The following is a 57,671-nucleotide window of genomic DNA, read 5'->3' on the forward strand; positions in this document are numbered from 1 at the left end:
GAGGAGCACTTCATAAGGTACGGCACATCAAGGAGTCTTGGTGTGGGCACGTTCTCTGTTGCCCAGATGAACGCCATCCTCGAGGCCCTAGAGGAGAGGCTTCGAGAGAACCCTGAACTTGAGCGGCTCATAAACCAGGAGACCAATGAGCCATTCTTCATAAAGAACCTTGAAACCATACAGGGGGATGAGAGGGACGTTATCTTCATCAGTGTGGGCTACGGCTTTGATGAAAACGGGCGGATGTCCCTCAACTTTGGGCCCCTGAACCAGGAGGGCGGTGAGAGGAGGCTGAACGTCCTCATCACCAGGGCCCGTGAGAAGTGCGTGGTTTTCACCAACTTCAGGGCATCGGACCTTAAAACAGGGCCGGGGACGCCCTTCGGTGTCAGGGCACTTAAGAGGTTCCTCAGGTACGCAGAGACAGGTGTGCTTGACTCAGATTCCACCAGTAATTCACAGGGCCTCTTTGAGGATTCGGTATACGAGTTCCTGGTTGACCAGGGATTCGAGGTTGACAGGGGTGTGGGGTGTGCAGGTTTCAGGGTTGACTTTGCGGTTAAGGACCCAGATGACCCTGGCAGGTACATTGCAGGGATCCTCACCGATGGTGAGATGTACCGGAGGGCGGAGGTTGCAAGGGATCGTGACAGGCTCAGGGAGGAGATCCTCAGGAACCTTGGCTGGAACATCATCCACCTCTGGTCCTCGGACTGGTACCGCAATAGGGATGAGACACAGAGGAAGGTTGCGGAGGGTCTCTCGGAAATAGTTGAGAAAACCAGGGAATCCAGGGAGCTACAGGAGGTGACTGAGGTGGAGGGTCAGGTGGAGGTTGATGACCCTGAACCCCCTGAGGTTGATGAGAATTTAGATGATTCCACCAGGGAAGAGCAGGATGCAGCTGAACCAGTGGATCCCGATGAATCCATGGGGCAGGCTGTTGCCAGGTACGTCGAGTACACCACCGATAAACTGAAAAAACCCGACGATCTCTACAAAAACCCAACACCCGTGATATCATCCGTTGTGAGTGAGATAGTATCAATGGAGGGTCCCGTGCACGTCGAGGAGGTTATAAGGCGTATAAGGGAGTCATGTGGACTTAGAAGAGCAGGTAGGAGGGTGAGGAGCATAATAAACTCTGCAATTGAGATGGCGGAGAACAATGGTAACATCAAGCGGAGCGGTGACTTCCTGCTCCTCACTGAGTCCATGCCTGTCACCGTGAGGAGAAGGACTGGGAGGATTGACATCTCATTAATATCTCCAATGGAGATTGAGGAGGCTGTGAGGATAGCCCTAAGGTCCACCTCAGAGGTGGATGAGGTTGTAACAAGGGTCTCGAGGATGTTTGGCTTTAAAAATACCAGCAGAAAGACTGCCACGGGTATCAGAAAGGTCATAGAGGATATGGCCCGGAGGGGTGAGGTTGTGGTTGAGGATGATACCATCAGACCGGGGTGATGCGAGCATACCTCCATTTAGATTCGTATGGAGGCGTATATGAACCCCTACTCGATCATATCCCTCCCTGCATCTGTGATTCCTTGTATTCATCTACTACAGGAAAAACCCCGAATAACCTTAATCTTATTGTATCCACCCTGTGTTGCTGTATCATTCATGGCCTTCACCGACTTGGTTTACCGGAAACTGTCATCACAGGGAATACCATCATATGGCTCAGGCTGAGATTCCTCTGGCCTATCATACCGGAGATTCTCCTTCATACAGCCCTCATCTACACGGGAATGGAGGTAACCGGGAGTTGCAGTAATGCACCTGCACTTATATTCATCGTTAAAGGGGCTTGAATGACCTCTTCATTTCCAGTCCAGTCCTCAAATCCCATGGCTGGACCTACGCCCTCCCGGAACCCCTCTGGTCTTTGCACTCTTCTCGCTCTGGACATTTGCTGTGACACTCACGGCGGAAGCCATCATACTAAGGGACTACTTTAGATCAGAAGGGTACATGGGGGAGTCCCTGTACATATTCATGGGTCGTTTCGTGCTGCTGATTGTGAACTTCACAACTGACTTCATTTTCAGGGATCCTATTGGTTCGGTCTTCCAGAATTCAGCAATAACATCCTCATTTGACTGTTCTTCATTGCCTGTGGTGTCTGGAGATACGAATTTCCAGAAATCTCACCTGCCATGGCTACAAGGGGCATATGTGATGCCCAACTTCTCATGATAACGGACCTTTAGGGAGGGTTAGAGGCTACATCGGGAGTAAACATGAGAAGTTCTCCTACAGTCCCAGAGATTGTGGTGAAAACCATTCCAGGATATTTTTGACCCCTCTGACATGGAGATGATGAGGGAGGTGGTCTCGGATTTCAGCTTATCTGAAATGTTCCTTGAAGCGTGTAAGGGAAAGAACTAAATTATCCAGGAAATATATATGTAAATGGTGATAGGATGATTCCGTATGGTCGCGAATTTCAGGTGGCCCAGTTCATATCCACAGTTATAACTGGCCTGAGCCTCATCTACATGGTTAGGGTCTCTGCTCATGATGGTAGATGGATACCAATGACCATTGCGGTTTTACTGCTCTTTATATCAACTGTGTTCGGTTTTATGAGGGAGATAATGGCATTTGACCTTATGAGGACCATTGAGTGGGTCTTCATCATGCTTGCAGCTGCAATGTTCCTCTATGCCTCAGTGAGGTCCAACAGGAAACTGGAGGCTGAGACATGATAATAATCATCCTCAAGGGTGCGGCCCTCCTATTCATAACCCTTGCAGCTGTGGTTTCTGTGAGGAACTACATGCTCACAAGGTTCGCGTCTGGTGTCTGGGGATTCGTGTCCATGGGATTTGTAAGTGGCGCCATAATCATCGGTGTGAGGTTCATAAAGGAGTTCATACCCCTCATGGAGTTTGAGGTGGTTAAGATCTGCCTTCTCCCTGTTATGATGGCATTCATCCTTGCAGCGTCATTTGAGCTTAACAGGGACATACTGAAACCCATATGATAGTCTTAATCCATTTAAGTTAGAGAATAGTGGAAATATCTACTTCTTCTTTTCATTTAGGGTTATCACTCTTCTTCATCTATCCCCTCAAACCTTGCGATCTCATCGACCCAGTCAAGGCAGTAGTTCTTCTCCTCAGCCCTTTTTATGAGTATTATACCCGTAACTGCCCCGAATATACCTCCTATGAGATCTGTGAGGAGGTCCATCATGGTGTCGGTGAGGGGGTCCATCACCGGTGACCCCTGGGTGGGGCCAGTGGGGAGGAAGTGCTCTATGTGCCTGTAGAGGTGGTGGTCGTAGCCGTACTCAACCAGTTCAAGGAGGGCTCCTATACCCAGTGTCACGAATATTATGAGGAACGCCATTATGAGGAGGCTGGTCCTTATCTTCCCGTAGACGTAGGCGGTGTAGAGGAGCATCATTCCGATGAGGGCCACTATGAAGGGGACTGTGAAGTGCATGAACTTGTCATAGTAGGCTATTCTCCCGTAGAGGCCGAAGGTATTGCCCAGTATATACTCCAGTGCAACCACGGTGAGGAAGAGGATCTCTATCTCAACCGGGATGACGCTGAGGCCATCGGGGTGCCTGAGGGCCGGGAGGTACACCACGACCACCGCAAGGAGCGTCATAAGGCCGAAGACCTTTGTGCCCCCGGCACCGAAGACCACTATTATCAGACCCATAACCACAAGGAATATCCTTATTGCCGTAAGCAGCTTCCTCTTCCATGAACCGTTCTCCCTGCACTCATTCATCCTTCAACCTCCCCATTATGTACTTCTCGGCCTCTATTGAGATGAGACCTGTGAGTGAGAATGGTATTATTATCCCCCACCACTCAGATGGAAATGGAGACGTCCTGAATATGACCTCAAGGCCCGGGACGTACACTATGAAAAGGGTAACTGTCACGGTTATGATTATACCGGTCGCCACCCACCTGTTGGTCAGGGGAATCCTGATGACGGATTTATCCAGTGACCTTGCTGTGAGGAGATAGAAGACATGTACAAGAATCACCGTGGTGAAGGTCACAGTCCTTGCCACGGTAACATCAAGTCCCCTTGAGACCCCTATATAGAACACAGCGAGTCCTGAGATGGCCATTGCAGCGGATACCAGGCCAACCTTCCTTATGAAGGTGTAGTCCACTATTCCAGTCCCGGGGTCCCTTGGTGGTTTTTCAAGGACAGATTCGTCTGAGGCCTCTGCAACCAGGGGGAGGGCGAGGAAGACACCATCAAACATGTTTATCCACAGTATCTGGAGGGGGAGAAGCGGCAGGCTGGCGCTGAAGGTGGGGCTTACAGGTGCGAGGAGGAATGAGAGGAGTATTATGAGGGCCTGGCCCCCGCTTGTTGGGAGGACATAGTATATTATCCTCCTTATCCTCTCATAGACGTTCCTCCCCTCACTTACAGCCGCAACGATGGTGGCGAAGTTATCATCTGCAAGGACCATATCAGCTGATTCCCTTGCAACCTCTGTTCCGCTACCCATTGCAACGCCAATATCCGCCATTTTAAGTGCAGGGGCATCATTCACCCCATCACCTGTCATTGCCACGATCTCACCGTTCTCCCTCAGAATCTCTGTCAGGGTGTACTTGTGATCAGGGGTTACCCTTGCAAAAACGTTGCAGTCCTCCAGGGATTTTCTGATCTCATCAGTGCCCATTGATGATAATTCGGGGCCAGTGAGTACCCTGCCTGTTTCTATTCCAAGTTCAGCTGCAACGGTCCCTGCGGTGGCAGCATGGTCCCCTGTTATCATGATGATCCTTATACCTGCGGATTTGCATTTTCCAACGGCCTCAATGGCCTCGGGTCTTGGGGGGTCAATCATGCCCTGGAATCCCAGAAGGGTCATGTCGTTGAGGTCGTAGTCATGGATCCCGGTACCTGAATGCCTTTTCTCTGCAAATGCAAGAACCCTCATACCCTCTGATGCCATTTCATGTATCTTATCCATCAGTCTATCTTTTTCAATGGATTTCAATCCTTTCTCCGTTAGTTCATGGCTGCACATCTCAATTATCTGCTCGGGGGACCCTTTTGCCTGTATTAAGCCGTCCTCTGTGAGGACCGCCATGTACTTCCTTGTGGAGTCAAAGGGCACCTCATCGACCCTTCCAGCTCTCTCCCTTACACCTCCCTTGTGGGCCGCCACGATGAGTGCCACCTCTGTGGGGTCACCATGGAGCCTTTCATCAGCAACTGATGCGTTGTTGCAGTTGAGGCCGCATTTAAGTATCCTGAGGAGTGGCTCGGGGGGCTCTTTGATTCTGGAACCATCGAGTGTTATTTCACCATCATCACTGTAGCCCACCCCCTCCACCTCATAGTTGACCCCTCCCGCGTATATGGATTTCACTGTCATCTCGTTCCTTGTGAGTGTCCCTGTCTTATCGGAACATATCACGGTGACACTTCCAAGTGTCTCCACCGAAGGGAGGTTCCTTACTATGGCATTCCTCTCCGCCATGGCCCTAACTGCAAGGGCAAGGGTCACGGTGAGGACCGCCGGAAGACCCTCGGGGATTGCAGCCACAGCCAGAGATGTTGATGCAAGGAAGGATAGTACCGCATCGTATCCAAACAGGATTGCGGCTATGAAATTGAAAACTGCAAGGGACACAACAGCCAGTGCTATCGTCCTTGAGAATTCATCGATCTTCTCAAGGAGCGGTGTTTTAACATCAACCTCCTTCACCCTCTCTGCTATCCTGCCAAGCTCTGTTTCCCTCCCAGTTGAAATCACGGCACCCAGCGCCCTACCCTCTGTTATCAGCGTCCCGCTGAAGAGGATGTTCCTGAATTCACCCCTGAGGATATCCTCCCCTTTGAGGGGGGAGGGGTCCTTTTCAACAGGGACTGACTCCCCTGTGAGGGCCGATTCATCCACATGCAGGTTCTTTGATTCGATTAGCCTTATATCTGCAGGCACCCTTTCACCGACTCCCAGCACGGTTATGTCACCTGGAACGAGGAGTCTTGCGGGAATTCTCATTTCTTTTCCTTCCCTGATTACGGTGGAGTATGATTCCGTGAACTTCTGAAGTGACTCGATGGCCTCAGAGGCCTTCCCCTCCTGTATGAAGCCGATGATGGAGTTCAGAACCACAACTCCTGTGATTACAGCGGTGTCAATCCATTCTCCTATGAATGCCGTGAATACTGCAACGGTGAGAAGTATATATACCAGGAGGCTCTGAAACTGCTTCAGAAAACGGAAGATTGGGTGGGGTTTTCTGAACTGGATCTCATTGGGGCCGTGGATCTCAAGTCTACCCTGGGCCTCCGTCTCTTGGAGGCCTCCGGTTGATGTTCCAAGTTCATCGAGTGCCCCGGCCACATCCATTTCAGATATTCTTTTCCAGAGAGTCATTCCAGCACCATCTGTTTGAATACCAGTATTTTTATAATCTGTTTTGAATAAGCTTTATGAGGTCGCCCCCCCTTTTAACTGGAAAAAATTTATTGAAAGATGAACATAATATACAGGGTGATCATTATGAATGTGATAAAGAGAAGGGGTTCAAGGGAAGCCTATGACCCATCAAAGATACGGGCCTCACTTGAGAAGGCTGCCATTGATGCAGGTTACAGTCCCGAGGAGAAGAGGGAGATCATTGAGAAGGTCTACCAGACCGTTACTGAGAAGATAAAGGGCGAGGAGGAGATCAAAACTGATACCATAAGGATGTGCCTTTTAACCGAGCTTGATAAGTGCGAACCCTACATTGCAAGGTCATGGAGAAGATTTGAGAAGAAGTATAAGGGTTAGGCTCTGATTTTTCCTTTTTGAGGATTTTAGATGTATAAGGGCTATTAACCTTAATAATTAACTCCATTTATTTATTTGAGAAAAAATTTAAAGGCTTTTTAATATTTTGAGGACAACAACTCTTTTATTTATATAGCTGACACGGCCCATTGTTCCGCCATGACATCGATATGCATATATATTGCATGTCGATACAGTATATCTGTTGTAATGGAGGTTCCACTTATGGAGAAAAAATACGTTGCCATGGTAGCTCTTATTGCAGTGATCATAGGGGCAGCCATTTATGGGATATCAGACAATGGAAAGAGGCAGGTACTCAGAATATCCACAACAACAAGCCTTGAGGATACAGGGCTCCTTGAGAGTGTGGAGGCAGCATTCGAGAAGAGGTACCCCACTATCGATGTGCAGATAGTTTCAGGCGGTACGGGCATAGCCCTTGAGCGGGGAAAAAGGGGTGACGCCGACCTCGTCATAGTGCACGACAAAACCAGAGAGAAGGAGTTCATAAAGGAGGGTTATGGCACAGGAAGATACCCCTTCGCCTACAACTACTTCTACATCGTGGGACCAAAGAGTGACCCCGCGAATATCAGTGAAGCCAAATCTGCAGAGGACGCATTCAGGAGGATCCTTGAGGCAGCAGCCAGCAACCCCTCTGTGAAATTCGTATCAAGGGGGGACAACTCCGGCACCAATTCAAGGGAAATAAAGATCTGGAAAAACGTAACAGACTACAACGCCACAGTCAATGGCTCAGCATGGTACATTGAAACCGGGAGCGGGATGGGCGACACACTCAGGGTTGCAGACCAGAAGGGCGCCTACACACTCACAGATTCAGGCACATATCTTGCCCTCAGGGATGGGATAAACCTCGTCACGTACCTCACAGAGGACAGTTCACTCCTCAACGTCTACGCAGCAATACCCGTGAACCCACAGAAGGTGAGGGGCGTGAACAGCGCGGCTGCAGAGAAATTCGTTGACTTCCTCCTGAGTGATGAGTGCCAGAGGCTCATATCAGAGTACGGAAAGGATAAATATGGCCAGTCCCTCTTCAGGGCCCTCAATGGAGGAAAAGAACCGGAAAACTGAATACAGCTATAAACTTAAAACTTCAGGGCGAAAATCATGAACGAAATAATCACAGGATTCATAAGGGCCATTGAACTCATGGCATCACTTGACCCTGAACTCATTGACATAACAGCAAGGACACTCATGGTTTCAGTCTCATCCACGGTCCTGGCATCTATAATTGCGGTGCCGGCAGCGGCGATGATTGACCTGCGGGAGTTCAAGGGAAAGAGGGTTCTCCTGAATGTGATACAGACCCTCTACAGCATCCCCACTGTACTTGTGGGCCTCTTTGTATTCCTGCTCATCTCACGCTCAGGGCCACTGGGTCCGCTCAACCTCCTCTTCACACCTGCCGGTATGATACTCGGCCAGACCATACTCATCCTCCCGCTGGTCACAGGCTTCAGCATCACAGCCCTCAGAAGTGTTAAACCGGAGCTCAGGGACCTTGCAAGATCCCTGGGCGCCACCGAGTTCCAGGTTATGGTGAGGGTTCTGGAGGAGGCAAGGTACGCTGTCATGGCCGCAGTCATCCTGGGATTCGGGAGGGCAATCTCAGAGGTCGGGGCCGCCATAATGCTCGGTGGAAACATACGGGGCTTCACAAGGGTCATAACAACCGCCATATCACTGGAAACCTCAAGGGGGAACCTTGAACTATCAATAGCCCTGGGGATAATACTCCTCATCATATCACTGGCCGTTAACACAGTACTCAACCACTTCCAGGAGAAATAATCATGAACGTGCTTGAACTCCACGGGATAGAAAAGACCTACGGGGACGTAAGGGTCCTGGATGATGTGAACCTTAAGGTCAGGGAGGGTGAGACCCTCGGGATCATAGGGCCCACAGGGGCGGGGAAATCCACACTCCTACGTATAATAAACCTCCTGGAAAAGCCTGACAGTGGCGAGATAATCTTCCAGGGCGAGAACGTGGCTGAGAAGAGGGAGGTGGATGTCAGGAGGAGGATGGGCATGGTATTCCAGAACACCCCGGTATTTCGTGGTACCATAAGGGAGAGTGTCCTCTACGGTCCCCATGTGAGGGGGATGAAACCGGAGGCCCGGGAGGTCCGGGAGGTCCTTGAACTGGTGGGCCTTGAGGACGCCTCAAGGAAGACCACTGAACTATCGGGTGGTGAGAGGCAGCGCCTGGCACTTGCCCAGGTACTCATAAACCGGCCTGAACTTGTGCTCCTGGATGAGGCAACATCCAGCCTTGACCCTGTATCCACCAGGAGGATGGAGGAGGTCATAGCTGAACTTGACGTTACGGTGATACTCACAACCCATGACCTCATCCAGGGCCAGAAGCTCTCTGACAGGATCGCCATACTCAACAGGAGGATTCTCCAGGTGGGTGAACCCATGGAGGTCTTCAGGAGGCCGGCGAGCAGGTTCGTTGCAGAGTTCGTGGGTGCAGAGAACATACTCAGGGGGAGGGCCAGGGTCACCCCCGACGGTGTGACCATCATAGAATGTGACGGTGTGAGTATCTACTCGTCAGAGGAGGCCGAGGGCATGGTTTCAGCCACCGTGAGGCCCGAGGATATAACCATATCATGGGGGAGGGTGAATTCAAGTGCACTGAACCAGCTCCGCGGCACAGTTAAAGCGATACGTGATTCAGGCTCCCTCCAGGAACTGGAGGTCAGGTGTGGCGGTGAGACACTCACTGTACACCTGACAGCGAGGTCACTCCATGAGATGGGGATCACCACAGGCTCAGAGGTCTGGCTTGAATTCAAGGCATCTGCGGTCCATGTAATCAGATGAAGCGCCTTGGGTCGGTTTTGATGTCCACTACCACAGGTCCCTCTGTTCTGAGGGCATCTGAAACAGCATCCTCCAGTTTGTCTGGTTCGGTGACCCGGATTCCCCGGCCGCCACAGTTCTCAGCGAACCCTGCGAAGTCACAGTTCTGGAGTTCGGTCTGCCAGTTGGGGAAACCCTCAACCAGCTGCTCCTGCATTATCATCCCGAGGCTCCTGTTGTTGAGTATGAAGACCTTCACAGGGAGATGGTACTTCACAGCGGTTAGAAATTCAGCCATGACCATGGAAAACCCTCCATCACCTGTTATACATGCAACCTCCCTGTCAGGGAACTCCAGCTGCGCCGCAATTGCAGCCGGAAGCCCGAATCCCATTGAGCCAAGGTACCCTGAGAAGAGGAGCCTCTGGGTGCCCTTCATCTGGAAGTTCCTTCCAAACCACCAGCCGTTCTCACCAACATCAAGGGATATGATGGCCCCCTCATCAAGGAGGTCATTGAGGACAGCCATTATGTACTGTGGCCTCAGGGGCCTTGAGGATGAGTCTATTTCAGATTCAAGAAGGGCCAGCCACCTCTCCCTGAGTTTCCTGAGCTCTGCCCTGTAGGACTCCCTCCTCCTCTCGCGGGTCATGGAGAGAAGCTCGGGTACTGTGAGTGAGGATCGACCCTCAAGTCCCATCTCAACCGGGTGGCGCCTTGCGATCATGAGGGGGTCTATGTCAATCTGCAGGATCCTCCCAGGGGGTAGCTGGGTGAGGTCAGAAAAGGATGACCCTATAACAATGAGGAGATCCGATTTCCTTACGGCCTCGGCCGCCGCAGCGGACCCCAGGCTCCCGTGACAGCCCAGGTAAAGGGGGTGGTGGTTATCAACAACCCCCTTGCCCCTGAATGTGGTCACAATCCCGGCCCCTATCCTCTCTGCAAGTTCAACAACACTCTCCGCCGCTTCAAGCGCCCCGAATCCAGCGATTATGATGGGGCGCTCTGCAGAATCAATTAAGGATGCAGCATTCTGTAACTGGCGTCTGGGTACGGTCACCGATACAGGGGCGATCGAACCGGTGAGTGGTCTTACACCGGCAGTGCACTCCATTGTCTGGACGTCCCTGGGGACATCAATATGTGAAACACCCCTCTCGATGATGGCGTGTTTCAGGGCATCCCTTACAATCTCCGGGGTCTCATCAGGGCTTATGAGGGTCATGTTGTACACTGTCAGGGACTCGAAGAGGCTGTGCTGGTCTATCTCCTGACTTGCACCTGTCCCGATCCTGTAGGTCTCAACCTGTCCTGTCACAGCTATAACCGGTGACCTGTCAAGGGCCGCGTCCAGAAGCCCGGTTATGAGGTTCGATGCCCCCGGGCCGGCGACTGCCATGCAAACCGCAGGGTTTCCTGTGAGTTTGCCATAGGCTGAGGCCATGAATGCCGCCGACGCCTCATGGCGTACCTGTATGTACTTCACGTCACTGTTCCTCCTTATGGCATCAACAAGTCCCAGTGTTGAGGTTCCCGGGATCCCGAAGATGTACCTCACACCCCAGGCTGCAAGCTGTGCTATAAAGACATCCGAGACCGTCCTCCCTGTTTCCCTGGCCCTGGACCCCAGCCTCACAAACGCGTCCTTGGGCGCGTTGCAGACCGGGCAGCGCCATTCCACTGGGAGGGAGTCGAATTCACCCTCATGTTCCTCATGGAAGATGTAATTGCATACCGTGCACCTGAAGTCTGCCATCTGAAGCCCTCATTTCACCTTAAGGGTACCCATCACTGGGAACCTTTCAAGGAGTTCCCTGCCATGGGGGGCTTTCTCCAGTTCATGGGTGAGATCCCTTCCTGCACTGTGGATTACCTGGTGGCGCCCATCCCTCCATAGGAAGCTCTCTGATACATCGTAAACCCTGCCGTCGCATGCAACGTATGCGGGACCTGAAATTCCATCAAATCTTCTGAGATCCTCGGGTGTGAACTCCCTCATTCCACCACCAAAGCGCTTCACTTCTGATCCCCAGTTTCTTTATTAATATCCAGATGAACTCCCGTACCCCAGCACCCGGAGAGAAGTTATTCAAGGAATTTCCTCACAAAGGGTGAGGTTTCACCGCGCCTCATGAAGTGCCCTGATGGGCCCTCACCCAGGAACTCTGAGAACCAGGACTCATGCTGTATCTCCTCATGGAGTATTGAGAGTGCAAGGTCATAGGTCCTGTGGTCCTTACCGGCAGTTATATTGCATATGTGGGTGTACTGCCTCACAGCGCACCTCTCTGCGGCAACAAGGACCTCAAGTATCTTCATGGTGTCAGTGGTCTTCTCAGGGAGGTATGCGGGGGGCATCCTGAGATATCATGGAACTCCTTCATATCCTGTGGGAGTTCACCTCCAAGCTCGTATATCCTTGGGACAAGTGCCTCAAAGTGGTTCCGGTCCTCTATCCTTGCAGATTCCGCTATCTCCTTTATCCCCTCACCATCAAGGCCTATCAGGTTGGCCCTGAGTATCGTGTAGTAGTAGAAGTTTGTGAGTTCCGCAGCCGCGTTCTTCACAAGGAGTTCAACAAGTTCATCCACATTTATACCTGAATTTTCAACCATTTCACGGGTAACCCTGGCCATACTATCACCTCTGAATATTATGTATAACATCCCTAATAAAATATGATAGTGAATATTCTTTCAGACCAATTTCTGAAAAAATTTCAGGAAAGTGCCAGGTCAAGTATCATCATGAGAACAAAGCCTAAAAGGGCGGATACAGTTGCAAGGTCCGTGTTACTCCCGCTCTGGCACTCGGGGATGATGTCCTCTATCACCACGAATAGCATGGCACCAGCAGCAAAGCCCAGGGCGTAGGGCATGACCCCTGAGAATGAGTAAACCAGAATAGCGCCTGCAAGGCCACCAAGGATTTCAACCAGGCCCGATACCTGGCCGTAGGTGAAACTCCTCCACCTGGACAGGCCCTCACCCCTCAGTGGGAGGGAGACCGCGGCCCCCTCAGGCAGATTCTGTATGCCTATACCCAGGGCAAGGGTGATGGGGGCTGCAAGTGCACCTGTGGCTGCAGCGGCCCCGAAGGCAACACCAACCGCAAGGCCCTCAGGGATGTTGTGTATGGCAACGGCAAGGAGAAGGAGCCTGTTCCTCCTCCAGGTCGTGGGGAGCCCCTCTGCATCCTCAGGGTCGCATCCAGGGTGAAGGTGGGGTATGATCTTATCCACACCTGAAAGGAAGAGTCCACCTGCAAGGAACCCGAGGGCCGGGGGTAACCACTCTGCATATCCGTTGATGGCTGAAAGTTCAATTGCAGGAACCAGGAGAGACCAGAAACTTGCAGCGATCATTATACCCGCTGCAAAGCCAAGTGAGGAGTCAAGGAGTTTCCTCTCAGCCCTCACAGGGAGAAAGACCAGGGCAGCCCCTGCAAGTGTCATGAGCCAGGTGAAGACGGTTGCAAGGAATGCGTTGAGGATGGGGTCTGCGGGGTTCATTGTAGATTGTATGTATGCTGTGACTTAATAATTCTTCACCAGAAAAATTCCATCAAACGGGGAAAACATTAATATATTCACCACCCAATCTATGAAACAGTCACGATGACAGGATCACTCTGCAGGAAAGGGGAGGCATGTACAGAGAACCAGAAGAGGGCCGTTAAGAAGACCGACGGGCCACTTGTAATTGTGGCAGGACCAGGTGCCGGGAAAACAAGGGTTCTTGTTGAGAGGACAGCTTACCTTGTTAAAAGAAAGGGGGTTAGCCCGGAGAATATACTTGTTATAACCTTCACAGAGAAGGCTGCAGATGAGCTGAAGTCAAGGCTCATAAACTGCGTTGGACTGGACGCCGAACTCATGCATATATCAACCATACACTCATTCTGCAGCACCATACTCAGGGAGCACCCCGAGGAACATGACCTTGGAGCGGGATTCGAGATCCTGGACGAGGAGTCACAGCTCATGTTCCTAAGGTCAGTCTTCTACAGGATCGGGCTTAACAGTTTCATGAAGATGGGTGAGATTCATGAGGCAATAGAATTCTTCAACAGGTGCACCGAGAACTACGTGGACCCCGATGAACTCATGGAGGCCCTCAAAAAACATTACCCTCATAAGAAGAGATACCATGGCATGGCAGCTTGCTACAGCCAATACCTGAATGCCCTGAGGGAGGAGAAGAAGATAGACTTCCCTGGACTTGAAAAGGAGGTTTACATCCTCCTTAAATCAAACGAGGATGTCCTTGAATCTGTCAGAAATAAATACAGGTACATAATGATCGACGAGTACCAGGACACGAGCCCAATCCAGGAGAGGATATTCAGGACGATAGCAGGGCCCGAATCAAGCATATGCGTCGTTGGGGATGAGGACCAGAGCATCTACGGCTTCAGGGGCGCCACCCCCGAGAACTTCATAAGGTTCAGGGACAAATACAATGCAGAGGTGGTTTTCCTTGAGGACAACTTCAGGTCAAGGGCTGGGATAGTTCTCACAGCCGACAGGTTCATGAGGGGGGAGAGACACTACCGGAAAACCATAAAGCCTGTGAGGGATGGCGGAACAGACGTTGTGATACTCAGGAGCCGTGATGTTAACTCCGAGGCCAGGAACATAGTAGCCCTCATAAAGAAACTCAAAGCCACAGGCAAAATCCCTGACTACGGATACGTTGCACTTCTATTCAGGAGTGTGCGCTACCATGCAGACAAGGTACTCAGGGAGCTCAGGAGGGAGGGGATCCCCTACATAGTCCGCGGTGACGGATCATTCCTCAAGAGATACGAGATAAGGAGCATGCTCTACTTCCTGGCCTACGTGGACCCCCCCAATTACGATGGTAAATTCAGTGGAAGGTGGGGTGGCTGGTGGAACATCTCCATGTTCCGCGGTGAATTCCTGGATCTAAGTAGGGAAACACTGGAGGCCCTTGAATCCCTTGAGAGGGATGTGAAACTCTCGGATTTCAACTCCCTCCAGGAACTGGAGGATGCTGGTATCCGGGGTGAAGATGCAGAGAAGATACTCGGCCTCAACAGGATCAGGGAGGAACTTGAAAAGGGCTCACTTACGGTGCTCCAGACCTTCTACAGGATACTGGAGGTGACAGGTTACCTCAGAAGACTCCTCCTTGATGGTAGTGACAAGAGCAGGGCAAGGATATTCAACCTTGCAAAGCTCAGTTCACTCATAGACAAGTATGAAACCATAAAACCAGGTGCCAGGATACAGGACATCCTCTGGTACCTCTACCTCCTCCCCCATCATCTCCACCATGACGAGGCCGTCCTGGAGGACCCGGCCTCAGTGAAGGTGATGACAGTCCACCAGGCAAAGGGTCTTGAGTTTCCTGTTGTGTTCATCTGCTCTGTAATAAATGGAAGGTTCCCGGGCAGAAAAAGGAAGAGGAAGGAACTGGTGCCCATCCCCCGGGAACTGCTCCTATCATCTGGAGAACAGGAGGATGAAGACCGACGGCTCTTCTATGTTGCAATGACAAGGGCCCAGGATGCACTTATCATCTCCACCGCACCCAGAATCAACACGAGGAAGGTGGGGATCTCACCATACATCACCGAGTTAAGGGAGAAGTGCGGTATATACGAGTGTGAGTGCACATCCATCGAGGGGTGCCTTGAGAGGGAGTGGTCAGAGGAGCCCCTACGGATCAACTTCTCGGCCCTCTTCACCTACGAGGAGTGCCCCTTCAGGTACATGATGATCTACCATTACGGCTTCGTCTACCCGGAAACCTTCATGCAGCGCTACGGTATCATACTACACAGGTGCCTCGAAGAGTTACACCTTGGAATGAAGAATTCAGAGAATATAAACGGGGCATTCATAAGGGAAATCGTTGAAAGGTGCTGGATACCCATGGGGAGAGACGATGAGTTGAAAAAGAGGCGCCTTGAAAGGGAACTCCTCAACTACTACCATGACAGCAGGGACCATATAGAGGAGGTTGTCTCGGTGGAGGAGCCCTTCTCCATACCCGACGATGATATAATAATAGAGGGTCGGACCGACCTCATCATCAGGAACTCTGAGGGTGAACTGGAGCTTGTGGACTTCAAGGCCCGGGAACATGGGGGGATTGAGAGGATGGGACTCGAATACCAGCTCAGAACCTACGAGTATGCACTGAGGGAGAGATACAATTTTGACAGGCTCTCTGCATACGCCATCAGGGACTCCATGAGGATATCATTTGACTCCGACCCCCAGTTCACTGTAAGGGAGAGGATAGAGGAGACAGTTGAGAAAATAAGGAGTGAGTGCTTCGAGCCCCGCAGGAATCAGTTCTGCTCAAGGTGCGTGTTCAGGAACTTCTGTGGGGTATAACCTGATGGAATTTACGCATTTGGGTGATTGAGGTGTTTCTTATGGATTTCACACATTTCTATGATGTTTTACGGGAGAACATTAACAGTTACCGTGGAGAATATGAGAGGATAGTGGACTACGCACCGGATCTCTTCCGGCTGCTGGCTGAAGTGCTTAGGACTGATGAGGTGCTGAGTGAGGAGAGGCTGAGGATATCCGCCGCCATGGGCTACCTGGTGGCCCCCTACGATGTGATACCCGAGGAGATCTATGGTCCACATGGATACATTGACGACGTTTACATCTGCGCTGTGGTTGTTGATGAGCTTGCATCCCGCCACGGATACGCCTTTCTGGAGGAGCACTGGGCTGGTGATGAAGAACTTGAATCAGTTATTGAAGAGTGCCTGGAGAGGGCCTCGGAGATACTGGGAGAAAAAAGAGGGGAAATACTCTCATATGCCGGTTTCAGGTGAAAGGTCTACCTTTTATCAAGATATTACTTTAATATGAAAAACCATTGTTTTAAGAACTTTTATTTTTTTAAATCTTAAATTAAAAAATTTTAAATACAGCGAGAGAGAATAAAATAATATTTATACTAAAGGGGTTCTGGGGGGTAAATCTTGAATGATATTACTGATGGATTCTCCTCTTTAAGAAAAGGTGCATACACTGGAATTGCTCTTTTTATACTTCTACTGAGTATTCTGGCAATTACATGTCCTGTTTCTGCTGCTGAACTCAACGAGTCGGCGATACCACCACCTGGCATTGACCCATACGGGACAGTGAAGTCCTGGAATGGGGATCCGATAGAAAATGCAACTGTAAGGGCCCTGCAGGATTGTGTGACGGTTGCTGAGAACACCACCAGTTCATCAGGGGCCTACAACCTTATCTTACCCCCGGGCACCTATGAAGTTGTGGCATCAGCCGAAAATTACACCCCATCATCACTTATCCTTGACGTGAATGAACCCCTCGAGGTCAACTTTGAACTTGCATACCCCAACTCCTTCTACGGTACCGTCTATGACACCACCGGCGCGCCACTGGAGAACGTCATCGTTGAGGTCCGTGACCAGCTGGACGTCACCATAGCAGAGAACTACACCGATTCCGCTGGCAGATATATGGTAAATTATGGAAGATACTTTGATGAACACCCCGGCGTCATACAGGCCTACCTTGCCCTCGTGGCTTTCCGCGGCGACCTCTTCACAGAGAGGTACAACATCCTCATGGACCCTGGTGAATCATCACGCTTTGATCTTGAAATGGAGTACCGCACCTCCCTCCGGGGCACTGTGAGGGGCCAGGAGACCCTGCCATCAGATATCCCTGTAAACGTCCTTCTTGAGGGCGAGAACCGCACAGAGTACACCGACCCCTATGGGAAGTTCTACTTTGAGTTCAGAGAGGATGAGGTCCCCCTCGTGAGGGGGGTAATGGTGGATGCCTACGGTTACCATCCCTGGAGCAGTGACCTTACCCTCCAGCCAGGTGACGACATAACACTTGATATAATCCTAGATGAGAGGGCGCTCCTCACGGTTAACGTCACCAATTCAAGTGGGGAGCCTGTTGAAGATGCTGTTATCTCATTCGCTGGAATGGAGGGATACACCGGTGAGGATGGCTCAGTTAAACTGGCCGTCGAGACTGGAGAACTCACCCTTAATGTTTCACATCCACTCTACGCCCCTGAAACCAGGGCAATTCAGGTTGATGATGGTAAAAACACCCTCAGCATCCAACTTATAAGATTCGGGCTTCCGGTTGAGGTTAGGGGAACCGTGGTTGATAGGGGAACACCCATTGATGGTGCCGAGGTTGTCCTCGAATCAGGCTCATTCCGGTTAAGCAGGTACACCAGTTCCAGTGGGGAGTACGCCTTCAGCACAGATGACCACCCCATCCTCACATCAGGTGTGCCCGTGACACTCACTGTGCAGATGTGGATGTATAAACCCTACGCTGAGACCTTCACAGTCCCTGAAACAGGGGATTACAGGGAAATTGAACTTGAACATGAAACCACACTGGGGGGTTATGTGAGTGACCCCGACGATAACATCGTATACGCGGATGTTACCCTCAGCTACACCCAGAATGGTGAACCTGTTGAGCTGAACGCGGGCCTTGATGAGGGAGGCCATTACCTCTTCTATGGTGTTGGACCCTCAGATACAGGGACATATGACATCCACGCTTATCACCCACTCTACAGGCCCTACCATGCAGTCATAGCCCTGAACATGTCCTCTGAAAACGTGCATAACATCGTTATGGGCTACTATGACGGTTCAGCCTCCTTCACAGTACTGAACTGGGATGGGGAGCCACTGAGTGGAGTGGGGATCCAGCTTGATGGACCCGCCCACCTCTACAGGGTCACAGGGGCGGATGGTGTTGCACTCTTCAACCACATCCCCGATGGCCTCTGGACCTACACGGTGGGGCCCTACGGCTATGTACCGGTCACCGGTAATTTCACAATCACTGATGGTGGCAGTGAGTTAGTGACGGTGAGGCTCATAAGGAAGGGACTTCCTGTGACACTGCAGGGTCATGTCTATGACTCAACGGGTGCACCGCTACGGGGTGTCAGGCTGTACTTCTGGCCTGAAACACATCCAGGATACACATCCATATGGAGCGAGACGAATTCAGATGGGTTATACGTCTTCACAACCCAGAATTACCCTGAACTGGTATCAGGCCTCTCAGGTCACCTCAAAACCTACCTGTCACACTACCGTGACGCAGACATCTACATGTTAATCGGGGAGGGTGTCACAACCCGTGACATACAGCTGGACCTCTGGCCCTCAAACATAACTGTTAATGTTACTGACATTAACGGCAACCCTGTGGTGGGTGAAACCGTCTACCTCTTTGGCCCGGACACATTCAGTGGCACCACAGGTGCTGATGGTCTTGCTGTATTTGAACACTGCCCTGCCTCAGAGTACTGGGACATCTCCCTCTACCCTTATAACTACTATTACTGGGACGGCTACTGGTACACCCTCACAGAGGACAGGAACCTGACTGTCAATGTCACACTGGTGCCAAGGACGGTGCCCTGTGAGATAAAAGGTACTGTGGTTGATGATGTGGGGGTTCCAGTATTCAATGTTAAGGTGGACCTCCTCTACATAAATGCAGACCAGCCTGTTGAATGGAATTCAGTAAGAACAGATTCATCAGGTAGATTCACATGTAACCTCTATGGAACAACAGCCAACCTTATGAGGCTCGTATTCTCAAAGGATGGTTACAGGAACCTCACAGTTGATATACTGCCCGGGGAGTTACCTGTGAACAGGGTGTTCACGCTTCAGCTTGATGTTGAGGAAACAGGCAGGGTGCAGGGTTACATAAGGAACTTCCCTGGTGAGCCTCTTTCAGGGATAACCGTCACAGCCTCAAGGGTGGGTTACCCCAGCATCTCAAACACTACAGATTCCAGTGGCTTCTACAGCTTCGACCTTCCAGCAGGGAACTACATCTTCACAGCCTCCAGCCCCACCCACATCCCTGTGAGCAAGGCCACCACTATTGCGCCCAACCTAATAATCCCTGTGGACTTTGAACTGCACCTTAAAAACTCCGTTTATGGTCGGGTGCTCCATGCGAACTTTGAAAGGGACCCCTCACCTCTGGAGGGGGCGCTTGTGGAACTTTTAATGGATGGTACATCAGTTGCATCCACCATCACAGACTCTGAGGGAAGATATGAGATAGCCATCCCAATATCAGGATCATATAACCTTACAGCAGCACTATACCCCTATGAGCCTGCATCAGAAGCAGTTGATCTCCAGGAAACATCAGCCCTATTCAGGGAGATCATACTGTATCCTGGTCCATACTCAGGCATCCATGGTACAGTAACAGACGCTGTAACAGGTCTCCCGCTGGGTGGTGTCACAGTGACCTTCAGAAGATACAGAGGCGAATTTGTTGACCTTGAACTTGTGGCACTCACCGGTACAGATGGATCATACAGCTTCCAGTCACTCCAACCCTGGATACCCTACACCCTGGACTTTGAAAAACCAGGCTACGTACCTGTAAGGGACCTCTGGTTATTCCCTGAAGTTGGTGAGGATTTTGAACACAACCAGCCACTTCAGCCATTCCTCTCAACTATGATTGAGGGCCAGATACTCTGCTGGGCCGGGCCCCTCCAGGGTGAGGTGGTCCTGGATGGTGCCATCAGTATGATTACAGGCCCCGATGGCAGATTCGAGTTCACTGATATCATACCAGGCTACCACATACTCACAGCATATGTCACTGATAGGGCAGAGTCCGTCTACTTCCTCCTTGGAAACGGGGAGCACCTCCACCAGGATATTGTCTTCAGGACCTTCGTAATGGACAGGTCCCCCTCACCAGGGGAGGTCCTCAGGGAACTCCAGAGTGTGGGTGTGAGGCTCTTCGGTGGAAGGGATGGTGCTGCGGCCACACTGAACCTCTACCCTGGAACAGCCGCCACAGGGACACCAATCCCTGGAATACTCTCATGGACAGGGGACTGGCTCATATTCACGCCCTCCTCAATGCCCCCCAGGGGCCCATGCACAGCCAGGGCTGAGGTGCCAGGTGAGGTAACAGCGACCTGGACATTCCAGTACCTGCCACCGACAGGTAACCCGCCAGTTATCACATCTATTAGCCCCCAGGATGGGTCATTCTTCAGGAAGCCCACAGAGATACCGGTAACGGTGTCTGTGAGGAATGACCCTGGAAATGGACTCTCATTTGTTGATTCAAAGATCCTCCTTGATAATCTGCCAGTTGCAACCATGATAACAGGTAACAGCCTCACAGGAAGCTGGGCAATGACAGCGACACTATCAGGCATCTCAGCTGGATGGCACAAACTCACCGCCATCGCAATTGATCCCCAGGGCCTCGGCACATCAGTGGACTGGAGGATCTTCGTGTCCTATGCTTCAGGCCCCACCATAAGCAACCTCAGGGTGACGCCCGCATTTGTACCTGGAAGGGAAAGCATGCATATAACCGCAGATATAAGTGAACCTGTAAGGTCGGTTTCCCTTCTCTTTGAGATACCATCCAACAGTGTTGAACTTGGAGGATTTGAGGATAGAATAGATGGATACTGGAGCGGATGGTTGAGGGACTGGCAGAGGACGTTCATGGCACCCGATGGGGAGATACACTTCACCATCATGGCTGTGGGGATGGATGGGGCATTCTCAAACACACTGGGTGGTTCAACAATCGTCGACACCACGGGACCTGAAATCATATTAACAGATCCTGATGTGATCAAATCAAGAAATACCCCTATCGGAGGCATACTTAAGGACCTTACCGGAATTTTCAGTTTCAATGCAACATCAAAAACCTGCAATGTGACATCAAGCTTTACGGCAACCACATTCACGGTGAACATCTCAGCCCCCTCTGACGGCTACCATGAGATAGTGATGAATGCCACCGACATCCTTGGAAACTTCCGGAGTGTGGTCTACAGGATTCTCATTGACACATCAAAGCCTCTTGTCCAGTTCACAGCTCCAAGGGAGAATAGCACCGTGAGACCGGGCACCTTACTGAGCTTCAGGGTATCAGATACTGGACCATCAGGTCTCTGGAGGGGCAAACTAATGGTTTATTATAACAGAATGTATGACAGAATGCCTGATCCTGTCCCTCAGGACCTGAGGGTACTACTTGACGGTACTGATATAACAGGTAGGCTTCAGTATGGAGGGAGAACATATTCTGATCCTTTAATCTCAGGCATATATGGCTACAATTATAACTATACAGCATCACTTGAATCCATTGAGGTAAAATACAATCCCAGGTTATATGGCTTCCTCAGCGATGGCCAGCACACACTCCAGGTTACAGTAAGGGACAGGGCAGGTAACGAGGAGACATCTGAACTGCGCTTCTCAAGCTTCACCGGAAACCCTGAAATCATAGAAAAGAGTATTGATATGGTCTCAGAGGAAAATGAAACCCTGATTATGATATTTGATGTGCAGGAGAACTCAGATGGTGGATTCAATAAATTCATGCTTAAGGTGGATGGCTCCACGGTAGCATCGCAGCCCATCATAACCCCTGGCACTCTTCCCTACATGTGTACTGTGAGATATGAGGTTACAGGAAACTTTACAGAGGGCCCGCACACGGTGAGCCTTACAGTTACCGATGGCAGGGGATTCTCAGGGACACTGGACACAGGATTCTATCACCTTGAAAGGACACCTGTAAGCCTACAGAACTTCAATGAGAGGTACATGTACATCCCTGACATCGGGGTGTACTCAGGAAACCACACCCATTACCTGAAAACCAACAGTTCATACTACTTCAAACCTGGCAGCAGCGCCCTTCACGGTTACTGTGCAATGGATGGACCCAGCAACAATCTCCTCAGGAGATACTCAGAAAGATCGGATAACATCATACTCCCAATGGGTGGGCAGCTTGCCTTCACCATAGCAGAGACCCCATATATTAATGTGGCTGATGCAGAATACCTCTCACTGTGGATGACCGATATAGAGGTCATCAACAACGTTTACTGGGGGTGGGGTGGAGGTATACTGGTCTACTTCGACGATGGGCGAGGATACAACCTTCTGGTGAATAACACCAAGGGAATTCGCGGCTTTGACCTCCTAAGCACCCTGAACCCCCCTGCAATACTCTACGTCAGACATGAAGCCCCATGGGTGAACCGGGCAGGTATTGTGGATAACAGTGTCGCATCCAGAAGGGGAGCTGACGGAAGGATATGGAAGAACTACATTGTGAAGATACCCGAGGGCCTTAACACAGCCAACCTGAAGGTGATATTCGTATGGGAGACCGTGAACTGGTACCAGAACAGCGCGGGTATGACGGTCTCTGTCTCATCAAAGATAGACCACATTGAATTTGTTAAGTCCATAGTGGATTTCGTGTACCCGGACTTCGGTGAGGAGGACGTTAAACTCAAACCAACAATATGGGCCTGGTTCAAGGTTCCCCTGGATGCTGCAAGGTTCAGTTCAGATGTCTTCCACCTCAGGAACTCCGCAGGCGGAATCATAAACGGAACAGCCAGCTACGATCAAACACTGCAGAGGGCCTACTTCACACCCTTCAGTGAACTTGGAGGCCTCAAAACCTTCACCGGATACGTCAGCCAGGACATAAGGACTATCTATGGGGTTGTACTCCCAAAAATGGGGCCCTACACATGGAGCTTCACAACTGCCCGTGGACAGCCAGCCCTCTGGCAGACTATCAGGTACAATGGAGAGGACTACTGCATATACCTCGTCTGGGGACCAGACTACGCTGGGGGAAAACCAGGCTACCTTTACTCAGGCAATGAACTTGTATCAACCTATGGAACACTCCTGGAGATACAGGTACTCAAGAAGGTTGGAAGCAACTACTATGAGATCGGGGACATGGACCTCAAACGCATGATATTCCAGGCGGCCCAGAGAAAGGCCTTCTACACCACCTTCAATGTCACATCCCCTGAACTCATACCCCAGTCAACCAGGGACTGGATTGAGGACTCCGCAGGAAGCTGGAGCGGCTGGTTACTCTGGGGAATCGCATGGCTGGTCTCAGACCCGGCCCCGATCCCTGACGACGATGAGGTTATAAAGGACATGATAGGCCTCATACTGGGTGATGGATCAACACCAGCCACGCTCACAGGGGTTGAACAGGCACTATCCTGGTTCTCAACGGGACTCACCGGTGCAAGTAAAATAAACGATGCCGTGGAGAAACTGAGGGAGATGAAGGCCAAGAAGGCGGGTAACAAGTTTGAGGAGAGTGTCGTGGGTGATGTCCTTGAGATAGCAGAGTTTGTTAAGGGAGAACTTGACTTCCAGAGGGAACTCTGGGAGTACGTCTTCAAGTGCATGTGGCAGCTGAGGGTTGCAGAGAACTACCGGCCACAGCTGACAGCCATCCTCCCATACACATCTGGAAGTACACATGAGGCCATCAGTGAATTCCTATCAGCGAGTATAGACACGGTGAAAAGGGATATAGCTCGCAAGGTGGCTGAACACATAGGTAAAACAACCGTCAGCCTGATCAAGGATGCTGTCCTCGATGTGGTCAGCAAAAACCCCTACGGTAAGATCGTGGTGACGACACTGAAGGTCTTCTTCAAGATAGCAAGCTTCACAAGGTGGGATGATGTCCATGCATCATCGAATGTTGCAGTAGCATACTCGGACGCAGAGTACAGCTTCCACAATGCCCGGGAGGCACTGGTCAGTACCTTCAGGCTTGTATCACCTGACAGAATCACAGTTGATGACGTCACCTACCCTGCGACGGCTGGAAGGCTCTGGTACGGTGCAGGGGGATACTTCTATGATACCCTGCTCAAGATAGCCAGGATAGTGAGGAACTGGCCAACATCCGATAGGAGTTCATGGGACGCCGCAATACCCATATATGAGAGATATGCCTCAGAGTACCTTAGAAGGAGTGGTAGCTTCATACCCGAGATGCTATCATCAAACACCGATATAATGCGTCTCCTCCCCCTCATAAAGGGGGGCACGCAGGGTAAACCCTCAAGGATATACCTGGCAGCCTATTCACCTGTGGCACTCCTTGTAACAGCACCTGACGGCCGCAGGATAGGATATGACCCCACACGTCCTGAGGGTCAGAGAATAGTCAACGACTTCGGTGCCAGCGCATTCTACAACAGCCCCTACAGTGAACCACAGGTCATGGTGATACCTGCAGGTATAGGGGAGCTCAGGATACAGGCCTTCGGGGTTGACACAGACAGTTACAGGATAACCGTTGAGGTCCTCGATGAGGATGGAAACCCCATCTCAGGTTCAGAGTGGACCGGTAACATCACCCCTGGTGTCTATAAATTCTTCAGCATCCTCATAGACCAGTACGGCTCAACCTACAAGTACGATGGCAGGGCACCGGTTATCAGGGTTACAGGCGTATCAGGTGGCGGAAGGTACACCGGTACAGTAAAACCCCTCATATCAGTTGACGATGACAACCTTGAGGGGTGGTTCGCAACACTAAACGGCAAACTCTACACAGGGGGCCCGGTAAGTTCACCGGGTGTTTACACACTGGTTGTGAGGGCCACGGATGGAGTGAACGTGGTCTACAGTACAGTGATATTCATGATACAGGAGGTTTCACCCGTGAAGCCACCCGAGGAGGGTGAACACGGCGGTGTAGGGGAGACTGTGATTGTGCATGCGGTGTACACTGTTTCAGGTGCTGTGAGTGAGGTCCCCTCAGGGGCTGTGGTACCGCCCGCTGAAGTGGTTAACGTTACACCCACAGGTATGAGGGGAGGATATGACTACACATGGCTTGCGGTGTCTCTCCTGGTATCAGTGCTCATAATTGGGGTGTACGGGGCCCTTAGAAGGAGTAATACGTGAGGGCTACCTCCCCCACAATTCTGATCCGCAGATCCCGCAGAAGTTCTCATCACCTGTTAGGGGTGTTCCGCATTTATGACACTTTAAATCGATTTCTAATTGTGAACCAGTGTGTTTTTCTATAATTTCATTGTATGCCCCTGATTCAACCCAATCAAGGATTTCCGATGCTCTCATAACAGTCCAGGGGTGTGTTGATCCCATGATGAGGATGGTTTTCCCTACCTTATCAAGGTTATCATAATCGTACCCCTTGAATTCCCTTGCCTGTTCAATGAATTTATCTCTGTCAATCTTGTCGAAGAAACTTTTAGGTGCGCCTGCAATTTTAATCATGGCATTTATGGCAGCATCCTCATCCTGACATGCCAGGAGACCAGCCCTGTCAGCGGTGAATTCTGACATTCTATTCCAGTAGAGGAGTGCCAGTTCAAGGCCGGTACTTATGAGTCCACCTATTCCCAGTGTAGCCGTGCCAATGATGTCACCCGCTATGGGTATAATCTCTGCCATGATATGGTACAGCATATGGCCACTTTTGATATGGCCGACCTCATGACCAATTACATATCGCAGTTCATCTTCTGTGAGTAAATCAATGGCACCTGAGTTTAAGATGATTATTGGGTTTTCTGATCCTATGGTACGTCCATTAACCCTATAATTCCATTCTATATAAAGTTCAGGTATCTTTTTGAGGTGAAGGGTGTTACAGACATCAAGAAGAATATCGTGAACTTCAGAAAAGTGGTTCTCATTGACCTTTATGTAGCTTCCAGTGTACTGCAATCGATAATATCTTTCTACACCATGCTTGAATATCTTACGCGTTAATGTTTCAAGTCCAGGCGTTCCCTCAAGGGCCTGGAGCGCCTGGCGGTCCAGTGGGTGCTCATATTCACTGGGATGGAGAAAGTTAAGCTTTTTTATTTCACCAGCCATTATATCACCTTAGTTCTTCCATGAAAATGAGGCTTCCACCACATTCACATTTCTTTAAGAATTCCTGGGGATCATCCCATGGTCTGAGTTTGTAGTACCTGTTACACGTATCGCACACGATATAACCGCATTCATATTCCCTCAAGGAATTCCTTTTAGAAATTATTCCCTTGAGGAGAGTGTCTGCAGAATCAATAATCTCATCAAAGGTATTAAAAAATCTGGATTCCAGTTTATAGACTTCATGTTTGAGTTTATTCTCATAATTAGATTCCTCTTTGTTTTCTGATTTTGATTTTTTTATTGCCAGGGCTTTGCTTATATCCTCAGATGTAGGGTTTGCCTTAGCTAATGATTCGCCACATTCCTCTTTTTCTGATTTTTTTATTGCCAGGGCTTTGCTTATATCCTCAGATGTGGGTCCCGCCTTAACTAATGATTCACCACATTCAATGCAGAACCGCTGCCCGGCTTTGGCATCTGTGCCGCAATGGGGACAACTAGAGGCTACCCTCAGGGTACTGATCCTGTTCCCGCAGTTTGTGCAGAAACGTGATTGAAGGGTTAGATTATAGCCACATTCGGGGCAGATCTTAATATTATCATGTGATGTAATCTGCTCCCCCTCAATGTGTAGACCCCTATTTTTTACAACTGGGGCTCCACAACTGGTGCAGAATTTAAAACCATCCGGAATTTTCTCCCTGCATTCCATGCAATAAAGTGTATTGCTTGATTCAGAGTTTCCATTAGCCATCTACACCTCCCCTTCAATATTCAGTTTATAATTCATAGTGACCTCCAAAATTATAAACTTTATCATGACCCCCCCTATTTGATGTATTCCATGATTTCAAGGGTTTTTCAGCAGATAAAAGAGACAATTGATTTATAAATATCCTACCTACGATAAATAATGGCCACATAAATTCAATATTTCCCTTTTAAGTCTTGATATTTGAAGTTTTTAATAAGATTTTAATAGATTTATCACATTAATATGACATGCATAGTGTGGAGGTATTCAAATGGCTGGAAAAAGATGTCCAGAGTGTTATTTTACAAATGCTGAAGCTGTCAAATTTTGTACAAACTGCGGAAAGGATCTTCAAAACCTTCTGGTATACTTTGAAGCACCCTCTGGTGGTGATGATATTGAAATAACAAGGGATGCTGTGATAGTACATAAGAGAAGTCTAACCGGTGAAAAAAGTGGAAAAAAGGAAGTTTTTCTGAGAAGTAATATGGAGGATGTTAAAATTGGAAGGATACTATCACAGCTTACCTTTACCTACAATGGCAAATTCAGAGTATACAATCTCAGAAGAGAGTATCTAGATAGGGCAGAAGAACTTCTTCTACCTCCAAAAAATCCCGATTTTGAGGATAGCAGCGTAGATCCTTTAGAAACTGAATACGAACAAACAACCAAGCCTCTTTTTTTCTTAGATGGTAGGAATGGACAGGTTGAACTTTATGATAACCGTGTCGAGATAAAAAGAGAGGGCCTTAAGTCAATCCTTTTCTATGGAAGTTTAACCAAAGGGACAAAAACGATATACTTGCAAGATATTACAGGTGTCGAAATAAAAAAACCAGGATTCACCGTTGGATACATCCAGTTTACAGTACCTGGGGGGTTCGAGAAAACTGGTGGTGGTGTATCTTCAACCAATGATGAGAATACAGTCACATTTGATGGAGAAAAACAATATAAAATCGCCCTTAAAATAAAAGAGAGAATAGAAAAATTAAAAAGTGGAACATCCTCCACCCCCACAATAAGCGTTGTGGATGAGATAAAAAAGGCCAGCGAACTGGTAGAAAGCGGAGTACTCACAGAAGAAGAATTCGAAAAACTGAAAAAGAAACTTATCGGTTAAAGTGCTTATTTAGCATGATAAGTATCGGAATCACTAAAAACTAGAAGAAGCCTTCACTTTAGAAAGATCCAAGACAACTACCTATTCAACTACTGTGTCGTCACACCTGGACCTCGCATCTAATTATTCAGAACGCAGTATCCAGGAAACGATTAATTCAAACATTAAATAAATGATAATAGCGGTTTATTGGATACTAAGGAACTGAGGAGGAACTTAAGGAACTCTTAAAAACTTAAAAATGAACCTGTGGCCATAAAATGGTCCGTCAGGGAGCCAGCAGACATTGAAAGGGAGAATGGTAAATCAAGGTTCTGTGAAAAACTCGTGAAGGCAATGAACGGGGAGTTCTTCTATGCGACCAGTGATGAGGAGGAGTGCATGGGGGGTGCTAGGTACACTGGCCTGAGAGATCCATTCAAATTCCCAGCTAACATGCGAAGCGGCGCTTTCCCTGTGCCCATGGGGGTCTAAAGGAACATACAGGCTTGAGCCCAAAGTCATATTCATTATCTGCAATGCCAGGCAGGCAATGGAGGTCCTCCATGCCAGCGCCTATGACTCAGGTTCACATGGCCTTGGGGCCGACTCAGGACCCATATGCAGCTCATGGCAGCAGTCCCCTACCTCACAGCTAAGGTGACCTATGGTTTCGGGGATGTGGGCTCAAGGAGGTGCATGTGATAGGGGGACGTCATGGTGAGCATCCCCGGAGGTGACCTGCAGCGTATCGTCTCGAACCCTGAGGAGATGAGGACCAAAAAGCTTTTCGGTGATGATGAAAAATAAATTACTGCTCAAGGGCTGAGGTGAATGTTCAGGATTCTTCTTGTGAAGGATGGAGATGGCGCTCCTGACTTAGAGGAAAAACTGAGGCGCCATGGTTTCAGTGTGGATGTGGCCACAAGTCTTAAAGATGCCAAGAAAAGTGAAACCGATCTGATCCTCATATACACAACCCCCCAGAGGGTGGGAAAATGGGATCTGGAAGATACTGAAATCCCCCTCATGTACCTCCTAGACTTTAAGGAGGAGGGGAGGCTTGTATTAACCTGTCCGCATGGATGTATTGAAAAGCCTGTGGCTGATGACGACCTTAAAAGCTGCATTGATTTTCTCATGAACAGGATCATCCTTGAGGAGGAGCGCTACAGAAAACTCTTCGAGTACATCGATAGCTGCGTGGCCGTCTATGAGGCGGTTGATGATGGTGAGGACTTCGTAATCAGGGATTTCAACCGTGCCGCTGAACTTGCTGAGGACGTGAAGAGGGAGGAGATACTGGGAAGGAGGGTGACTGAGGTCTTTCCAGGTGTGGATGATTTCGGGCTCCTTGAGGTCTTAAGGAGGGTATACAGGACTGGAAGGGCAGAGCACTTTCCCCTTGCCTTTTACAGTGATGATAGGATAAGTGGCTGGAGGGAGAACTTCGTATATCGCCTCCCATCAGGAGAGGTGGTCGCTGTTTACAGGGATCTAACAGAACGTAAACAGCTCGAAGAGAAGCTTAAGGAGAATGAGCGCTTATACAGGAGCATATTCGAGAATACTGGTTCTGCGACAACCATAGTTGATGAGGACACCACCATACTGATGGTTAACAGGGAATTTGAGAGGCTCAGCGGCTACTCCCGGGAGGAGATAGAGGGTAAGATGAGCTGGAAGGAATTCTTAGCAGATGAGGATCTCAAGAGAATGGAAGAGTATCACCATCTATGGATGAAGGACCCCGCACTTGTACCTAGAGTCCATAACTTCAGGTTCCGTGACCGTCATGGGAACATAAAGTACATAAGGATGAATGCGGATCCCATCCCCGGAACCACCATGATCGTGGCTTCACTCGTTGATGTCACGGATATCAGGGAGGCTGAAGAGGAGATCCTCAGGTCCCTCAGGGAGAAGGAGGTGCTTCTCAGGGAGATACACCACCGGGTCAAGAACAACCTCCAGATAATATCAAGCCTCCTGAACCTTCAGCTTTCAAGGATAGGGGATGAAGAACTCCGTAAAATAGTCAGGGAGAGTCAGGGCAGGATAAAGGCCATGGCCATGATACATGAACACCTTTACCAGTCAGAGTCACTGGAGAGGGTCAATTTCCGGGAATACGTGGAGAAACTGGTTGGGGACATAATCATATCCCATGGGGTAAGTGTCAGGAAAAACATTGAAATTGAGGACATGGAACTTGACCTGGACACCGCCATTCCTCTCGGGCTGATCATCAATGAACTTGTAACCAACAGCATCAAGTATGCATTTCCTGATGGAAGAGGCACCATAACCATAGGTATGAGAAAGGCCGACGGTTCAGTAGAACTGGTGGTGGCAGATGATGGTGTGGGTCTTCCAGAGGATATTGACCCCTCGAGTACCGGTACACTTGGACTTAAACTTGTGGGTCTCCTCACCGAACAGCTGAACGGTAAGATGACACTGGATGTAGATGGGGGTACGAAATTCAGTATTGTTTTCAGGGAGAGGGATGAATAGGTTGCCGCCATTAACATAACTTCGTAATAGTGACGTTTAACGAAGATAAATCAAGGTGTTATAAGATGGAAATGAAATCCACCTGAACTTCGGATTCATCTTCTTATCTGATAAAAATAAAATGCCCCGAAAAACCTCCAGATTCATCGCTACGTATACAATATGATACAGATACCTGTATTTTGCACTGAATCTGCACCCATCTGAGGCATTATCATATGAACCTTACCTCTGGAAAAACTTGGAAATTTTAGATGATCAAAAAAGACATGATAAGTCTATTTGATTTTTTTAATATACACCCCATGTATATCATGATATACACACCCTGTATATAACCCAGCGAAGGTCTCCTGGAGAAAACCCTGATATATATATCGTGTATATGTATATCAGGACGGCCCTACAGGCATACCTTCAACGTATATCACCCCCACACCCCCAGATATACACACCACGTATATCGGATGATGTATTACAATATCTGTATATCGATATCAGCCCCGACCGGGGGGTACCCTCGGAGAATTATATACACCCCATGTATATCATGATATACACATGCTGTATATCATATTGGCTGTTATTACTTCACATTAATGCTAGAGGTATTGGCTGCCACATTGACAAAATTGTATATGTCATGTGGGGGTGGTATTGTCATAAGCACACAAAACAGCACACATGGAAAAGGATATAATCACTTCCCCCTATAAGTAGAAGAGGGAAATCTCTTTCAAGTGATATCATGGCCTACCTCATATGCGAAAACTGTAACCACTACTGGCAGATCAAGAGCGAGGAGGAATTCTGGGTATTCCACACTTGTGATGAATGCGGTTCACCACTCCTCTATGTTAAAAACTTCAATGAATACCGCAAAATCACCAAAGATGTCCCTGAATCCAGCAGAAAAACCCAAAACCAGGGGAAGGCCGATAACTACTGGAGATCCTGGAGGGGCGGGCACCTGATCCTCATTGCAGGGGCATTGATGGCCGCTGCGGGAATATTACTTACAGTCACAGGGACGGCATGGGGCATCACACCAGTTCTTCTGGGAATCATCTTCATGGCCCTCTCGGTACCACTGGGCAGGGCCAGTGCGAGAAGGGGTATTGGCTGGAAGAAGGGATATGAAGATGAACTCATAGTAACGAACTGCCTCAGACGCCTCCCCCAAGGGTATCATATCCTGAACAACGTCCAGCTCCCGGGGGCAGACGGGCACATGGACCACGTGGTCGTGGGGCCAACCGGAGTCTACGTGATAGAGACCAAGTCCTATTCAGGGAACTACATCGTGAAGGGTGACCGATGGTTCCTTAACGATGAACTCAGAAAGGAGGAGGTCAGATCACCGTCCATCCAGGCAAAAAGGAATGCCGCAGCCATCAAGGAATTCCTTGAAACCAGGGATATCTATGTCTCATGGGTTAATGCTGTGGTTGCATTCCTCAGCGCCTCCTGCACTATCATGGAGGAGGATGAGCACTGCAGGATCCTGAAGCCATGCCAGGTCCCGGAGCATATAATGGAGAGTCGCCTAATGCTGGGTGAGAGCAAGGTGAAAAGGATAGTGGATGCCCTGAGAAAACATGCCTCGGAGGTCTGGTAGAGTACATTTATGAGTGTAATCAGAACACACCAATTTTCCACCATCGCATCGAAGGGTACATTTATAAGGTGGCTGGTTATAAATATCTTCTTCAATTCATTATCATGGAGGATTTAAATGGGCTACTATGACAGACTCAGGGGTTTCCTGGCAATATTCCTCCGGGGACTTTTCATGGGAAGCGCGGATGTTATGCCCGGTGTCTCGGGCGGGACAATCGCACTCATAACAGGTATCTATGAGAGACTTGTACATGCGATAAGTAAGATAAGGTTTGGATTCATAAGACCCCTCATCACCGGCGACCTTGCTGGTGCCCGGAAGTCCCTGAGGGAGGAGGTCGATTTTGAGCTCTTCGTACCCCTCCTTGCGGGTATAGCCTGTGCTGTGCTAACACTATCAAAGGTTATACTCTTCTTCATAACCACCTACGTGGCATTCACCTACGCATTCTTCTCAGGCCTCATACTCGCCTCTGCATATGTTGTCTACCAGAAGATAGATGGTTTTTCACTCAAAAACCTTGCATCAGGTGCCCTGGGCCTCATATTTGCCTACCTATTCGTGGGCCTCAACCCGATACAGGCAAACCATACACTCCCTGTTGTCTTCATATCCGGATTCGTGGCCATATGTGCCATGATACTCCCCGGAATTTCAGGTGCATTTCTACTTCTCCTGTTGAACCAGTATGAGTATATGCTGGGTGTCCTGAACCGCCTGGCCATCGTTGAAATATTCACATTCCTTGCAGGGGCGGCTATCGGTATAATGAGCTTCTCAAGGGTTCTGGATTACCTTCTGAGGAACCATGAGGCCGTTACCATGTCATTTCTTGTGGGTCTCATGATAGGTACCCTCAGGCTCCCCTACAGGAAGATAGCAATAGTGGACACAGCCTCCATCATAATATCCGTAGCTATTGGTATAATCGGCTTTGCCCTCGTCATGATACTTGAGAGCAGATTCGACTACATAGACTACTGAACTCTAATTTTTTACCTAAATTACCAATATTAATTCCCTTTAATTTACTGGAATGTTTAAGTGGCAACTGTTGTGGAGATTGAGCATACTATTTTAACATGATTAAACATATATGAACTATATGCAGATCCTGAAGGGTGTGGGTGCCGGTGCCGGAAGGCAAAGCGGCAGAGTGCGCATAATAAGGAACCTGGAGGATGCTTGCAGCCTTGAATGGGGAGAGGTGGCTGTCTTCAAAAAGATAGCCAGAGATGTGCTGCCTGAAATCAAAAGGGCTGCCGCCGTTATAGCAGATTATGGTGGACTTACGAGTCACGCCGCAATAACACTCAGGGAACTTGGAATACCCTGCGTACTCGGAACAGAGACCGCCACCAGAGTCCTCAGGGACGGAATGATAGTCACAGTGGACGGTAAAACCGGGAATATCTACAGGGGAGTCATGGACTGGGCGTCCAGGAATGACATAATTGGGGTTCATGAGACCGCCACAAAGGTCATGGTGAACCTGAATTTCCCCTGGCTCGCAGCGAGGGTTGCTGAATTTGCCGATGGTGTTGGCTCTGTAAGGATAGAGAATATGATCATAGAGACAGGAAAGCACCCATACCTGCTTTTGAATGAAGGTAAACTCTCCGGGGTCCTTGAAAGTGGCCTTGAGGAGATACTTGAAGCATTCCACCCGAAACCGGTATGCTTCAGGACACTTGACATTCCATCAGATGAACTCAAACACCTCCGTGGATCCGCTGAACCCCACGAAAGGAACCCTTTCCTGGGTATGAGGGCTATAAAAAGGGATCTCAAGGATAATGAGGTCCTGAAAGCAGAATTTGAGGCATTGAGGAATCTCCTGGATTCTGGATACAGTAACCTCGAGCTGAAGTTTCCCTTCATAAGGGATATTCCTGAATATGTCCGTGCAGTTGAAATCCTTGATGAATCAGGCATAAGACCCCACAGGGACCTCAGGGTGGGTGCATCCATTGAAACACCATCTGTGGCCCTCCAGATAGATGAACTCCTGGATGAGGGTGTGGATTTTGTCTCACTTGGCCTCAGTGACCTCACCATGTGCAGCCTTGCAGCGGACAGGAGGAGCACCCGTGTTGCAGGTATCTTCAATCTATCACACCCGGCAGTCCTGGGAATGGTTGAGGATGTGGTTGTTGCGTGTCATGAAAGGGGTGTGGAGGTTTATGCTGCTGGATACGCTGCAACAAATTACGTTCTGGTGAGGGAACTTGTTGAGATGGGTGTCGATGCTGTATCAACAAGCCCCGATAAGGTCCTCAGGATGAGGTCATTCATCGCAAAGGTGGAGGACTCACTGATACTAAGAGGCATGGGAAGAAACAGTTAAAAAAGCGCCAGTAATCTGAAAGGCAGTGCTTATGAGTCGCGCTCAATAAGTGGGAAGGTTATCCTGAAGCAGGCCCCATCACGGTTTCCGTATTCAAGTTCACCATCGATCTGCCTTACAAGGCTTGTCACAAGCTGCATTCCAAGAGATTTAAGTTCCTCTATGTTGAAGTCCGCTGGAAGACCCCTTCCATTGTCAGATATCTCAAGGACACAGTTATCACCGGTTTTTCTGATTGATACACCTATCTTACCCCTATCCCCTGTGAACGCATGTTTAACCGAATTTGAGATTATCTCATTTGTTATGAGGCCAAGGGGTATGCATCTCTCCATCTCCACCATGATATCATCATATTCAAACTCGAGTTCTATGAATCTTCTATCGTTTGACTGGAGTGTTACCATCTCATCTGCAAGTGTTTTGAGGTATTCCCCAAGGTTTATGCTGGATATGGCCTTTGACTGGTATATCTTTTCATGGGCGACCGCCATTGTCTTCACCCGCAGCTGGCTATCCCTGAGGATATCCAGAATTTCAGGGTTATCTGTGTAGGCTGACTGAAGTGAGAGGAGACTTGCAACTATCTGTAGGTTGTTCTTGACCCGGTGGTGTATCTCCCGCAGAAGCACCTCCTTTTCATAGAGGGATTCGATGATCTGCCTGTGCATCATTATCCTCTGAATTCCATCAGAGATTTCAGCTCCAAGTATCTCAAGAAATTCTGTTTTGTCCCGGATTTCATCGGACTCTAAACCCAGTTTAAGGATTCCTTTAACTTCACCATCAACTATGAGGGGAATTTCAGCAGAACTTCCATCCAATTTGAGTTTAGGGGACTCTGGAAGATCTTCAGGGGCGTCTATTTCTCTTTCTACTTTTAGGTCAGGTTCAATGTAGGCTGCCGCTGATTTGAATTCAGGGCACCTTATGATGGCATCAAGGACCCGTTCCATAAAGATATCTGGGTCATCTGTCTCAGCAGATTTAAGTATGATATTTATGAGCCTCAGATGATTCTGATGTTCCACCATTCTCTTCCTGTAGGCCAGCTGCCTCACCGCCAGGAGGTAATACTGTGATAGGTGTTTAACCGCCCTCAGGTCTGATTTATGGAAATTTCCGCCCATGAGGATTATCTCAGATTTCATATCCCCCGATGATGCACTGACACGCAGGATGTCCCCTGCAGATGAGATTCCATCCTCTGAAATTGCCTCAATTTCCTCATTACTGAGGTCACTTGATACCAGAATTTCCCTTCTATTTTTAAGCCTTATGGCACCCTTCTCTGCATCTGTAACCTGGCATGCGGCATCGAGGATGTACTCTGTGAATTCCTCTATGCTCTCAGCGGAAATCGCATGGGGATATATCTCACTTAGAACCATCCTGACTCTGAGTTCATCCCTCAACTTGTGCTGGGACAGTTTGAGTTTTGTTATATCATTGAAGCTCAGCACAACCTGACCTGAACCTGGAATATCACCCCTGTGGACTATCATGTGGAGAATCCTATCATCGGCCTTCATCCTTAGGAGTACCCTGCATCTGTCCTGGAGTCCATGGAATTTCTCAAGGTCATCCTTATGGATGATCTCAGCCATATTGATCCCCTCTGAGCTGCCGAAGATCTCTCTGAAGATCCTGTTTGTCCTCAGAATATTGAAGTCCCTGTCTGTAACCGCAGTTGGGGTGGCCCTGTTTTCAAATATTGTCCTGTAACTTTCCCTTGACTTCTCGAGTTTCTTCTTGGTCTCAATGTAATCTGTAACATCCCGCAGTATCTCCACGGCGCCTATGACCTTCCTATGTTCATCGTATATTGGGGATGCCTTGATCTGGAAGTGCCTCCCCATGTGCTCCACATAGACCTCAGCGTAGATTGAATTCCCATCCCTTCTTATATTTCTGTATCTTTCAGGGACATCTCCGGGTTTTAAAATGAATTCAAGAAGGCCAGGGGTTCTTTTACCGTAAAATGGAATTGCGTATGCCCTGTCACCATCGCCAATTATATCATCCTTTTTTATACCTGTGAGCTTTTCCATCTCCCGATTCCATGCCATAACCCTTCCGTCGGTGTCAATTGCAAATGTGGAGTCGGGTATTGACTCAAGGAGATCCCTAAATTTTCTGTGTTCAGTTTTAAGTTTTTTATGGGCTCTGTGGAGGGCTGTCATGTCCCTGACGATGGCCATCACAAGGTCTCCTACCTTGCTGACGGTGACCCTTGTGGGGAAAACCTCACCTGTGATTTTCCTGTGGAGCCAGTCGAATTCACACCTCTCACCGGACATTACCCTTTCAATAATGGCATGGGCCAGTTCTGAGGATTTTCCATCCTTCTGGTACTCAGGTGAGAGTTCCCATGGGTGTTTGCCCTTTATTCCATCCTTTTCGGCCCTGAAGAGTTCCAGGGCGGTTCTGTTACAATCGATTATTTTTTCATTCTTGATTAGGAATATGGCGTCCCCTGCATTCTCGAAGATTTCACGGTATCTGGATGAGATGGAATCAAGTTCACTTTCTGAGGTGATTCTCCTGAGGGTTTCTGTTGTGCTTGAGGCAATTTCCCTAAGGAATTTCATCTCTGCCTCATCGATTTTCCTCCTCGCTGAAACCACAAGGTAGAGTGGGTTTTTGCAGTTCTCCAGTTTTATGACTGCAGTTGATCCGCCTTTGCCTTTTTGGATGCCTTCCCTCAGATCGACATCAGGCATTGGACCCTCACCTTCAGTGACACCATCGGGTGTCCTGAATGAGGCATGGGAGTATCCCTCATCAACCAGGAGTTTGCATATGCCTTCCATGAGTTCAGACGGATCGGTTGAAACCGCCGCCTTAAGGTTAATTCTGCTTAGAAGTTCCAGGCATCTGTTTGTCTTTCTAAGGCGCCTCTCAACCATCTTATGCCCTGTTACATCCCTGAACATGCAGAAGCCGCCCTTGAACTGGGATGACTCAGTTATGGGGTGGCCTGAGAGGATCATCCATTTCGTGCTACCATCAGCTGCCCTGAAGCGGATCTCACGCTCCCCTGATACACCCTTACGGCAGGAATCAAAGATACGCTCCATTATTTTCCTGTCTGCAGGGTGGACAAAATCAAAGATGCTTCCTCCTGTTATATCCCCGCGTCTGCAGGATAAGAAATCAGCCATCCTCTTATTACAGTACTGTATAATTCCATCTTCACTGAATATACAGACTCCCTCACCTGTTGTATCCAGTATCTGCTGGTACCTTCTGTTGGCATGGGCGAGGAGTTTCTGCATCTTGTTCTTGTACAGGGCGAGTTCAAGGGCGTATGCAAGTTCCCTTGAATTGAAGGGCTTGAGGAGATAGGCGTCCGGCTCAACCTCGGATGCCCTCTCAAATATCTTCCGGCTTGAATATGCTGTGAGGAACACCACGGGTATATCAAGAACCCTTTTTATGGCGCTTGCGGCCCTTACTCCATCAACCTCTGACTGGAGGACTATGTCCATGAGGATGATGTCTGGTTTCATCCTGAGGGCAGTTTCAATGGCTTCCTCCCCGGTACTCACAGAAACCGCATCATATCCCCATGATTCAAGAAGCCTTACAAGTTCAAGTGCGGTTACTGCCTCATCCTCAACGATAAGGGCAGATGGCATATAATCATATATTGCTTTTCCTGATATATTAAACCTTTTATATTAAAGAAATGGGGGAAGGCAAAAATATGAAAATCCCATTATCTTCCAGATAATGAAATATTGAAGCTGTGTACAAACTTTCTACTTAAGTTTATATTCAATATTGAGAACTATCTTCACTATACTCTCATAACCTCATCCGGCGCGTCGCAGTAGCCCTTCTCAGCCGTTCAGGGAGTATTCCACCATCCAGACAGCTTCAAAGGGATTTTCTCTTCTTAATCCTTCTCCTCATCTCATCATCATGTATTTGGAGTCTCTGCAACACCATCAAATACTCCACTTTCCAGGAACCTGTGTGGCTGAAAAGCTCGGGAGGTGCTCCACACAGTCCTTGATGTTCTTTGCGCAGGGATAATCATTGGTCAGCATCCCTTCAGGCCGTGGGTTGGGAATCTGCATTCCACATCCCTCCTATGAAGTCCCAGGTTCCCTCAATGTAGAGCCCATCATCAGTTGAGACCACAACCAGCAGGTCATAGGAGACCCCAGGCTCCTTAGGGATGCTTTGAGGAAACCAGAAATTCATGAGGAAGTGGGAGGTGTCTCACAGGTACCTCACCCTCAAATTCTTTTTGAAGGAAAAAACATGCAGCTGATAAGACGGAAATAAAAAACTAAACCTTCAAAAATCTTTCAAGGGACTCGAGCGCCCTTAAGCGATCCTTTCTGTTGATTTTAGCCTCCTCAAGAGCACCCCTGAGGTAATCCACTGTGCTATCATATGTATCCCTATCCACGGGGTAAGGGTATCCGTCCTTGCCACCATGTGCATAGCTGTACTTAACAGGATCCCTCCAGCTCACCTCCTCACCGTATATGAGGTCAGCGACAAGGGCAAGGGCCCTGATCTTTCTGGGTCCAAAGCCTTCAATCATGACCAGTTCCTCATAGTTCCCGGGCTGGATCTCATATGCCCTTTCAAGGACAGCCATGTCTTTCTCTGTGAGGTCAACAGATAGAACCTCATGGCGTCCTGGCATCTCAAGCACATTGAAGTCGAAGAGTGTCCGCTGTCCTGTGAGGTAACTCCTGATGTGTGATGGGCCATCGCAGACGATATCAACACTCACATCACGGGCGCCCTGGCTTTTGGGTGAGGTCATGTCAAGGACCTCCCCCATGGTCCTATCTGATGATATCCCGCTGTGGGGCGAGTCAACATAATCCTCAACCCCTGAACCAAGCCAGTGGTATCTCCTGGCATATCCTCCATCAGGGTTGAGTCCCTGCTGTAAGACAGCCCACTCACCATCGGCGTCAAGAAGGAATGTGTGCTGGTAGAGGCTGAACCCATCCTGTATACAGTTACCATCCACCTGGCAGATATCCTGCTGGAATAAACGAGTTGGGATGAATCCAGGTCAAAAAGTTTCCCTGCAGCCTCAAGTTCACCTGGTGTCCTGCGGGACGCCCTTCCCTTACCACCTGCAACCAGTATACCGTGCCTCTCTGGGTCAAGTGCAGCTTTGAGGGCACCACAGGTTGTGGTGGTTGTCCCTGATGAGTGCCAGTCAAATCCTATTGTGCAGGAGAATGCCTGAAACCAGAAGGGGTCCGAGATTCTTGATATGAACTCAGAGGTCCCGTACTCCTCAATTATAACCTCAGCTATGGCACCTGAGAGTTCGACCATCCTCCTCATGAGCCAGGCAGGTGGGTGACCCCTATGGAGGGGTAGATTTGCAATGCCCGTTCTCCTCATTCCAGACCACTTAAAGGATTATTTAACGCTGACCTTTGAAGATTTTTGTTGGAGTTAGGGGGTTTCGAATCCACTTAAAGGATTATTTAACCCTGAACCTGAAGAGGCACCTCTCTGATCCATCTGCAATGTGTTCAAGTGCCCTGAAATCACCAGGAAGTCCGCTCCAGTCCCAGCTCAGCTTGAGAATGGCCTCACAGTTGAGGCAGAATCCAGGGTTCTTCCCTGCATCATCAATCCATGGACAGTTCTCAAATTCAACGTAGACATTTTCATCATCCTCAAGGAAGCCCACCCTTATAGTGAAGTTCTCAAATACATCTGCAACCCATGCAAGGTATGCCTCAAGGGGGTCATCGTAGGGGGATTCCTCCATATATGATTCAAATCCAGGTTTAAGTTCAGATATGATCCTATCCCTGAATATCCCTGATAATAATTCCCTGATCTCATCCCTCTCGGCGTCTGGTGAGGGCATTGCGTTGAGGATGAAATTGTAGAAGTCGGAGATTATCCTTTTCCTCATTAGCTCCATTTCCCTCATGGCCGACCTGTGCCTGTATATAGCCATCTCAATGTTGGCGTTGAGTTCGGATGATTTGAAGGGCTTCACAATGTACCCGTAGGGCTCCGTTATCTTCGCACGTGCCATCATCTCCTCATCGGCGTAGGCTGTGAGGTAGATTATGGGGATGTTGAAGCTGTCCCTTATCTCCCTTGCGGCCTCTATCCCATCCATTTCACCCTTGAGCACTATATCCATGAGGACAAGGTCCGGTTCATGTATCTTACTTGCCCTTATGGCGTCCCTGCCTGTTGAGACGGTATCCACCACCTCATGGCCCATTGTCTCAAGTTTGTGTCTTATACCCATCGCCACTATGGCCTCGTCCTCAACAACAAGAATTCTTGCCATAAAATCTCCCCAAGGTCTTTTTAATTCAGATGATCTTCAATTATTCTGGAATCACTGAAATTTAAAATTTGATGTGAAAATAAGGCCTTTAAGCCGCTTGTAGCAGTCTAAAAGCAACAAGTCAGCTAGAACCTTTTACTGTACTCAACCTCACGGAATTTTACAGTGAACCTGGCGGGCCTCTCTATCTTGAGTTCACCATTTATCTGATCCACAAGGTTCTTCACAATACTTAGACCCAGGGTGCCGGTATTCTCAAGGTCAAGGGCCTCTGGCAATCCCACACCGTTGTCTGAAACGATGAGGGTGTAAAGGTCACCATTCTTGTGGACCTCCACGGTAATCTCGCCTCCATCATCAGGGAATGCGTACTTTATACTGTTGGTTACAAGTTCATTTATTATGAGGCCACAGGGGATTGCTGTTTCAATGTTAAGCATAACATCATCCACGCGGATTCTCACATCGATTTCACTTCTATCTGCACCGTATGAGTCAAGGAGGTCACTGAGAAGTGTCTTTATGTAGTCCCTGAGGTTGACCCTTGATAGGTCCCTTGACTCGTAGAGCTTTTCATGTATGAGTGATATGGCTTCTATCCTGTGCTGGCTGTCCATGTAGAGTTCCCTCAAGCGGGGGTCCCCCGTGATGGACGCCTGCAGCATCAGGAGGGTTGAGATTATCTGGAGGTTGTTCTTGACCCTGTGGTGTATCTCCCTGAGGAGCAGCTCCTTCTCCCTGAGGGATTCTCGAAGGCGCTTCTCAACCGACTTCTTATGGGTTATATCCATGAGGGAGAGGAGACACTTTCCGCTCCCAGGGATGGTGACAGTCGTTGCAAAGAAGTTCCTCTCCTCACCCCTCCTGTTTCTGAGTGTGACCTCAAAGTTCTTCGGTATAGCATCAGGGTTAACTGACATTAACCTGTGGTAGGCCTCTATACGACCGGCATCAGAGGGGTCCACAAAGTCGGTGAGCTTCATGTATCCCTGTATTTCCACCTTGCTGTAACCAGAAAACCTTTCAAAGGCACTGTTTACAAGCTCTATCACCATATCACTGCCACATATAACTGTGAGGGTACCCGTATTCTCGAATATCACCCTGTACTCTTCCTTGCTGGCTTTAAGTTCCTTTTCAATTCTTTTCTGGGCTGTGATATCCTTCCCCATCAGGTATATAAGTTTCTTATCATCCACCTCAACCGATGTTACAGATACGTCAAGGGTGCGGCCCCGAAGACCCACTGTGAACTTAATATGGCCACCCTCGCACTCTCCCATGATCCTTCTGAAGTCCTCCTCACTGATCCATTCACTGATGTTTCTACCGGTTATATCCTCAGCAAATGATTTCAGGAATCCCGCAGCGGCAGGGTTAACATCAAGTATTGTCCCGTCTAGTGAACATATAAATATGGGGTTACCCGATTTCTCAAAGAGGGCCCTGTATTTTCTTTCACTCTCTTCAAGGGCCCTCTGAGCCTCTCGAATCTTTCTTTCCTCCTCTGCCTCCTGAAGGGCCCTCCTGAAAGCGAGGGGTAATTTTGAAAGGTTATTTTTGAGTACGTAATCTGTTGCCCCTGCCTTCAGCATCTCAACGGCAAATTCCTCCCCAATCTTCCCACTCACAAATATGAATGGGATATCGTATCTCTTCCTCACTATTCTCAGGGCTGATGCACCATCAAAGTTTGGGAGCGCATGGTCAGCCAGTATGATGTCCGGCTTGAATTCCTCAAGAGCTCTTCTGAAGGAGTCCTCACTGTCAACTGTTAGATGATCAAATTCTATACCGTATCTCTTGAGTTCCCTTATGGCCAGTTCAGCATCAAGGGGGACATCCTCAAGGATCAGCACCTTAACCTTCTCTGACATTGGAAATCCTCTGAATATTCGCATGCGAACTACTCAGGCGGCTGATTTATGATCATCCAGTAGAATCCCAGGGTTGAAACCGCGTTTATGAATTCATCGAATTCCATGGGTTTGCTCACGTAGCTGTTAACCCCCAGCTTGTAGCTCTCAACTATATCCCGGTCCTCCTTGGATGAAGTCAGAACCACCACCGGGATGCTGGATGTATTTTCATTTCTCTTGATCTCCTGGAGAACCTCAAGGCCATCAACCTTGGGCATCCTGAGGTCAAGGAGTATGAGCTTCGGGAGGTTATCAGGGTCCCTCTCAGAGTAGGATCCCCTTGCGAAGATGTAGTCAAGGGCCTCTGCACCATCCTTGACCCAGTGGAGCTTGTTTGCAAGGTTGTTTTTCTTCAGTGCCCTTATCGTTAGTTCTGCGTCTGTCGAGTTGTCCTCAACAAGGAGTATATCTGCATCTGTCATTATCCCACCGCCTTTGGAAGTGTGAAGTATATTGTTGCACCGGCATCAACCTCACCTTCACCCCAGACTCTTCCTCCGTGCCTCTTTATTATCCTCTGGACTATTGAGAGGCCCACACCGGTTCCCTCAAATTCCTCCTGACTGTGGAGTCTCTGGAAGAGTCCAAAGAGTTTCCCCACATACTTCATGTCAAAGCCTGCCCCGTTATCCCTGACATAGTAGATGTGTTCATTGCCTCCGTCCATGTATCCCACCTCAATCCTTGCAGGGTTCCTGTCCCTTGTGAATTTGATGGCGTTTGAGAGGAGGTTACCCATCACCTGCCCCATGAGGACCCTGTCTGCCACTGCAGGGGGGAGGTCATCCACAGAAAACTCTATGACCCTTCCCTCCTCCTGTGAGGCAAGTTCCCGGTAGGTCGACTCTGCAAGTTCCCTCATGTCCAGAGTCACAGGGTTCATCTCCTGCCTTCCAGCCCTTGATAGGAGGAGGATGTCATCGATGAGCTGCCCCATCTTCTTCGTGTTATCCCTGATTATTCCAATGACCCTGCGACCATCCTCATCAAGTTTATCCTCATAGTCCTCGACTAGTATCCTTGAAAACCCGTCGATGGCCCTTAAAGGGACGCGGAGATCATGTGATACTGAATAGGCAAATGCCTCCAGTTCCTTATTGGCATCCTCAAGTTCTACGGCCTTTTTTTCCAGTTCACGGTTCAGTTCTCTTAGAGAGCGAACCTTCTCAATCCTCTCAATGAGTAGTGCGATCATCACTGTGAAGAGCATGAGGAGGACTATCCTGAAGAGCTCATCTGATATGTTTAATCCAACTGCACGTGTCATTGGCTGAATTATGAGTAAAGCTGTGAATACTGCAAAAACAAAAAGAGCCCATTTAATTACCCTTCCTGAGAGTTTTGGGACTGCTATGAGAGGTAAAATCAGGAAAATTCCATCCATCCAGTTGAAGGATAACATCATAACCGCCGCTGCAGTCATCATCAGAAGGTCTTCAGGGTATTTCATGATAACCACATAAAATTATGGGGATGATCATATAAAAAATTTCCTTTAAAGGAGTTGGCTGAAACACTTTTATTTTATGATAATTAGATTGAAACACCTTTATCTTGCTATAAAGAAGATACGGACGTTATGTTGTTTAAAAAAAGACCAAGCAAAAAATTTAACGGAAAAATGCTCACTGAGAGCAGTCAAACCAGCCTACTTTCCGGTGTCCTGTCCCACGGGGACCCTCTCATTCTGCACCCCGCTGAGGACGTCCCTGAGGAACCGTCCTGTGTGCGTTCCTGAGTTAGCAACCTCCTCTGGTGTACCCTCAGCAACCACAAGGCCCCCCCTGTCACCGCCCTCGGGTCCAAGGTCTATGATGTGGTCCGCAGACTTTATAACGTCCAGGTTGTGTTCTATCACAACAGCTGTGTTACCTGCATCCACAAGCCTTCCCAGGACATTGAGGAGTTTCTTGATGTCATCGAAGTGGAGTCCGGTGGTTGGCTCATCAAGGATGTAGAGCGTCTTTCCTGTGCTCTTCCTCCCAAGTTCCTTCGCCAGTTTGACCCTCTGGGCCTCACCACCTGAGAGTGTGGTGGCTGGCTGCCCCAGCTTTATGTAGCCAAGGCCCACGTCATAGAGTGTCTGCAGTTTCTTCCTCACCTGGGGTATGCTCTCAAAGAACTCAAGAGCCTCCTCAACGGTCATATCAAGGACCTCTGCGATGTTCTTACCCCTGTATCTTACCTCAAGGGTCTCCTCATTGTACCTTCTACCCTTGCAGACCTCACATGGGACATAGACATCTGCAAGGAAGTGCATCTCTATCTTGATTATCCCATCACCACTGCAGGCCTCACAGCGGCCCCCCTTAACGTTGAAACTGAATCTGCCTGGCCTGTAGCCCCTCTTCTTTGCCTCGGGGGTCTGGGCAAAGAGTTCCCTTATATGGGTGAATACCCCCGTATAGGTGGCGGGGTTTGATCGTGGTGTCCTCCCGATTGGTGACTGGTCTATCATCACAACCTTGTCGATGTGCTCAAGGCCCTCGATGTCGGTATGCTCACCTGCATTCATGTGCTTATTGTGTAGCCTCTCATAGACTCCCCTGTAGAGTATCTCGTTGACCAGTGTACTCTTACCTGAACCTGATACGCCGGTGACGCAGGTGAAGACACCCAGTGGGATTCTCACATCGATATCCTTAAGGTTGTTGGCCCTGGCCCCCCTCACCGTCAGGTACTTCCCTGAATGGCCCCTCCTGAATTTGGGTACAGGTATTGTTTCCCGGCCCGACAGATATGCCCCTGTGAGGGATGCCAGGTCCTCCATTATCTCCTGGGGTGTCCCCTCTGCAACCACGTGTCCACCGTGTTCCCCGGCACCGGGTCCAATGTCAACAACGTGGTCAGCCGAGAGTATGGTTTCCTCATCGTGTTCAACCACTATCAGGGTGTTCCCCAGGTCCCTGAGCCTCTTGAGTGTCTCAATCAGTCTCATGTTATCCCGCTGGTGGAGGCCTATGCTGGGCTCGTCCAGGATGTATAGGACCCCCACGAGGCCCGATCCAATCTGGGTTGCAAGCCTTATCCTCTGGGCCTCGCCACCTGAGAGTGTGCCTGAGGACCTTGAAAGTGTCAGATAGTCAAGACCCACGTCAATCAGAAACCGTAGCCTCTCACGTATCTCCTTGAGAATCTCCCTTGCGATGTACTCCTCCCTCCCGGTGAGTTCAAGGCCCTCAAAGAAGCTGTGGGCCTCGCTCACTGACATTTCAACAACATCATGTATTGATTTTCCACCCACCGTGACCGAGAGGCTCTCCGGTCTCAACCTGCTCCCCTTACAGACCGGGCATGCATGGTTGCTCATGAATTTACCTATGTAGGTCCTCATGTAGTTGGACTTGGTCTCCATGTAGATCCTTTCCATCCTGGGTATAACACCCTCAAAGCGCCTGTTAACACGGTAGGTTCTGTTTTTACGCTGAAATACGAACTGGATCTTCTCGTCTGTCCCGTAGAGGACTGCCCTCCTGTGTTCCTCGTCCAGTTCACCGAAGGGTGTGTCCAGGCTGAAGCCGTAGTGCTCTGCCACAGCCCTCAGCATCTGGTGGTAGTAGTTGTCCTTCTTACCTGACCTGCTCCAGGGGACTATGGCCCCCTCATTTATGGAGCGCTCAGGGTAGGGTACCACGAGGTCAGGGTCTATCTCAAGTTTGCTTCCAAGCCCATTGCACTCTGGACATGCTCCATGGGGGCTGTTGAATGAGAACATTCTTGGGCTTATCTCCTCAAAGTTTATGCCGCATTCAGGGCAGGCGAAGTGTTCACTGTAGACCCTCTCCTGGCCTGTGTCATGGTAGAGGACCCTGAGTGTACCCTCGCCCATCTCCAGGGCGGTTTCAACGGAGTCTGCGAGCCTCTTCCTGAATTCAGTGTCCTTTCTAACAGCAAGGCGGTCCACCACCACATCGATCGAGTGTTTCCGGTTTCTGTCAAGGTTGAATTCCTCGTCAAGGTCCCTTATTTCACCATCAACCCTGACCCTTACGAATCCCTGTTCCCTTAGTCTCTCAAAAACCCTCTGGTGCTCGCCCTTCCTGTCCCTCACCACCGGTGCCAGTATTATGATCCTTGTGCCCTCATCGTCCTCCATTATACGGTCCACTATCTGGGTTGATGTCTGCTGCTCTATCTCCCTTCCGCAGAGGTAGCAGTGGGGTTTACCTATCCTTGCAAATAGGAGCCGGAGGTAGTCGTAGATCTCTGTTATGGTCCCCACTGTTGAACGGGGGTTGACCCTTGTGGTCTTCTGGTCTATGGATATTGCAGGGGAGAGGCCCTCTATGTAGTCCACCTCGGGCTTCTTCATCTGCCCCAGGAACTGCCTTGCATAGGCTGAGAGGGACTCAACGTATCGCCGCTGGCCCTCAGCGTATATGGTGTCAAAGGCCAGCGAGGACTTCCCTGACCCGCTTATACCTGTTATGACTATGAATTTATCCCTTGGGAGTTCAAGGTCAATGTTCTGGAGGTTGTGTTCCCTTGCACCCTTAATAATTATCTTTCCACTCATAACTCTCAGAATCTCCACTTATTCATATAAAGTTCGTTTTATTTTGATGAGGACCCCTTGAGGGACATTATCTGGTCCCTGAGCCTCGCGGCCCTCTCGAATTCCAGGTTCCTTGCGGCCTCACGCATCTCGGCCTCAAGGTCCTTTATTATGACCTCAAGTTCATCCCGGGGTATCTCCTCAGCCTTAATCTCCTCTTTCTCCTTCTTCTCCCTGAGGGTCCTTCTTGTGCTCCTTGGCTTTATACCGTGCCTGCGGTTGTACTCCATCTGGAGCTTTCTTCGCCTGTTGGTGGTCTCAACCGCTGCTTTCACCGCATCTGTGAGTCTGTCGGCGTATATCAGAACCTGGCCGTTGACGTTCCTGGCGGCCCTACCGATTGTCTGTATGAGGGAGGTCTCTGATCTGAGGAAGCCCTCCCTGTCGGCGTCGAGGATAGCCACCAGTGAAACCTCCGGTAGGTCCAGCCCCTCCCTGAGGAGGTTCACACCCACCAGGCAGTCGAATTCGCCACGTCTGAGGTCGTCTATGATCTCAATACGCTCAAGGGTGTCTATCTCAGAGTGGAGGTACCTCACCCTCACACCAACCCGTGAATAATAGTCGGTGAGGTCCTCTGCCATCCTCTTGGTGAGGGTGGTTACGAGAACCCTCTGGCCAAGGTCAACCCTCCTTCTTATCTCAGAGAGGAGGTCGTCAACCTGTCCCTTAACCGGCCGGATCCTGACCTCAGGGTCCACGAGGCCAGTGGGCCTTATGATCTGTTCAACGATGTTCTGGCTCCTTGAAAGCTCATATTTACCCGGGGTTGCAGAGACATAGATCACCTGGTTTATGCTCTCCTGGAATTCATCGAAGCGCAGCGGCCGGTTCTCCTTTGCACTGGGGAGTCTGAAGCCGTACTCAACGAGTGTCTCCTTCCTTGCCCGGTCACCGTTGTACATGCCCCTTATCTGGGGGACGGTCACGTGTGATTCATCTATAACCGTCAGGAAGTCATCGGGGAAGTAGTCGAGGAGGGTGTTGGGTTTCTCACCCCACCTCCTGCCGCTGAGGTGCATTGAGTAGTTCTCTATGCCCTGGCAGTAGCCCATCTCCCTTAGCATCTCCATGTCGAATCTCGTCCTCTGCTCCAGGCGCTGGGCCTCAAGGAGTTTATTCTGGGCCCTAAGTTCCCTTAGCCGATCCTCAAGTTCCTCCTCTATCGACTCTATGGCCCTCTGGAGTCTGTCCTCAGGGATCACGAAGTGCTTGGCAGGGAATACCGTTATGCGGTCCAGTTTCTGCAGCCTCTTACCTGTTACCCTGTGGACAGTTGATATGGAGTCCACCTCGTCCCCGAACAGTTCTATCCTGATGGGGGGTGTTCCGTGGATGGGGTTTATCTCTATGGTGTCGCCGCGGACCCTGAACTGGCCCCTGTCGAATTCCACGTCGTTCCTCTCGTACTGCATGCTTACAAGGCTTGAGAGGATCTCCTCCCTCCCGATGGTGGAGCCAACCTCAAGGTGGAGGGTGAACTCACCGTAATCTGCGGGGGCCCCTATGCCGTAGATGCAGGATACACTGGATACCACTATAACGTCATCCCTGGATAGGAGCGCCTGGGTTGCTGAGTGCCTCATCCTGTCTATCTCATCGTTTATTGAGGCCTCCTTGTCTATGTAGGTGTCTGTCTGTGGTATGTAGGCCTCTGGCTGGTAGAAGTCATAGTAGCTCACGAAGTACTCCACTGCATTATCAGGGAAGAAGTCCCTGAACTCCTCGTAGAGCTGCGCAGCCAGTGTCTTGTTGTGGGATATGACCAGTGTTGGTTTCTGGACCTCCTCGATGACATTGGCGATGGTGAAGGTCTTACCTGACCCTGTGACCCCCAGGAGGGTCTGCTCCCTCATCCCTGAGTTTATACCCTCAACGAGGGACCGTATCGCCTTTGGCTGATCCCCGAGGGGTCTGTAATCTGATACCAGTTTAAATTTCATCACAAATCACTTAAAATGAGAAACTCGATTTATGGTGAAAATATATTTCAGGTCACATTATATATACCTTTGCAGTTAGAAGAGTGATACATCAAGTATACATCTGCAGTCTTAGAATGTTAAAGGAATGATACATCGACGGATACCTCTGCAGTTAGAAGGGACAGATATACAGCTGCACTTTTAGAATCTTAAAGGGATGATAGGTTGACAAGGGTAAGGGATGCAGGGAAACTTCCAGACAGGACAGGTGTTTACATATTCCGTGATGAAAAAGATAGGGTCCTCTACGTTGGCAAATCGGTCTCAATAAGGAAGAGGGTCGCATCATACTTCCGGGAACATGAGAACCCCCGCCTCAGGGTCATGATGAGGCACCTTGACAGCATAGAGTACATCCTCACAGAGAATGAAAAGGAGGCCCTCATCCTTGAATCCAACCTAATAAAGAGGTACAGGCCCCCCTACAACGTCCGCCTCAAGGACGATAAGAGGTACCCATTCATAAAGATAACAGATGAGGAATACCCCCGTGTAATCATAACAAGGACCATCGGGGGTGACAGTGCAAGGTACTACGGGCCATTCACCGATACCGGGTCTGTGAGGAAGACCCTGAAGTTCATAAAGTCCCTATTCAGGATCAGAAGCTGCAGAAGGATGGATGGGCCCTGCCTCAACAGCCAGATAGACCTCTGCCATGCACCCTGCGATGGGAGGATAAGCAGGGAGGACTACCTTGAGATCATCGAAAGGGTGGACCTCTTCTTCCAAGGCCGATACCGGGAGGTTATTGAGGATCTTGAGGTGGAGATGCACGATGCCTCAGAAAAACTGGAGTTTGAGAGGGCCGCGGTTATCCGGGACCAGATTGAATCTATACGTGAGGTTATGGAGAGGCAGTACGCGGCCTTCACAGACTCCATTGACCAGGACATAGTGGCCCTGGAGACCAGCGGGGATAACTCCGTCGTTGTGGTTCTGCAGATCCGTGACGGTAAGATCACAGGTAAGGACGACTTTATGCTGAGGGGCTCTGCAGATAGGAGGGAGATCCTCGAGTCCTTCATCAAGCAGTACTATGCAATCCCCCGTTATATACCATCAGAGATCCTGGTGCAGTACCCGATAGGGGATGAGGTCATAGCAGAGTGGCTCTCTGAGCTCAGGGGTGGTGAGGTCAGGATACATTCACCAGAGGGGGGGTCAGGCAGGAGGCTCCTGAACATCGCCTGGAAGAACGCCTCCGTCATCCTCAAACAGAAGGGTAAGGTGAAGGATGCGCTCCTTGAACTCAAGGGTGAACTCAAGCTCCCCTCCATCCCCCGGCGGATTGAGGGCCTTGACATATCCAATATTGGTGGTGAACACGCAACCGGTTCAGTCGCCGTCTTCCTGGATGGTAAACCAGCCCCCGGAATGTACCGCCGCTACCGTATAAGGACCAGGGGACCGGATGACTATGCCATGATGCGGGAACTCGTCATGAGGAGGTACTCCAGTCCTGAAACTGAAAAACCGGACCTTGTGCTTATCGATGGGGGTAAGGGGCAGCTCTCAGCGGCACTGGATGCCCTCAGGTCATGTGGTGTGGATGTGCCTCTTGTTGGCATAGCAAAGAGGGAGGAGGATATATACCTCCCAGGGCTTTCAGAGCCAGTTGAGGTATCAGATGGCGCCCTTCAGCTTCTCAGACACCTACGTGACGAGGCCCACAGGTTTGCAGTTGAATATCACCGGAGGATCAGGGACAGAAAATCCCTTGAGTCAGAACTCGATAGTATAAGGGGTGTTGGTCCCAGAAGAAAGAGGGCCCTCCTGGAGCACTTTGGGAGTGTTGAGGGTATAGGGAAGGCCAGTGTGGAGGAACTTGCCACGGTAAAGGGTATGAACCGCCCGGTGGCAGAGAGGATATACAAACACTTCAGAAGGGGTGATAATGGCTGAATTCCCTCCATATGGTTTTCTACAGTTTAGAAGTGTTTTATGGGGTGATAACGGAATTTTCCAGCAAATTATTTATACTGATCATTTACATAATATATCTAACTGTGTGAACTTTAATCCAGGGGATGGATGATATCCAGGGAGGATTGAATGTCGCCTACAAGTTTGCTCGTTGTGGAAGATGAGAGTATAGTGGCTATGGACATCAAACACAGGGCCGAGGGCCTCGGCTACCGCGTGGTTGGCATGGCAGCCTCAGGTGAGGAGGCAATAAAACTTGCCCGTGAGGAGAAACCTGACCTTGTACTCATGGATATAGTGCTCAAGGGTGAAATGGACGGTATAGAGGCGGCAGAGGTCATAAGAGAGGAGATGAATATACCCGTTGTTTACCTCACAGCATACTCTGATGAGAAGACCCTCAGCCGTGCGAAGCTCACAGGGCCCTTCGGGTATATAATAAAACCCTTTGAGGATCGTGAGCTTCACAGTGCAATCGAGGTGGCCCTCTATAAACACAGGATGGACAGTAAACTCCGCGAAAGTGAGGAACGCTACAGGGCACTCCTTGAGACATCACCCGATCCCATAATCCTCCTGGACTCTGACTCAAGGATACTCTTTGCAAACAGAACCGTTGAGGAGTTGACAGGGCTTAACAGGAAGAAGTTGAGGGGTAAGAAACTCTCCATCCTCGAAAGGAGGGGCCTAATATCAAGGGATGTCCTTGAGAAGATCCTTGACCTCATGAACCATGATCATAAAACCTTTGAAATCGAATTTGTTGATGTGAAGGGTAGAAAGCACCACTTTGAGATACACTCCACCACAATTGAGACAACAACCGAGAAGAACCTCCTCCAGATAATAGGGCATGACATAACAGGGAGGGTTGAGGCCGAGAAGAGGAGGGAGGAACTTATCCGTGAGAGGTCAAAGGCCCAGCTTTATGGATTCGTTGTTTCGGCTGTGCCAGTCTTTGCATCATCAATTCCTCCACAGCTCAGAAATGCCATCATAAAGAACTTTGCGGACAGGTTTGAGAAGAACCTCAAACCCAACTTCCAGAGGATGATGGAGAAGCTGGGGGTTGTTGAGGATATCAGGTCAGGTAGGGCGCCCGAGAGGGTTTTCAATGCATACATAAAGTGGCTTTCAGGGTTTCTCGGGAACCTTGGAATTGAGACCGGGCTCCGAAAGGAGAAGTCACGGTATGTACTTGAATTTAAGACGTTTCCCTGGATCAATGAGGCACGTCAGAATCCCATCTTTTCACTCATATTCAGGGCCATGCTGATGAGGAGTTTCACCTGGACAGGTATCAAGGGAAGCGTCATACAGACCTCAACACTGAGGAGCAGGGACGAGAACCTCACATTCGAATTCCATATGGTATAGAGAGGGGAGCCTCATATTTGAATTCATACATGTATCTGAATGGACTAATGGGGGGTAAATAAATGGATGCTATACCTAGGTTAGGTACGGGGGTTAAGGGATTGGACGATATAATAGGGGGATACCCGGAGGGGAGGAGTATTCTTGTAACAGGTGACGCCGGGGCTGGTAAAACCATCATGGCACTTCAATTTGCCATTGAGAGTGCCAGGAATGGACTTAAAACAGTCTATGTTACAACAGAGGAAGACGAGACTGACCTGAGGATCCAGTGCGCCTCCCTTGGGTGGGATATAGATGAACTGATGGAATCAGGTACCCTGAAGATCATAGGACTCTCTGCAATAAGGGCAAGGCTCACAGAGGCGGAGATAAACATAGGCATTGAATCCGTCAAGGGAAACCTTCAGAAGATACTGGCCGAGATCCCGGAGGATACTGAGGTGCTTGTGATAGACAGTATAGGTAGCCATACAGAGAAACTAACAACACATGAGTTCCGGGACCAGTTTGACCTCCTCATCTACGAACTAAAGAAGAGGGGTATAACTGCATTGATAATCCTTGACAGCGCCACCTCAATGGAGTTCAATGAGATAGCCCTCTACGCGGTATACGGCGCCATAAAGCTGATAAAGAGGGAGAACCCCTACACAGGTAGAAGGGAGAGGGTTATGGATATTATAAAGATGAGGAGCACAAGGACACCAATTGAATTTGTACCTTACATCATATCAGATAATGGCCTTGAGGTTATTGAGAATCCTGAGGAGTGATACGGTACCATAATCAAATTATCTCATAATTGGAGAGTCCCCAGTGATATTAATTTTATTCTGATGCCTATCTGCGGGAGACATTTATTTAAAGCCTTAAGCTGGCGCATCGTTCCCATTTTCCAGGTACTTCAATCATAATATAATAATTAGATAAATTTATATATTACGTTATTACATTATTGATCAGAGTTATTCAAAAGGAGGTTTGCATGTTGAAGAGAAAGGTCGTAATAAAGGTCTTTGAAATGAAAAAACAGTGCGAATTTCCTTGCCGGGTGAAAATTTCAGAGGAAACAGTCCACCAGTTTCTGAATGAGATCATGACCAGGGACGTGGTTATGGGCAGTAAATATGTTGTGGAGGTCTATGAAAACTGGTGTGACAGCCCATACATCTTCTATGTTGACGGAAAAATTAAACGTTAAATCGTAGTAAAATAGGTGGAGGGTTTACAGCCTTTCAATTGCCTTAACAAGAAGGTCAACGGTCATCCTGATGTCCTTCATACTTGCCATGCTCACCGTTGTGTGGATGTACCTTGTGGGTACAGAGACCACACCTGCAGGTATACCCTCCCTTGTGAGGTGAATGGCTGTTGCATCGGTGGTTCCCCCCTCACTCACCTCTATCTGCACCGGTATATCCTCCTCCCCTGCCGTCTCAAGGAGCCAGTCCTTAACCCTTGGATGGGTTATTATACCCCTCCCACTCGCATCTGTGAGTATGACGGCAGGGCCACCGTCAAGCTTCGCTGGTGCCTCCTCCTCCTTCATACCAGGGTGATCCCCGGCTATTGTAACATCCAGGGCAAGGGCCATGTCAGGGTTGAGCTTGAAAGCTGAGGTCTTGGCACCCTTCAGCCCCACCTCCTCCTGGACCGTTCCAACACCGTAAACTGTTGCATCAGCATCGACCCTTTTAAGGACCTCAATCATTACAAGGCACCCTATACGGTTGTCAAGGGCCTTCCCTGTGAATCTGGAATTGGGAAGTTCACTGTAGGATGCATGGAATGTGATGGGATCCCCCACAGAGACAAATTCCTCTGCATTCTCACGGGACTCTGCCCCTATATCGATGAACATGTTATCATGGGTTGTAACCTTCTTCCTCTCAGCGGCTTTCATCCGGTGTGGGGGCTTGGATCCAATGACACCCATAACAGCGCCATTCTTCCCGTGGATCCAGACGGCCTGGTTGAGTATCATCTGATCATTGATTCCCCCTATCTTTGAAAACCTTATGAAGCCCTTCTTATCGATGTGCCTCACCATGAGGCCTATTTCATCCATATGGGCTGCGAGCATGACCGATGGGCCGGACCCGCCCTTGGTTGCGATGATGTTACCAAGCCTGTCCTCCTCTATCCTATCGACATGACCTTCAAGTTCAGATGATATGATATCCCTTACCTCTCCCTCAAATCCAGAGACTCCACTGGCAAGTGAGAGACGCTTCATGAGTTCCTTCATACAATCACCGCTCATTTCCTGATGGATTTTATGATTATAAGAACCCCAATGATAACCAGCAGGGCCTGGGGCCAGAACCTTGAGTACTGTGGTGGTATAAGGCCTGATGCAAATGCAAACCATATAACACCTATTATCACCAGCATTGACCCAAGGTAGATCCCCCAGAGGCTTTTCCCATACTCTGGCTTTCTGGGTTTTCTTTTGATCTCAACTTCCTCTTCCATTATGGATTCCTCCTCCTAATTCTATCTTCAAGCTGGTATAAAATATTTGGCTGACACCCACTTTACATGAAATAAACTTATTAAATGTCCGGTACAATAGAGTACCATGATTTCAAGGGACCATCCACGCTACCATTCACTTATGCAGAGAGAGAAAATAACAGATGCCTGGCGAAGGGGCATACTTGCAGACTCAGGAATGATCGCCCATGGAAGGGGTGAGGCCTTTGACTACCTGCTGGGTGAAGAGACAACAGAACCTGCCAGAAAGGCCATAAAAGCGGCAGCAGCAGCTCTTATCCTTGCAGAGAACCCAGTGATTTCAGTTAACGGGAACACCGCAGCACTTGTCCCTGCAGAGGTTGTGGAACTTGCAGGGGAGATTGGAGGGAAAATAGAGATAAACCTCTTCCACAGGACAGAGAAGAGGGTGAAACTCATAGAGGCGGTCCTGAGGGAACATGGGGCATCAGAGATCCTTGGAACAGGCAAACTCATTCACATAGATGGTATAATGAGCCCAAGGGCAACAGCAAGCCCTGAAGGTATATACAGCGCCGATACAGTCCTTGTACCCCTTGAGGATGGTGATAGAACCGAGATACTGAGAAAATCCGGAAAAACTGTTATAACCGTGGACCTCAACCCCCTATCACGTACATCAAGAATGGCCAGTATAAGCATAACAGATAACATTGTGAGGGCTTTACCGAACCTGATAGATGCCGTAAGGGAACTCAGGGATGCCCCAAGGGAGAAACTTGAGGAGATCCTCAGGGAATTTGACAACACAGAAAACCTGAAGGAAACCATAAAATTGCTTGATATAAGGCGTTACAATCCAGAGATTGAGTTCCACTAAGAATACATAAGGTGTGAACATGGTGGTTATTGGAGTTTCAGGGATGCCAGGAGCAGGGAAGGGTGTTGTATCAAGGGTCGCCGAGTCCATGGGATTCCAGGTTATAAGGATGGGTGACGTTATAAGGGATGAAGCCAGAAAACGAGGTGAAGAGCCAGGGGTGACAGCTGTCCGCCTCAGGGAGGAATACGGTGAATACGTCGTTGCCGAGAAGTGTGTTGAAAGGATACAGAAGGCAAAATCCGAAAGGTTCCTTATAGAGGGGATAAGAAGCCCCCACGAGGTTGAAATATTCAGGAAGAAGTTCCCTGGATTCAGGGTGATATCTGTATTCTCAACGCGAAAGACAAGATTCAGACGCCTCAAAAAGCGTAGAAGAGAGGATGATTCATCAAGTTACAGTGAATTCATTGAAAGGGATGAAAGGGAACTTGGATTCGGAATAGGGAATGTAATAGCTACCTCAGATTACATGATAGTCAATGAGGGCCCCATCTGGAAGATAAAAAACCAGGCAAAAAAGATACTCAGAAAACTATGCGAGGAGGGGAGATGATGGATACTGTGAGGGTTGAGGTTCCGGTGCGAGCAACAGAGGACCCTGAAAAGGTCAGGGAAGCCGTTATGAACGTATTTCCAGACCTTGAAATTGAGAGCGATGGAGATTTCCTGAAGGGCGAAGGCAGTATTGAGAGCCTCAGTGAACTCAGGGAGGCCCTTGAGAGGCGGAAGATACGGCTAACCGCGAGAGGAATCCTAATTAAGAACATGAGGGGCAAATCAACCCGTCTTTATATAAACAAGCAGGCGGCCCTCATAGGGCGTGTCAATGTTCTCGAGGAACCCATCACACCCCTTGGGGATATAATGGTAGAGATTGAGTCAGACGATATAATGGGGATCATTGACTGGCTTGCACCTGATGTATCCGGGGAAACGGATGAAAGTATGGATTAAAAATAAAAGCTAGTCCTTATCAACAAGCACAGCCCTCTTTATATCCAGGAATCCGTTATCAAAGAACCACTTCTTTTCATATTCAAGTATCTCAAGTCTCTTCTTAAATATTGGGCCATCAAGGACGAGGGTCTCGGCCTCTCCACCCTCAAAGGCAGGGTTTATACCGTACCTCTCACTGAGATCAGCGAGTTCAGCTATCATCTCCCTATCAACAATCCTCCCGAGCCATGACTCATCCAGACCCTCAGCTGCAACCGCTGTTATCATGACCCTGAATCCAAGGTCAACAACCTCCTCCATATAATCAATGGGGTCCCTGTGCCAGAGTGGTGCCACCGACTTAAGGCCAAGCCTCCTGCAGACCGTATCTATCCTTGACTTCTGATACTCAGAGTATAGTGCCCCCGAGTAAACCGCATCTACACCCCTCTCCTTCAACATGGAAAGGGTCTCTGCAAGGTCCTCAACCTCCTCCTCCTCAACACCTCTAGTCCTGGATTCAATGAGGGGTATTTCAAGTGCCTCTGCAAGGAGGGATGTGAGTTTGATGTTTGGCACATGGTACATGTGGGACTCGGGGTTATC

At 49.2% G+C, this 57,671-nt stretch carries 42 protein-coding genes and 2 pseudogenes (2 of these 44 cut by a window edge); 23 read left to right on the forward strand and 21 right to left on the reverse strand.

What is annotated here, in order from left to right:
• The 3 genes from QFX30_RS00540 to QFX30_RS00550 all read left to right on the forward strand — a co-directional run.
• A protein-coding gene (locus QFX30_RS00540) for a DUF3320 domain-containing protein (protein WP_300486738.1) crosses the window boundary here: on the forward strand, positions 1 to 1,467 show its final stretch. 3,321 nt of this gene lie to the left of the window's left edge; the window shows 1,467 of its 4,788 coding nt (coding positions 3,322-4,788); its start codon lies beyond the left edge, outside the window; it ends in the stop codon at positions 1,465 to 1,467.
• Between the two features lie 962 nt (positions 1,468 to 2,429).
• A complete protein-coding gene (locus QFX30_RS00545) occupies positions 2,430 to 2,714 on the forward strand; it encodes a hypothetical protein (protein ID WP_300486741.1) in 285 nt (94 codons plus the stop codon).
• Positions 2,711 to 2,992, forward strand: coding sequence for a hypothetical protein (locus tag QFX30_RS00550; protein ID WP_300486744.1), 282 nt, complete (start codon positions 2,711 to 2,713; stop codon positions 2,990 to 2,992). Before QFX30_RS00545 ends, QFX30_RS00550 begins: the two co-directional genes overlap by 4 nt.
• Positions 2,993 to 3,057: 65 nt before the next feature.
• On the opposite strand, the gene QFX30_RS00555 is transcribed toward QFX30_RS00550, so the two are convergent.
• Complete coding sequence (locus tag QFX30_RS00555; protein ID WP_300486746.1) at positions 3,058 to 3,753, reverse strand: hypothetical protein; 696 nt, start codon at positions 3,751 to 3,753, stop codon at positions 3,058 to 3,060.
• Positions 3,746 to 6,385, reverse strand: a complete 2,640-nt coding sequence (locus QFX30_RS00560) for an HAD-IC family P-type ATPase (RefSeq protein ID WP_300486749.1) — start codon at positions 6,383 to 6,385, stop codon at positions 3,746 to 3,748. The genes QFX30_RS00555 and QFX30_RS00560 overlap by 8 nt, the downstream gene beginning before the upstream one ends.
• 126 nt (positions 6,386 to 6,511) lie before the next feature.
• On the opposite strand from QFX30_RS00560, the gene QFX30_RS00565 reads away from it, so the two are divergent.
• From QFX30_RS00565 to QFX30_RS00580, 4 genes are all read left to right on the forward strand, one after another.
• Entirely contained in the window at positions 6,512 to 6,784 is a 273-nt protein-coding gene (locus QFX30_RS00565) for an ATP cone domain-containing protein (RefSeq protein ID WP_013295694.1), read from the forward strand.
• 225 nt (positions 6,785 to 7,009) lie between these two features.
• Positions 7,010 to 7,885, forward strand: a complete 876-nt coding sequence (locus tag QFX30_RS00570) for a substrate-binding domain-containing protein (RefSeq protein ID WP_300486752.1) — start codon at positions 7,010 to 7,012, stop codon at positions 7,883 to 7,885.
• A 36-nt stretch (positions 7,886 to 7,921) separates the two neighbouring features.
• The gene (locus QFX30_RS00575) at positions 7,922 to 8,608 is read left to right on the forward strand and encodes an ABC transporter permease (RefSeq protein WP_300486755.1); all 687 of its coding nucleotides are present in this window, start codon (positions 7,922 to 7,924) and stop codon (positions 8,606 to 8,608) included.
• Between the two features lie 2 nt (positions 8,609 to 8,610).
• Positions 8,611 to 9,651, forward strand: coding sequence for an ABC transporter ATP-binding protein (locus QFX30_RS00580; RefSeq protein WP_300486758.1), 1,041 nt, complete (start codon positions 8,611 to 8,613; stop codon positions 9,649 to 9,651).
• Here QFX30_RS00580 and QFX30_RS00585 read toward each other — a convergent pair.
• The 5 genes from QFX30_RS00585 to QFX30_RS00605 all read right to left on the reverse strand — a co-directional run bounded on the left by QFX30_RS00585 (position 9,644) and on the right by QFX30_RS00605 (position 13,144).
• The gene (locus QFX30_RS00585; protein WP_300486761.1) at positions 9,644 to 11,389 is read right to left on the reverse strand and encodes a thiamine pyrophosphate-dependent enzyme; all 1,746 of its coding nucleotides are present in this window, start codon (positions 11,387 to 11,389) and stop codon (positions 9,644 to 9,646) included. The genes QFX30_RS00580 and QFX30_RS00585 overlap by 8 nt on opposite strands.
• Before the next feature lie 9 nt (positions 11,390 to 11,398).
• Entirely contained in the window at positions 11,399 to 11,653 is a 255-nt protein-coding gene (locus tag QFX30_RS00590) for a cytochrome b5 domain-containing protein (protein ID WP_300486765.1), read from the reverse strand.
• Between the two features lie 65 nt (positions 11,654 to 11,718).
• The gene (locus QFX30_RS00595; RefSeq protein ID WP_300486768.1) at positions 11,719 to 11,952 is read right to left on the reverse strand and encodes a ferritin-like domain-containing protein; all 234 of its coding nucleotides are present in this window, start codon (positions 11,950 to 11,952) and stop codon (positions 11,719 to 11,721) included.
• The gene (locus QFX30_RS00600; protein ID WP_300486771.1) at positions 11,949 to 12,269 is read right to left on the reverse strand and encodes a ferritin-like domain-containing protein; all 321 of its coding nucleotides are present in this window, start codon (positions 12,267 to 12,269) and stop codon (positions 11,949 to 11,951) included. Before QFX30_RS00600 ends, QFX30_RS00595 begins: the two co-directional genes overlap by 4 nt.
• Positions 12,270 to 12,352: 83 nt before the next feature.
• Entirely contained in the window at positions 12,353 to 13,144 is a 792-nt protein-coding gene (locus tag QFX30_RS00605; protein ID WP_300486773.1) for a ZIP family metal transporter, read from the reverse strand.
• Between the two features lie 105 nt (positions 13,145 to 13,249).
• Here QFX30_RS00605 and QFX30_RS00610 point away from each other — a divergent pair, with 105 nt between their 5' ends.
• The 3 genes from QFX30_RS00610 (at position 13,250) to QFX30_RS00620 (ending at position 25,431) form a co-directional block, all read left to right on the forward strand.
• On the forward strand, positions 13,250 to 16,000 hold the full coding sequence (locus QFX30_RS00610; RefSeq protein WP_300486775.1) for an ATP-dependent DNA helicase: 2,751 nt from the start codon (positions 13,250 to 13,252) through the stop codon (positions 15,998 to 16,000).
• A 41-nt stretch (positions 16,001 to 16,041) separates the two neighbouring features.
• Complete coding sequence (locus QFX30_RS00615; RefSeq protein ID WP_300486778.1) at positions 16,042 to 16,458, forward strand: YkvA family protein; 417 nt, start codon at positions 16,042 to 16,044, stop codon at positions 16,456 to 16,458.
• A 150-nt stretch (positions 16,459 to 16,608) separates the two neighbouring features.
• Positions 16,609 to 25,431 (forward strand): carboxypeptidase regulatory-like domain-containing protein, encoded by an 8,823-nt coding sequence (locus QFX30_RS00620; RefSeq protein ID WP_300486780.1) that lies wholly within the window; start codon positions 16,609 to 16,611, stop codon positions 25,429 to 25,431.
• A 3-nt stretch (positions 25,432 to 25,434) separates the two neighbouring features.
• Here the strand turns inward: QFX30_RS00620 and QFX30_RS00625 are convergent, their stop codons facing one another.
• Together QFX30_RS00625 and QFX30_RS00630 are read right to left on the reverse strand one after the other, a co-directional pair.
• Positions 25,435 to 26,373: a M48 family metallopeptidase gene (locus QFX30_RS00625; protein WP_300486783.1), complete on the reverse strand. Its 939-nt coding sequence runs from the start codon at positions 26,371 to 26,373 to the stop codon at positions 25,435 to 25,437.
• A gap of 4 nt (positions 26,374 to 26,377) precedes the next feature.
• Positions 26,378 to 27,130 (reverse strand): zinc ribbon domain-containing protein, encoded by a 753-nt coding sequence (locus QFX30_RS00630; protein WP_300486785.1) that lies wholly within the window; start codon positions 27,128 to 27,130, stop codon positions 26,378 to 26,380.
• A 271-nt stretch (positions 27,131 to 27,401) separates the two neighbouring features.
• On the opposite strand from QFX30_RS00630, the gene QFX30_RS00635 reads away from it, so the two are divergent.
• The 6 genes and pseudogenes from QFX30_RS00635 to QFX30_RS00660 all read left to right on the forward strand — a co-directional run bounded on the left by QFX30_RS00635 (position 27,402) and on the right by QFX30_RS00660 (position 34,720).
• Entirely contained in the window at positions 27,402 to 28,256 is an 855-nt protein-coding gene (locus tag QFX30_RS00635) for a DUF4429 domain-containing protein (RefSeq protein WP_300486788.1), read from the forward strand.
• Positions 28,257 to 28,499: 243 nt separating this feature from the next.
• Positions 28,500 to 28,730, forward strand: a pseudogene (locus QFX30_RS09040) (DUF169 domain-containing protein); the annotation flags it as partial.
• Positions 28,731 to 29,069: 339 nt separating this feature from the next.
• Positions 29,070 to 30,752, forward strand: a complete 1,683-nt coding sequence (locus QFX30_RS00645; RefSeq protein WP_300486791.1) for a sensor histidine kinase — start codon at positions 29,070 to 29,072, stop codon at positions 30,750 to 30,752.
• 748 nt (positions 30,753 to 31,500) lie between these two features.
• The gene (locus QFX30_RS00650; RefSeq protein ID WP_300486794.1) at positions 31,501 to 32,370 is read left to right on the forward strand and encodes a nuclease-related domain-containing protein; all 870 of its coding nucleotides are present in this window, start codon (positions 31,501 to 31,503) and stop codon (positions 32,368 to 32,370) included.
• A gap of 174 nt (positions 32,371 to 32,544) precedes the next feature.
• Entirely contained in the window at positions 32,545 to 33,357 is an 813-nt protein-coding gene (locus QFX30_RS00655) for a DUF368 domain-containing protein (RefSeq protein ID WP_300487356.1), read from the forward strand.
• A 121-nt stretch (positions 33,358 to 33,478) separates the two neighbouring features.
• Positions 33,479 to 34,720, forward strand: a complete 1,242-nt coding sequence (locus QFX30_RS00660; protein WP_300486796.1) for a putative PEP-binding protein — start codon at positions 33,479 to 33,481, stop codon at positions 34,718 to 34,720.
• 29 nt (positions 34,721 to 34,749) lie between these two features.
• On the opposite strand, the gene QFX30_RS00665 is transcribed toward QFX30_RS00660, so the two are convergent.
• The 9 genes and pseudogenes from QFX30_RS00665 to uvrB all read right to left on the reverse strand — a co-directional run bounded on the left by QFX30_RS00665 (position 34,750) and on the right by uvrB (position 49,444).
• Complete coding sequence (locus tag QFX30_RS00665) at positions 34,750 to 38,361, reverse strand: PAS domain S-box protein (protein ID WP_300486799.1); 3,612 nt, start codon at positions 38,359 to 38,361, stop codon at positions 34,750 to 34,752.
• Positions 38,362 to 38,779: 418 nt separating this feature from the next.
• A complete protein-coding gene (locus QFX30_RS00670) occupies positions 38,780 to 38,932 on the reverse strand; it encodes a hypothetical protein (RefSeq protein ID WP_300486802.1) in 153 nt (50 codons plus the stop codon).
• Positions 38,933 to 39,020: 88 nt separating this feature from the next.
• Positions 39,021 to 40,108: pseudogene (locus QFX30_RS00675) on the reverse strand (DUF763 domain-containing protein).
• A gap of 82 nt (positions 40,109 to 40,190) precedes the next feature.
• Positions 40,191 to 41,024 (reverse strand): methanogen output domain 1-containing protein, encoded by an 834-nt coding sequence (locus QFX30_RS00680; protein WP_300486805.1) that lies wholly within the window; start codon positions 41,022 to 41,024, stop codon positions 40,191 to 40,193.
• 125 nt (positions 41,025 to 41,149) lie between these two features.
• The gene (locus tag QFX30_RS00685; protein WP_300486808.1) at positions 41,150 to 42,901 is read right to left on the reverse strand and encodes a histidine kinase dimerization/phosphoacceptor domain -containing protein; all 1,752 of its coding nucleotides are present in this window, start codon (positions 42,899 to 42,901) and stop codon (positions 41,150 to 41,152) included.
• Between the two features lie 29 nt (positions 42,902 to 42,930).
• On the reverse strand, positions 42,931 to 43,365 hold the full coding sequence (locus QFX30_RS00690; RefSeq protein WP_300486811.1) for a response regulator: 435 nt from the start codon (positions 43,363 to 43,365) through the stop codon (positions 42,931 to 42,933).
• On the reverse strand, positions 43,365 to 44,393 hold the full coding sequence (locus QFX30_RS00695; protein ID WP_300487359.1) for an ATP-binding protein: 1,029 nt from the start codon (positions 44,391 to 44,393) through the stop codon (positions 43,365 to 43,367). Before QFX30_RS00695 ends, QFX30_RS00690 begins: the two co-directional genes overlap by 1 nt.
• Before the next feature lie 198 nt (positions 44,394 to 44,591).
• Entirely contained in the window at positions 44,592 to 47,459 is a 2,868-nt protein-coding gene (gene uvrA / locus QFX30_RS00700; protein WP_300486814.1) for an excinuclease ABC subunit UvrA, read from the reverse strand.
• Positions 47,460 to 47,497: 38 nt separating this feature from the next.
• Positions 47,498 to 49,444 (reverse strand): excinuclease ABC subunit UvrB, encoded by a 1,947-nt coding sequence (uvrB, locus tag QFX30_RS00705; protein ID WP_300486817.1) that lies wholly within the window; start codon positions 49,442 to 49,444, stop codon positions 47,498 to 47,500.
• A gap of 204 nt (positions 49,445 to 49,648) precedes the next feature.
• On the opposite strand from uvrB, the gene uvrC reads away from it, so the two are divergent.
• The 4 genes from uvrC (at position 49,649) to QFX30_RS00725 (ending at position 53,990) form a co-directional block, all read left to right on the forward strand.
• Positions 49,649 to 51,388: an excinuclease ABC subunit UvrC gene (gene uvrC, locus QFX30_RS00710; RefSeq protein WP_300486820.1), complete on the forward strand. Its 1,740-nt coding sequence runs from the start codon at positions 49,649 to 49,651 to the stop codon at positions 51,386 to 51,388.
• Between the two features lie 174 nt (positions 51,389 to 51,562).
• Complete coding sequence (locus QFX30_RS00715) at positions 51,563 to 52,786, forward strand: methanogen output domain 1-containing protein (RefSeq protein WP_300487362.1); 1,224 nt, start codon at positions 51,563 to 51,565, stop codon at positions 52,784 to 52,786.
• A 62-nt stretch (positions 52,787 to 52,848) separates the two neighbouring features.
• A complete protein-coding gene (locus QFX30_RS00720; RefSeq protein ID WP_300486823.1) occupies positions 52,849 to 53,562 on the forward strand; it encodes an ATPase domain-containing protein in 714 nt (237 codons plus the stop codon).
• 212 nt (positions 53,563 to 53,774) lie between these two features.
• Positions 53,775 to 53,990 carry a hypothetical protein gene (locus tag QFX30_RS00725; protein ID WP_300486826.1) on the forward strand — a complete coding sequence of 72 codons (216 nt, stop codon included), beginning with the start codon at positions 53,775 to 53,777 and terminating at the stop codon, positions 53,988 to 53,990.
• A 24-nt stretch (positions 53,991 to 54,014) separates the two neighbouring features.
• On the opposite strand, the gene QFX30_RS00730 is transcribed toward QFX30_RS00725, so the two are convergent.
• Positions 54,015 to 55,037 (reverse strand): M42 family metallopeptidase, encoded by a 1,023-nt coding sequence (locus QFX30_RS00730; RefSeq protein ID WP_300486829.1) that lies wholly within the window; start codon positions 55,035 to 55,037, stop codon positions 54,015 to 54,017.
• A gap of 11 nt (positions 55,038 to 55,048) precedes the next feature.
• Positions 55,049 to 55,264 carry a hypothetical protein gene (locus QFX30_RS00735; RefSeq protein WP_300486832.1) on the reverse strand — a complete coding sequence of 72 codons (216 nt, stop codon included), beginning with the start codon at positions 55,262 to 55,264 and terminating at the stop codon, positions 55,049 to 55,051.
• A gap of 106 nt (positions 55,265 to 55,370) precedes the next feature.
• Between QFX30_RS00735 and QFX30_RS00740 the strand changes: the two genes are divergently transcribed.
• The 3 genes from QFX30_RS00740 to QFX30_RS00750 are packed head-to-tail and all read left to right on the forward strand — an operon-like array spanning position 55,371 to position 57,083.
• On the forward strand, positions 55,371 to 56,126 hold the full coding sequence (locus QFX30_RS00740; protein WP_300486835.1) for a 4-phosphopantoate--beta-alanine ligase: 756 nt from the start codon (positions 55,371 to 55,373) through the stop codon (positions 56,124 to 56,126).
• A gap of 19 nt (positions 56,127 to 56,145) precedes the next feature.
• Positions 56,146 to 56,682 (forward strand): AAA family ATPase, encoded by a 537-nt coding sequence (locus tag QFX30_RS00745; RefSeq protein ID WP_300486837.1) that lies wholly within the window; start codon positions 56,146 to 56,148, stop codon positions 56,680 to 56,682.
• Positions 56,682 to 57,083, forward strand: a complete 402-nt coding sequence (locus QFX30_RS00750; RefSeq protein ID WP_300486839.1) for an RNA-binding domain-containing protein — start codon at positions 56,682 to 56,684, stop codon at positions 57,081 to 57,083. The genes QFX30_RS00745 and QFX30_RS00750 overlap by 1 nt, the downstream gene beginning before the upstream one ends.
• A 9-nt stretch (positions 57,084 to 57,092) precedes the next feature.
• Here QFX30_RS00750 and QFX30_RS00755 read toward each other — a convergent pair whose 3' ends face one another.
• Positions 57,093 to 57,671 carry the 3' portion of a TIGR00289 family protein gene (locus QFX30_RS00755; protein ID WP_300486842.1) on the reverse strand. It continues 102 nt past the right edge of the window, so the window shows 579 of its 681 coding nt (coding positions 103-681); its start codon lies beyond the right edge, outside the window; the stop codon is at positions 57,093 to 57,095.

It is taken from the genome of Methanothermobacter sp. (assembly GCF_030055435.1).
Lineage (GTDB): Archaea > Methanobacteriota > Methanobacteria > Methanobacteriales > Methanothermobacteraceae > Methanothermobacter.

What these genes read in the sequence shown, in the direction of transcription:
- QFX30_RS00545 (WP_300486741.1), top strand. Translation starts at nt 2,430, where the DNA reads ATGATTCCGTATGGTCGCGAATTTCAGGTGGCCCAGTTCATATCCACA.
- QFX30_RS00550 (WP_300486744.1), top strand. Translation starts at nt 2,711, where the DNA reads ATGATAATAATCATCCTCAAGGGTGCGGCCCTCCTATTCATAACCCTT.
- QFX30_RS00555 (WP_300486746.1), bottom strand. Translation starts at nt 3,753, where the DNA reads ATGAATGAGTGCAGGGAGAACGGTTCATGGAAGAGGAAGCTGCTTACG.
- QFX30_RS00560 (WP_300486749.1), bottom strand. Translation starts at nt 6,385, where the DNA reads ATGACTCTCTGGAAAAGAATATCTGAAATGGATGTGGCCGGGGCACTC.
- QFX30_RS00565 (WP_013295694.1), top strand. Translation starts at nt 6,512, where the DNA reads ATGAATGTGATAAAGAGAAGGGGTTCAAGGGAAGCCTATGACCCATCA.
- QFX30_RS00570 (WP_300486752.1), top strand. Translation starts at nt 7,010, where the DNA reads ATGGAGAAAAAATACGTTGCCATGGTAGCTCTTATTGCAGTGATCATA.
- QFX30_RS00575 (WP_300486755.1), top strand. Translation starts at nt 7,922, where the DNA reads ATGAACGAAATAATCACAGGATTCATAAGGGCCATTGAACTCATGGCA.
- QFX30_RS00580 (WP_300486758.1), top strand. Translation starts at nt 8,611, where the DNA reads ATGAACGTGCTTGAACTCCACGGGATAGAAAAGACCTACGGGGACGTA.
- QFX30_RS00585 (WP_300486761.1), bottom strand. Translation starts at nt 11,389, where the DNA reads ATGGCAGACTTCAGGTGCACGGTATGCAATTACATCTTCCATGAGGAA.
- QFX30_RS00595 (WP_300486768.1), bottom strand. Translation starts at nt 11,952, where the DNA reads ATGAAGATACTTGAGGTCCTTGTTGCCGCAGAGAGGTGCGCTGTGAGG.
- QFX30_RS00600 (WP_300486771.1), bottom strand. Translation starts at nt 12,269, where the DNA reads ATGGCCAGGGTTACCCGTGAAATGGTTGAAAATTCAGGTATAAATGTG.
- QFX30_RS00605 (WP_300486773.1), bottom strand. Translation starts at nt 13,144, where the DNA reads ATGAACCCCGCAGACCCCATCCTCAACGCATTCCTTGCAACCGTCTTC.
- QFX30_RS00610 (WP_300486775.1), top strand. Translation starts at nt 13,250, where the DNA reads ATGACAGGATCACTCTGCAGGAAAGGGGAGGCATGTACAGAGAACCAG.
- QFX30_RS00615 (WP_300486778.1), top strand. Translation starts at nt 16,042, where the DNA reads ATGGATTTCACACATTTCTATGATGTTTTACGGGAGAACATTAACAGT.
- QFX30_RS00625 (WP_300486783.1), bottom strand. Translation starts at nt 26,373, where the DNA reads ATGGCTGGTGAAATAAAAAAGCTTAACTTTCTCCATCCCAGTGAATAT.
- QFX30_RS00630 (WP_300486785.1), bottom strand. Translation starts at nt 27,130, where the DNA reads ATGGCTAATGGAAACTCTGAATCAAGCAATACACTTTATTGCATGGAA.
- QFX30_RS00635 (WP_300486788.1), top strand. Translation starts at nt 27,402, where the DNA reads ATGGCTGGAAAAAGATGTCCAGAGTGTTATTTTACAAATGCTGAAGCT.
- QFX30_RS00645 (WP_300486791.1), top strand. Translation starts at nt 29,070, where the DNA reads ATGTTCAGGATTCTTCTTGTGAAGGATGGAGATGGCGCTCCTGACTTA.
- QFX30_RS00650 (WP_300486794.1), top strand. Translation starts at nt 31,501, where the DNA reads ATGGCCTACCTCATATGCGAAAACTGTAACCACTACTGGCAGATCAAG.
- QFX30_RS00655 (WP_300487356.1), top strand. Translation starts at nt 32,545, where the DNA reads ATGGGAAGCGCGGATGTTATGCCCGGTGTCTCGGGCGGGACAATCGCA.
- QFX30_RS00660 (WP_300486796.1), top strand. Translation starts at nt 33,479, where the DNA reads ATGCAGATCCTGAAGGGTGTGGGTGCCGGTGCCGGAAGGCAAAGCGGC.
- QFX30_RS00665 (WP_300486799.1), bottom strand. Translation starts at nt 38,361, where the DNA reads ATGCCATCTGCCCTTATCGTTGAGGATGAGGCAGTAACCGCACTTGAA.
- QFX30_RS00670 (WP_300486802.1), bottom strand. Translation starts at nt 38,932, where the DNA reads ATGAATTTCTGGTTTCCTCAAAGCATCCCTAAGGAGCCTGGGGTCTCC.
- QFX30_RS00680 (WP_300486805.1), bottom strand. Translation starts at nt 41,024, where the DNA reads ATGGCAAGAATTCTTGTTGTTGAGGACGAGGCCATAGTGGCGATGGGT.
- QFX30_RS00685 (WP_300486808.1), bottom strand. Translation starts at nt 42,901, where the DNA reads ATGTCAGAGAAGGTTAAGGTGCTGATCCTTGAGGATGTCCCCCTTGAT.
- QFX30_RS00690 (WP_300486811.1), bottom strand. Translation starts at nt 43,365, where the DNA reads ATGACAGATGCAGATATACTCCTTGTTGAGGACAACTCGACAGACGCA.
- QFX30_RS00695 (WP_300487359.1), bottom strand. Translation starts at nt 44,393, where the DNA reads ATGAAATACCCTGAAGACCTTCTGATGATGACTGCAGCGGCGGTTATG.
- uvrA (WP_300486814.1), bottom strand. Translation starts at nt 47,459, where the DNA reads ATGAGTGGAAAGATAATTATTAAGGGTGCAAGGGAACACAACCTCCAG.
- QFX30_RS00720 (WP_300486823.1), top strand. Translation starts at nt 52,849, where the DNA reads ATGGATGCTATACCTAGGTTAGGTACGGGGGTTAAGGGATTGGACGAT.
- QFX30_RS00725 (WP_300486826.1), top strand. Translation starts at nt 53,775, where the DNA reads ATGTTGAAGAGAAAGGTCGTAATAAAGGTCTTTGAAATGAAAAAACAG.
- QFX30_RS00730 (WP_300486829.1), bottom strand. Translation starts at nt 55,037, where the DNA reads ATGAAGGAACTCATGAAGCGTCTCTCACTTGCCAGTGGAGTCTCTGGA.
- QFX30_RS00735 (WP_300486832.1), bottom strand. Translation starts at nt 55,264, where the DNA reads ATGGAAGAGGAAGTTGAGATCAAAAGAAAACCCAGAAAGCCAGAGTAT.
- QFX30_RS00740 (WP_300486835.1), top strand. Translation starts at nt 55,371, where the DNA reads ATGATTTCAAGGGACCATCCACGCTACCATTCACTTATGCAGAGAGAG.
- QFX30_RS00745 (WP_300486837.1), top strand. Translation starts at nt 56,146, where the DNA reads ATGGTGGTTATTGGAGTTTCAGGGATGCCAGGAGCAGGGAAGGGTGTT.
- QFX30_RS00750 (WP_300486839.1), top strand. Translation starts at nt 56,682, where the DNA reads ATGGATACTGTGAGGGTTGAGGTTCCGGTGCGAGCAACAGAGGACCCT.